Here is a 55223-nt window from a genome sequence, read left to right as displayed (position 1 = left end):
GGGCATGTAGCCGAGCGCGGAATGCGGCCGGCACGAGTTGTAATCGGCGACCCACCGGGCGGTGGCATCGCGAGCGTGGTCGAGACTGACAAACAGGGTTTCGTTGAGGAGTTCGTCGCGCATTCGGCCATTGAAAGCTTCGCAGATCCCGTTCTGCATCGGCTTTCCCGGCGCGATGAAGTGCCAGGGCACGCCGGTCTTCTGCGACCATTCGAGCATGTCGTTCGAGGTGAACTCGGTGCCGTGGTCGCTGACGATGAGCCCGGGAGGGCCGCGCCGATCTATGAGACCGGACAACTCTCGCGCCACTCTGCGCCCGCTGATGGACGTATCGACGACGGCCGCCAGACATTCCTTGGAGATTGGCCAGCGCCTCCTTGGCGCCGGCCGGGCTCTCCGGAAGCTGGGTCAGGCCGCTTTCCAGGGTCTGGCGCCGCGCCTCGGCGAAGGCCGTCTCGGCCTCGGTGATGGCCTTGCCGGCCGCGTCCCGCGCCTCGGTGGCCGTCTTGATGGCAAGAGCGGCAGCGTCGCGCGCCCGTGCCGCGGTGTCGAGGGCCGCTTGATGGATAAGCCGCATCGACGAGATGCGTTGATCATCAATTGCCGATGATGGGAACGGTCTCTGCAACGGATATGTGGATAACCTCGCCGCCGCGCTTCCGTGAGAAATCTTGGCGCATACCTCGTCACCGTCCAACAGAGGAGTAAAAAGTTATGCCCAAGACGCCCACGAAGACCGACGCCGAAATCCGCACGGCGATCCTTGCTTTCCGCGACCAGCATGGTGAGTGGCCCACTTACAACCAGGTCCGCGAGATCCTTGAGGGGCCTGCCGGCAATGATCGGCTGGCCCGCATCTCGCGGTCGGTCAAGATCGATGTTGAGCAGCGGCCGGGGACCGCAACGGCACAGGAGCTGGAGGCCGCGATCGTGGCTGGGATCCATGCCGAGCTTAATGTCACCGAAGAGCCTCTGCTTGTCCTGAAGGACATTCGCCGCAGGGTGATTGAGGCGCTCGAGACGGCAGAGCGTCAGTGCCTGGAGCGCGAGGTCGGACGGCGGCGTGTGATGCAGGACCAGTTGCGGTCCGTCGACGGTATTCTCGATAGCTTGAGAAAGGGTATCGAGGCCGGCAAGACGCGCGCGAGGGGGGCCTAGCACGTCGTTGCGCCCGGGTGCCGCATGCGCGCGGCCCGACGCCCTAGCCGAGTTCGGCGCCACCGAGCACCTCACTCCATTGCATTGTGTGGCCTCTTTGGCCCGCCCACTTCCCGCGAAATACTTTATGGAGTTCCCTCGCGCGTGCGGCCGGATCGCAAAATTAGCGAATGATCCTGCACTGGCCCATGCCATCGCTGGGCAGGTTCATCAGATTCTTTAAGGGGCTCGAAAATCTGAAGAACTCGCTGCGCGCATCTTCGTTTGGGAGTGCGGCAGCGGAGACCGCCTCGCCACGCAAAGCTCGCCTGCGAGATCATCTTTTTCCGATAATCCGATGAGCCGCGATCGGGATCTGCCGATCTGGAGCGAGGCCCCTCGGACGGGTCCGTAGTAGAGGAGTTGACGCATGGGACATCGCCGCAACCGGGAGAGCGAAACGAGGCCCCGACGCATTCACGCGACTAACGGGGAGTGGCAGTGCGTTCGCGAAAAGGCCGAGACGGCCGGGCTCTCGATCTCGGCGTATCTCGTCGACGCTGCTCTTGCGCGCTCGGAATACACTTCGCGCCGTTTCGAGGTCGATGTGATCCGTCTGTTGACTGTATCCCAGCAAGCGCTGTCGGAAATCTCGGACAGCATTGCAGGGCGCGAGGCCGCACTCGACCAGCTCCAACTTGCGGATGCCCTCGACCGGGTCGCCGCGCGGATCGAAGAAATCGCCGCGGCCGTCGCGGATGGCGGTTCCGGACGGAGTGGTGGTCGATGATCCTGACGTGGTCCAAATACCAGAGCGGACCGGCCTCTGGCGCGATCGACTATTTCTTGGCCGCGCGCGTGCGGAAACAGCTGGATGGTCGATCGGTGATCGTCGGCCGCGATCCTGCACCCGAAATTCTGTTCGGAGCGCAATCCCTCGTCGGTGCGTATATCGACGCTCTGCCGTTCCGGTCTCGATACAGGTCCTGCGTGTTGAGTTTCTCGCCTGACGAGCTCGATGTCCGGAGATTCAATGATGGGGCTTCCGCGTCACGGACCGCGGTTTCCGGTGCCCTGCGACTGCTGCTCGAGATGGCCTATGCTGGCGTGCCCCTAGCCGCCCGACCGCCGGTCCTCGCATCGACGCACACGCATCTGGGACGTCTCGAGGTCAATCTGCTCCTACCGCGTGCGGTCGGACTTCCCGGCGATCAGCTCAAAAGCATCAACCCGCATCCGCCCGGACGCGAGAGCCGGGACGACTGGGATGCCTACACCGACGTCGTAAACGCGACTTTCGGCTGGGCGGACCCGCGCTGCCCGATGCGGCGGCGACATATTACGCCACCCAGTTGGATGGCCAAAGCGGCCGCCGAGTTGATGCGGCGGGCCGAGCGTGGCGAGCAGGTCGGCGTCGATCAGAGCGATCCGCGCTACCGGGCATGGTCGCTCTGCCGCCAGGCGACCGCGGCGGGTCTCGCCGCTCGCGACGATATCGTCGCGCATGTCGGTGCGGGTCTCGGACCCTACGGCTGGGCGGTCACGAGCCAGTCGCGCGCCGACATCACGTGCGGGCCGATCGACGGGCAGGGGCCTCGAGTCACCTTCCGTGGCGCCGCGCTCGGAGACGGTGCGGAGGATGCGATTGATCCCTTCGATGCGATGTCGGCTCGGCAACTCGAGATCGCTGCCGCGCCGAAACGCCTCACGCAGGCCCTTAATCGGAGAGCCGATTTCAATCGCCGCAATTTATCGTCGCGCACTTGGCCGGATGTCATCCTGCCAGAACCTGCACAGCTACTCGACCGTCCGAGGCCGCTGATGACGTCTGGCGGCGCGCGGAGTTCTCTGCTCGGACGTCTGATTGACCGGCTCATGAGGGCCCTATCCGATCTCGTTTCGGCCCGAGCGATCGCCGCACTTGCGCCTAAAACCCTGACGGACCTCGCACTCACATTGGAGACGACCTGTGACGACCTTACCCGACGCAAATCCTGTCAACCATCGCATGGAACGCCTGATCGAACTCCTCGAGACGCTCCTCGAACGCCGAACGGACGGATCTCTGGCGGACCGCTTGGACGACATCATCGAGCAGCTCTCACGCGTCGAGCGCGCGATGACGAGCGCGTCGCGGCACATGGGAGAGGCAGCACCGAGGTTGGCAGGGGCGGTGACGCTGGACGACCTTCAGGCCATGGAGCGGCGGATGGAGGAGGCGCTCGCCCGGAAGGCCGCGATCCAGGCAGAGATGGCCGCGAAAGTCGACCACTTGATCGAAATGCTCGGCCTGCCGCCAGCTCGCGAGTCGAATGGCTCGCAGTGACGCGACAACTGGTATTGGAGGTTTTCGGTGGTTCGAGGTTCACGAGGTTCGGCGTTGATCAGGATGGGCAAGAGTGTATTCGCGTAGCCCATGACCACGAGGACATCGTCCTGTCCCTCGGGCGGGGTGAGCCTGGCCCTGAATGGTGTGAGAACGTCCGGAAACAGCTTTCCGAAGCGGCGAACGCGCGTCGAATTTGCGGCGCCGACCGCGAAGATGACAGCCACACGCCGGATTTCGATCTTTGAATCCGGCCCACGTATTTCGTCTATCTCGTAAGAAATGTGGATAATCCCTTAAGTGGGAAATTTTTGCGCGTATCTGCTTGAATGCAAGACGGCAAAATTGGTTCTCGGTCCGATCGGGAACGAAGTTCGACGCTGCAACCGCCTCAGGCGATGGCACGTGATTTTCCGGCTTGCACGTCACTCCCGGGCGACCGGGCCATCATCACCGCCCGAGAGGGTAGACGCGCCTGCGCGAACGAAGACGCCTGTTTTGACAGTATCGAGCCGCCCAAAATTCAACACTAACGATCGTGCCCGGAGCGCCCATCCGACGCCGTGCCGCACCTGCACGACCGATCGTCAGGTTGCGCGGATCGAGCGGGCTTTGACGCGTGCTGCGATGCTCGTGGAGTCCGACGATGCGTATCTCGAGATCTTCGTAAGGTTGGAGACCGAACTCGAAGCTGCGAGAGAGAAGCAGTCGGCATCGGCGCGGGCGAAGGCGATGGTCAGAGGCATTAGTCAGAATGCGATTTTCTGAAGAGCTTTCGCTTTGAATTCGAGCCCGCCGCCGTCGCCATACTTTTGCCGATGCGAGGTGTGACCCATCAAGTCGCTCCGAATGCGGTCATCGATACCGGCCCGTAGCAAACGGTCTTCGAAGCTGTGGCGTAAGGAATACATGACGTGCCTATCGCTCTCCATCAACCCATGCCCTCGAAGATATCGGTTGATTGTAGACGACAAGGTCGAATTGTCATCTCGGTAGCGCGGAAAACCCTCAGGAAAATCTCGGAGGGCCTGCAAGCTTACGCCAACCAGAGGCAGCAACCGTTTCGAGTTCTTATTCTTAATTTGCCTGTCGATACGGGGTTGGACCATCAGGTGTGGCACGTCCGCATTCAGGCGGAATTGCCCTGGAAGTGCGCAGGCGGCTTCGCTCGGCCGGTAACCGGTATTGATCATTCCCAAGAGAATGGCGCGGGCTTCCGGATCAAGCTGGGAGAGAGCCCCGTTCTTTAGAATGCGATCGCGAATCCATGCATCCGAAAACGACGGACGTTCCTCTTGTTCGGCCTCCCTGAAGGTAAGGCCACCGAGCGGAAGGACGAGGCCGAGCCGCTTCATACTATTGACCGTCTTCAGGACATCCCCGAGATGAATCAGGTCCTTGTTTGCGCTCTGGGGCTTGATCGCGTCCGCCTCAATGCGGTCCTGCAGGGCCGTCCTCATGTCCAGCATGTCATCGGCGGTGATTTCGTCGATAGGCTTGTCCCCTACGACCGTCACGAAGATCCTCACGGCTTTTTTGCGGGGGTTCGCCCAGCGGCGGATCTGATCGGCGCTCTTCCCGTATGTCTTGTCCTTGGCGAGCGACCAATAGGTCTCGAGAGCTTGCGTGACCGTCATCATGGAGTGCTTTGCCGTGCCGAGCACCGCGGCTGCCTCTACGGGATCAGGACGATGTCCCTTCGTGCCAATGGCCTCTATCCGGCTCAGAAGCGCCTCGAGGGGCAGGTCGACCACCTTGTCCATCGGCATGTAACGTAGCCCTTTCGCGGCAGCGATATCGCGCATCGCATCGACGTGACGTGAAGCCGTCGTGTCGTTTCCTGCCAGCTTGGCCTCCCACACCGCGATCTGCTCCTCCCAGACGCCCGGGGCCTTGTCGCGCGCTGCGCGCTCCGAGTCGGTATGAAGGCTGATCCAGATTTCGCCGCGTTCCTCTACGGGCGCGTAGCGTTTCGGCACGCGGCGCCGCAGATTCCACACTTTCCCGCGCTTCATGATGTTCATGATGCCTCCGTTCCTGCACGACACGTGTAGCAGTTTGTGTAGCAAAATGCAGGCATTGGAGAGCGCTCTAGCCGGTTCGGAAGAGCGTTTCGAGATTCAACTAGCTGTAATACAATAATATTTCGGGAGATAGATGCGGTGTTTATGGCGGAGAGACAGGGATTCGAACCCTGGGACCCCGTGAAGGGTCAACGGTTTTCGAGACCGCCCCGTTCGACCGCTCCGGCACCTCTCCGCGGGGGTCTGTGGAGGCGGCATGTAACGCGCGTGGCGGAGCGGTGCAACCCGGTTTTCACGGTTTTTCCACGCCGGCGTTTCAGCCCCCGCACGCGAGTTTGTCTTGAGGGTGGGGCAGGGCGGCTCTAGGTCTGTATAAAAGCCTCGAATTGGAACGAATGCCATGTTGGACCGCCTCGCGGGCGCCGTCGGCGCTGCCTTTCTCGTTGCCGTGCCGACGCACGCGTCCGCCGCGCCGGTGGACGACCTCGTGGCCGCGCTGCGCCTCGACGAGGTCGTGGGAATCATGCGCGACGAGGGGCTGGTCTACGCCGACGAGCTGGCCGTCGAAATGCTGGGCACCGAATCTTCGGAGGGCTGGCGTGACACGGTGGGGCGGATCTACGATACCGACAAGATGCAGGAGAGCGTGGTCTCCGGCATTCGCGCGGAGCTCGAGGATGACCAGGCCGAGGCGCTGGCGGACTTCTTCGAGAGCGATCTCGGCCGGCGCGTGGTCGAGCTCGAACTCGATGCCCGCGCCGCCATGGTCGACCCCGAGGTCGAGGAGGCGGCGCGGACGGTCTACCGCACCGCCCACGCCACGGAGGCAGAGCGTCTGAACGGCGTTGAGGCCTTCGTGGAGGCCAACGACCTCGTGGAGCAGAACGTGTCGGGGGCACTCAATGCGAGCCTCGCCTTCTATCGCGGCCTCAGCGACGGCGGCGCCATCGCGCTGACGGAGGAAGAGGTGCTGGCCGACGTGTGGTTGTCCGAGGAAGAGACACGCGCCGACACGGCCGAGTGGCTCTATGGCTACCTGCTGATGGCCTACGAGCCTCTCGACCCCGAGGAACTGGCCCGCTACACGGAAATGTCGGACAGCCCGGAGGGTGGCGCTCTCAATCGCGCGCTCTTTGCGGGGTTCAACACGATGTATAACGAGATCTCCTATGCCATCGGCCTCGCGGCCGCGCGACAGATGGCCGGAACCGAGCTCTGAGGCCGCCCGCGGGCTTGACAGGCGGGGGGCTTTCCGCGTAGTGCGCGCGGACTGAGTGAGCCGGGGCCTTGTGCCCCGCTTCGCATTTATAGCCAAAACGACGTCCCCGACAGGGGCGCGCTGTTCCAGGCGGACCGCATCGCGCGGTCCCCAACGCCCGGACCCGGGGGCCGACGGACGCGGTAGAGACAAGGAAGACGCACCATGTTCGCTGTGATGAAGACCGGCGGCAAGCAATACACGGTTCGCTCGGGCGATACCCTGCGGGTTGAGAAGCTCGCGGCGGATGCCGGTGAGACCGTGCAGTTCAACGAGATTCTCATGCTCGGCGGCGACGAGACCACCGTCGGCGCCCCGCTGATCGACGGCGCGGCCGTGCAGGCCGAGATCGTCGACCAGATCAAGGGTGACAAGGTCATTCACTTCGTGAAGCGCCGCCGCAAGCACAGCTCGAAGCGGACGAAGGGCCACCGCCAGCAGCTGACGCTGGTGCGCGTGACCGACATCCTGACCTCGGGCGGTGACAAGACCGGCGTGAAGGCCGCCATCGGCGCAGGCGCCGCGGGCGTTGCGGGCCTTGGCGTGTCCAAGCACACGACCAACCGTGAAGAGCAGTCCGACATGGCCGCGCGGGTGGCCGAGGACGAGGCGCAGGCCAAGACCACCGCCGCATCCGGCGTGGCCGACGGCGCTGCAGACGACCTCAAGCAGCTGTCGGGCGTTGGCCCGGCGCTCGAGAAGAAGCTGCACGAGGCCGGCATCACCACCTTCGCGCAGATCGCCGCCTGGACCGAGGACGACCTCGCTGCCCTGGACGACTCGATCAGCAATAAGGCCGAGAAAGAAGGCTGGGTCGCGCAGGCCGCGGACCTTCAGAAGTAAGAGGAGACACGACCTATGGCACACAAGAAAGCAGGCGGTTCCTCCCGCAACGGACGCGACTCCGCCGGCCGTCGACTGGGCGTCAAGCTCTACGGCGGCGAGCGCGCGATCCCCGGCAACATCATCGTCCGTCAGCGCGGCACGAAGTTCTGGCCGGGCGCCGGCGTCGGCATGGGCAAGGACCACACCATCTTCGCGACCGAAGAGGGGTCGGTGACGTTCAGCAAAGGCCTCAAGGGCCGGACGTTCATCTCCGTGCTCCCGGTGGCAGAGGCCGCCGAGTAAGCGACGCGCCGTCACGTCACATTGAGGGGATCGGCGGAACGCGCCGGTCCCCTTTTCGCGTTTGAGGGCATGGCACTGCCACGCGCCCGTCATCTTCGGCGTGTAGGCGCTGGGCCGGGGCCGGGAGGGCCCCTCGGACAGGTCAGGGAGGGCGAGGCATGAGCCTCGATCACGTCACAACGCAATCGCTCATCACCGGTACGCGGCTCGATCTGCGGACGCCGTCGGCGAGCGACGTTTCCTGGATCGAACGCTTTGCGGGCGACGCGCGCGTGGCGCGTATGACGACGACGGTGCCGCACCCGCTGCCGCCCGGCAACGCCGCGGCCTATGTCGCTGCCGCCCACGACCCCGATCGGACCGAGGAGGTCTGGGCCATCGACGCGAGCCGCTCGGGCGGCGCGCCATTGGCCGGGATCGTATCGCTGACGCAGGTGGGCCGCGGCCAGTCCGAGATCGGCTACTGGATCGCGCCGGAGGCGTGGAACACCGGCATCGCCTCCGAGGCGGTGCGGATGCTGGTCGAGGCCAACCCGCTCGGTAACTGCACGATCTTCGCGAGCGTGTTCAAGGACAACCCGGCGTCGGCTCGGGTGCTGATCCATTGCGGCTTCGAGTATATCGGCGACGCCGAGGCCGTGTCCGTCGCCCGTGATGCGGTGGTCCCGACCTGGACCTATCTCAAGCGCTACGGGTGATGGCGGGGTGCGGGCTCGTCCCGCGTGGCGCCAACCTCACCTCATCGCGCCCTTGAGGCGCGCGCCGATCCGCTCTATCGCCCCGGAAACACCCGTCACAGGACCGCCGCCATGAAGTTTCTCGACCTCGCCAAGGTCTATATCCGTTCCGGGTCAGGCGGTGCGGGCGCCGTCAGCTTCCGCCGGGAGAAGTATATCGAGTACGGCGGGCCGGACGGCGGCGACGGCGGGGCCGGTGGCTCGGTCTGGATCGAGGCCGTGGACGGTCTCAACACGCTGATCGACTTCCGGTACCAGCAGCACTTCTTCGCGCAGAACGGCCAGCACGGCATGGGCGCACAGCGCACCGGCAAGGGGGGCGAGGACATCGTGCTGCGCGTCCCCGTGGGGACCGAGGTGCTCGACGAGGACGAGGAAACGGTGATCGCCGACCTCGATACGCTCGGCCAGCGCATCTGCCTTGCCGAGGGCGGCAACGGCGGTTGGGGCAACCTGCGTTTCAAGACATCGACCAATCAGGCGCCGCGGCGGGCCAATTCCGGCCAGCCGGGCGTGGAGCGCACGATCTGGCTGCGTCTGAAACTGATCGCGGACGTGGGCCTCCTGGGCCTTCCCAACGCGGGCAAGTCGACCTTCCTTGCGGCAACCTCGAACGCCCGGCCCAAGGTCGCGGATTATCCCTTCACCACGCTGCACCCCAACCTCGGGGTCGTGGGCGTGGACGACGTGGAATTCGTGGTCGCGGACATTCCCGGCTTGATCGAGGGTGCGCACGAGGGCCGGGGCCTCGGCGATATGTTCCTCGGCCACGTCGAACGCTGCGCGGCGCTTCTGCACCTCGTCGACGGCACGTCCGGCACGCTGCTCGAGGACTGGCGAACCATCGTCAACGAGATCGAGGCCTACGGTGAGGGACTGGCCGACAAGCCCCGCGTTACCGTCCTGAACAAGATCGACGCGATGGACGACGAGGAGCGGGAGTTCCTGCGCGAGGAGCTGGAGGCGGTGGCCGGGCCGGTTCACCTGATGTCCGGCGTCTCCAAGGAAGGTCTGACCGACGTCCTGCGCGAGCTGCGTTCGCTGATCGACGAGGACCGGCTGCGCCGCAAGGCCGAGGCGAAGGCCGAGGACGACGACGCGGACGAGGACACGTCGTGGCAGCCCTGAGCGAGGCGAAGCGGCTCGTCGCCAAGATAGGATCGGCGCTGCTGGTGGACCGGTCCACCGGCGCGCTGCGCTCCGACTGGGTAGCCTCGATGGCTGCCGACGTGGCGCGGCTGCGGGCGCGGGGCACCGACGTGGTGCTGGTGTCGTCCGGCTCCATCGCGCTCGGGCGCGGGGTGCTGGGCCTGCCGGCCACGACGCTCCCGCTCGAGCAGAGCCAGGCCGCGGCCGCGGTGGGCCAGATCAGGCTGGCGCGCGCGTGGGAGGAGCATCTCGCCCCCCACGGCATCACCACGGCGCAGGTGCTCGTGACTCTCGAGGACAGTGCCGACCGGCGCCGCTACCTGAACTCGCGCGCGACGCTGCAGACGCTGCTGAGTCTCGGCGTGGTCCCCATCGTGAACGAGAACGACACCGTCGCCACCGACGAGATCCGCTACGGTGACAACGACCGGCTGGCGGCGCAGGTGGCGGTCACCGTGGGCGCCGACCAGCTGGTGCTGCTGTCGGACGTGGACGGCTTCTATTCCGCGAATCCGTATGACGACCCGACGGCGCACCGCTACGACACGATCGACGACATCACCCCCGAGATCGAGGCGATGGCCGGCGACGCGGGGTCGGGCCTGTCCAAGGGCGGGATGAAGACCAAGCTCATGGCCGCCAAGACCGCCACCGCCGCCGGCTGCGCGCTTGCCATCACCGAGGGCTCGCGCCTGAACCCGCTTTCGGCGCTGGAGAACGGCGCGCCGGCCACATGGTTCGCGCCGGTCCTCGATCCGCATCTGGCGCGCAAGCGTTGGATCTCGGCGATGAAGCCGCGCGGCACGCTGATCGTGGACGACGGCGCAGCGCAGGCGCTGGGGCAGGGAAAGTCCTTGCTGCCAGCGGGCCTCGCCCGGGTCGAGGGCGCGTTCGGACGGGGCGATCCGGTGGCGATCCGCGACACCGGCGGCCGCGCCCTGGGGCAGGGCCTTGCCCGTTACGACGCGGCCGAAGCGCGTGCGATTGCCGGGCACCGCTCGGCCGAGATCGAGACGCTGCTGGGCTATCCAGGCCGCGCGGTGCTGATCCACCGCGACGACATGGCGACCTGATCGCCGCCCCGCCTCTCGACGCACTGGCCAAGACGGCCCCCACCTCGTTAGAACCATTTCCACGGAAGCCGACCGCATCGGAGCGGTCCGCCAAGGAGCCGAGACATGAAGGACATGAGCGACATTCCCGCCCTGATGCAGGATATCGGTCGCCGCGCGAAGGCGGCCGCCGCGGAGCTGGCCTTTGCCCCGTCCGAGGTCAAGCGGCAGGCGCTGGAGGCCGCGGCCGACGCGCTCTGGCGCGATCGCGCCACGGTGATCGCGGCCAACGCCGAGGACGTGAAACTTGCCCACGAGAAGGACCTCACGCCCGCGATGATCGATCGGCTGAAGCTGGACGAGGCGCGGATCGAGGGCATCTGTGCCAGCCTCCGCGCAGTGGCCGCACAGGACGATCCCGTCGGTGCCGTCACGGCTGAGTGGGAGCAGCCGACCGGTCTGCGCATCCGCCGTGTCCGCACGCCGCTGGGCGTCGTCGGCGTGATCTACGAAAGCCGCCCCAACGTGACGGCGGATGCGGGGGCGCTCTGCCTCAAGGCCGGGAACGCGGTGATCCTACGCGGCGGCTCCGAGAGCTTCAACTCGTCGGACGCGATTCATGCCTGCCTCGTCGAGGGCCTGCGCTCCGCCGGCCTGCCCGAGGACGCGATCCAGCGCGTGCCCACCCGCGACCGTGCGGCTGTGGGCGAGATGCTGACGATGACCGACACCATCGACGTGATCGTGCCGCGCGGCGGCAAGGGGCTCGTGGGTCTCGTCCAGCGTGAGGCGCGGGTGCCGGTCTTTGCCCATCTCGAGGGCATCGTGCACGTCTATCTCGACGCGGAGGCCGACCCGGTGAAGGCGCTCGACATCGTGCTCAACGCCAAGACCCGGCGCACCGGCATCTGCGGTGCGGCCGAGTGCCTGCTGATTCACCGCGACATTCTCGACACCGTGGGGCAGGGCGTGGTGCGCGCGCTGCTTGATGCGGGGGTCGAGGTGCGGGGCGACGAGACTCTTCAGGCGATCGAGGGCGTGACGCCCGCCGGTGCCGAGGACTGGGGCCGCGAATACCTCGACATGGTGATCGCGGCGCGGGTCGTGGACGACATCGACGCGGCCATCGCGCATATCCGTACCTACGGGTCGAACCACACCGACTGCATCGTGACCGAGGACGATGCCGCCGCCGACCGGTTCTTCGAGCGGCTCGACAGCGCGATCCTGATGCGCAACGCCTCGACCCAGTTCGCCGATGGCGGCGAGTTCGGCATGGGGGCCGAGATCGGCATCGCCACGGGCAAGATGCACGCCCGCGGGCCGGTCGGGGCCGAGCAGCTGACGAGCTTCAAGTACCTCGTCGAGGGCGACGGCGCCACGCGCGCCTGATTTGTCGCGTGCCGCCTCCTGCGGGGCGCGCGTTGCCTAGAAGGTGAGGAGGAGCCGCTCCGGCCCGTCCTCCACACGCGCGGTGCGATCGGATCGGGCGACGAACGCTGCGAGAAGGCCGAACTGCACCTCGGCGGGGTGCATCTGGTCCGAGCCCGTGCCCGGCGCGGTCAGAAGCGTCCAGAGGTCCGTCTCCCGGCGCGGGGTAGCCTCGGTGTCCACCTGCCAGCCGGCGGTGTCCTCGTATGTCGCGCGGATATCGCCGCCGCGGGGCAGAACGGCCTCGACGCACAGGACCGCCAGCGCGCCGGCCTGCGCCTCGGTCCTCGGAAGTTCGTCCGGGCCGGTGCAATGCACCGACAGCCGGCCCCCGGCGAAGGCGCCATCGAAGATCGCCGCCAGGTCTGCCAATCGCATCCGTGCGGCCGGGTCGCAGGTGCCGAAGGCGAGGCGGAAGAGCTGTATGCGCGCCGCGGCGGCGCGGGCCGAGTCCTCGACCAGCGCCATTTCCTCGCTCGGGCCTGTCTCGGACATCATCGCCAAAAGCTCGAGCCCGTTCGAGATCGCGCCGATCGGGCTCACGAGATCGTGGCAGATGCGCGCCCCTATCAAATGGGCTAGATCGTCGCTAGGAAGACTCATCCGGCCCCTCCGGCCGGGGGCAGGGGGACGACCGTGGACGACATGAACGCGATGCTGGAGCCGGGCATGCTGGTCCAGCACCCTGACAAGCCCGAGTGGGGCGTGGGGCAGGTGCAGTCGAACATCGGCGGCCGCATCACGGTCAATTTCCGTGACGAGGGCAAGGTCGTCATCGACGGGTCGCGCATCGTGTTACTCCCTGTCTACGAATAGACGGTAGGCTCCCGTGGTTACGCAAGCATTAACGCCACTCCGCCGATAGGGCGGCGGACGGTGCGACGCGGTTTGCAAAGCAGGGACGGCTTTCCTAAGACGCAAGGGGCGCGCGACACTGCGCGCCGGATGACCCCGAAGGCCACGACCACCCGCCCATGACCTCGCCATCCCCGGACCTCTCCGCCCCGGACTTCACCACGCGGCTCGCACGCGATGCGGACGACCTGCGCGCGGCGCAACGCCTGCGCTACGACGTCTTCGTCGAGGAACTCAGCGGCGGCGGCGACGGGGTGGACCACGACGCCCGCCGCGAAACCGACCGCTTCGACCCGGCGGTCGATCACCTGCTGCTGATTGACCGCGCCCGGGACGACGCGGTGGTCGGGGTCTACCGGCTCATGCGCGACGACCAGGCGCGCGAGTTCGGCCAGTTCTATACCGACGACGAATACGATCTCGCGCCGCTGCGCGCGTCCGGGCGGCGGCTGCTCGAACTCGGGCGCTCATGCCTGCACGCCGACTACCGCGGCGGGGCCGGCATGATGGTGATGTGGCAGGCGCTGGCCGACTACGTGGCCGAGCACGGCATCGGCATCCTCTTCGGCGTGGCGAGCTTTCACGGCACCGATCCCGAGGCGCTGGCGCATCCGCTGTCGAACCTCCACCACCGCCATCTCGCGCCCGGGGACCTGAGGGTGCGCTCGCGCCACTACCAGCCGATGAACCTTCTGTCCGAGGCCGAGTGCGACCGCCGTCGGGCGGTGCTCGAGACGCCCGCGCTCATCAAGGCGTACCTGCGCCTCGGCGGCGTGGTGGGCGACGGCGCCTTCGTGGACCGGGCGTTCAACACCACCGACGTGTGCCTTGTCATGGACACCGAGCGGCTGAACGCGCGCAGTCGCGACATCTACGCCCGGGAGCGCCGGTGAGCACCTGGCACGGCGCGGTTCCGCCCGAGGTCGCGCCGCCGGGGGCGGCGGGCTGGATGCGGGCGGTGGCACGCGGGATCCCTATGGCGCTGGTGGTCTTCGGCGGGCTGGCGGTGCTTCTGCTGGTGCGGGGCCCCGAGCGTCTGCTCTCGGGCCACGACCGCCCGGTGACGCCATGGATCACGGTGTGTGTCTGTCGTGCCGTCCTGCGCATTCTCGGGATCCCGGTGCAGCGTCACGGCACGCCGGCGGGTGGCGGCGGCGCGACGGTGGCCAACCATGTCTCGTGGCTCGACATCTTCGTGCTGAACGCCGCGCGCCCGGTGACATTCGTGTCGAAGGCCGAGGTCGAGGGATGGCCCGGCATCGGTTGGCTCGCCCGCGCCACCGGCACGTTGTTCATCCGCCGCGACCGGCGCGAGGCACGGGCCCAGGCGGACCTTTTCGCCGATCGCCTTGCGCGGGGCGAACGGCTTCTGGTGTTTCCCGAGGGCACCTCGACCGACGGGCAGCGGGTGCTGCCGTTCAAGCCGACGCTGTTCCAGGCGTTCTTCGACGACCGGCTCCGGCACGCGGCCTCGGTCCAGCCGGTGAGCCTGCGCTACGAGGCTCCGAAAGGCGCGCCTGCGGCGTTCTACGGCTGGTGGGGCGACATGGACTTCGGTCCGAGCCTGCTGCGCGCGCTGGCGGCGCGGCGGCAGGGGCGAGTGTCGGTGGTCTATCACCCGGCCGTGCCGGTGGACGCGCACCCCAACCGAAAGTCACTCGCGCACGCGCTGGAGACCAAGGTGCGCGAGGGCTACGCGGAGGCGATCTGACCGGGTCCCGGTCTCGTCGGGAGGCCGTGCGGTTTCATGCGTTCCGCGGACAGGATCGAACGGGTCGCCTTTGCCGCCGCGCGGACGGCATCCCGCGTTGTCGTATATCGAGCGCTTCGCGATGCGCGGTGCAGTCGGAGCCGGATCGCGCCGCCGGGGTCGGACCCGCGCCTCAGCGCATGGCGTCGCGCAGGGTCGAGAGGACAAGCACCGGGTCGGGCTGTGACCAGATCTCCTCGCCCACGGCGAAGAAGTCGGTCAGGGGCGCCAAGGCTCGGACGCGCTCTTCGGTCAGGCCGCCCTCGGCCACCACGGGCAACTCGATCATCTGCGACCACCACGCGAACACCTCGTCGTCGGCAACGCTGCCGTCGCCCAGCGTGCCCGCGGTGACGGGCCCGAAGCTCACGTAGTCCGCGCCGGCCTCGCCCGCGTTCATGCCGTCGTGGCGCGAGCCGCCACAGAAGGCACCGACGATGGCGTCCGCGCCCAGCGTCTTGCGGGCCGAGCGGACCGAGCGCGCGCCGTCGGTCAGATGCACCCCGTCGAGGCCAAGCCGTTCGGCCAGCACCACGTGCGTGTCGATGACGAAGGCCACGTCGCGGGCGTGCGCCACTTCGCGCAGGGCATCGGCGGCGCGCATGATGGTATCCTCGTCGCGCGTGGCGAGCGCGAGGCGCAGGCAGGCGGCCTCGTGTGCGTCGAGCACGCGGCCCAGCAGGTCGGGGAAACTGCCAAGATCGAGGCTCGGCGGGGTGACGAGGTAGAGTTGCGGCTCTTCTTGGTCGGCCATCGGTCCCTCCTGCGGATCGTCGCGGCGCTATAGCGGCTCGGGCGGCGGATGGAAAGCGCCCGCGCGACGCGGGCGCGGCCGGCAGGTCAGCCATCGAGCGCGCGGCGAAGCGAGTCCTCGATCTGTCCGCCGCACCAGGCGTCGCCGTAGTGGTCCCGGGTGCGCTGCCAGAGATCGCGTTGTTCGGGGCGTGCGCCGATCCGATCGACAAGGCCGGCGATTCCGGGCGCGTGCGCGTCGAGCATCCGGCGCAGGGGCGGCAACTGCGTCGTCATCGTGCCCCAGAGGGTGTAGGCCGTGAGGTCGGCAAGGCCGGGCTGCTCGGTCCCTAGCATGTGGCCGCCGTCGGCCGTCAGGCCGTGCGCCCGTCCGAGCGCCTCGAAGATTTCCATCCAGCGGCCGAGGCGGGGCCGATACTCGTCCCAGTCGTCGGGCGTCCACATCTGCGCGCCGTTGTAACGCGTCATCTCGTAGAGCACGTCATTGGCGTCGGCGATCACCTTGTGGGTCAGCGCGCGTTTGGCGGGGTCGCCGGGGATCAGGCCGTGCTTGTCCCCGAGCCACGCCAGGATCGCCTGCGTCTGCGCCAGCGACAGCTTGGCAGAGTGGTCGGTCAGCACCGGCGGGCCCATGTGCGGCACGAGCTGTGCCACGGGTTCGGCGGTGCGTAGGTCGGAGACTTCGCCGATCCCGGCCTCGCTCCAGTCGGCGCCGACATGCGCGAGCACCGTGCGCACGAACTGTCCCCGGAAGGGGAGCGGCCAGTAGTAGAGGGTGTAGTCGGTCATCACGCAGGGGCCTTTCGAAGTGTCGTCTTCCGGACCGACGATGCAGCCGCTTGTTTTGTTCCCGTCGTCCCGCTCCGCCCGGGCTTGCAGCCGGCCCCGGCCCGCGCGTATGCGGACGCGAAGGCATGACAGGAGACGGACATGAGCGACGGGCCGACGCAACCCGACATCGTGCTGGTGCGCCCCCAGATGGGCGAGAACATCGGCGCGGCGGCGCGGGCGATGTGGAACTTCGGCCTCGACGGGATGCGGCTGGTGGCCCCGCGCGACGGCTGGCCCAATCCCTCCGCCCGCGCGATGGCCAGCGGCGCCGGTCGGGTGCTGGATCATGCGGTCGTCTCGGAGACCACCGCCGAGGCGATCGCGCCCGCGACATATGTTCTTGCCACCACCGCCCGGCCGCGCGGTCTGACGACGCCGGTTCTCAGCCCCGAAAGGGCGATGCAGGAGGCTTACACCCGGATCTCGCGCGGCGAGCGGGTGGCGGTCCTCTTCGGCCCCGAGCGCGCAGGGCTCGAGAACGACGATATCGCGCGGGCCAACGCGGTCGTGTCGGTGCCGGTGAACCCCGATTACGCGTCGCTCAACCTCGCGCAGTGCGTGCTGCTCATGTCCTACGAGTGGCGGCGCGCCTCCGCCTCGGTGGAGGCCGAAACCGTGGAGATGGCCGGCACGGTCTGGGCCAATCAGGACGAGGTCGAGGCCTTGGCCGCGCATTACGAGGAGCGGCTCGAGAGCGCGGGCTTCTTCTTCCCCGAGGACAAGGCCCCCAGCATGAAGCGCAACCTGCGTAATCTCTGGAGCCGGATGCCCCTGACGCGGGCCGACGCGCAGACGTTGCACGGGGTCCTGCGTCAAATGGTGCGGTGGGCAGACCGGGGTCGCTGACTTGAAGGCCGGTGCGCCCGGGCCTAGTGTCCGCGCGCCAGCGAAGGAGCGACAGATGGCCCAGAAGCGCAAGCTGTTCGAAGAGGTCGGCACCGACGAGGCGCCGCGCGCCACCGCCCCCAAGGGGGGGATGATCGACGCAAAGCGGCGCGGGGCCCGCGGCGCGGTGCGCTGGTGGCTGATGGTGCTCTTCGCGCTGGTCATGGTGATGATCGCGGTCGGCGGCCTCACGCGGCTGACCGACAGCGGCCTGTCGATCACCGAATGGCAGCCGGTCACGGGCGCCTTGCCGCCCATGAGCCAGGAGGCCTGGCAGGCCGAGTTCGAGAAGTACCAGCAGATCCCCGAATACCGGCTGGTGAACCCCGACATGACGCTGGCGGAGTTCGAGTTCATCTACTGGTGGGAATGGGGGCACCGTCAGCTCGGCCGCGTGATCGGCCTTGTCTGGGCGCTGGGTTTCGTGGGCTTCGCCGTCACCCGCAACATCCCGCCGGGCTGGACCGGGCGGCTGCTGCTTCTGGGCGCTCTCGGTGGCGCGCAGGGCGCGATCGGATGGTGGATGGTGTCTTCGGGCCTCTCGGGCGAGCGGATCGACGTGGCGAGTTACCGGCTGGCCACCCATCTGGGCCTCGCCTTCGTGATCCTCGGCCTGATCGCGTGGTATGTTTTCCGTCTTGGCCGAGAGAGCCGCGAGTTGATGCAGGCGCGCCGCGCCCGAGAGGGCAAGCTCTTCTCGATGAGCACGGGGCTTCTGCACTTCGCCTTTCTGCAGATCCTGCTGGGCGCGCTGGTCGCGGGGATCGATGCGGGCCGCAACTATACCGATTGGCCGCTCATGGCCGGCGGGCTGGTCCCGCCGACCCCGTTCGAGATCGAGCCCGTGTGGCGCAATTTCTTCGAGAACGCGGGACTCGTGCAGTTCATGCACCGGGTCGCGGGCTACCTGCTGTTCGTCTTCGGCATCGTGGTCTGGGCGCGCTCGCGCAAGTCGCCCAACGGCGACACGCGGTTCCGCTTCAACGCGGTCCTGGCGATGCTGGTGCTGCAGATGGTGCTGGGCATCGTCACCGTACTCTACGGCGCGCCGTGGCAGATCGCCATCGTCCACCAGGTCGGCGCGGTCGCCCTTTGGGTGCTGATCCTGCGCGCGCGCTTCGGGGCGCAATATCCGAAATTCCAGTCCGTCCGGGGGTGATCCGATGCAGAGCGCTTACGAGCAGATGATGGAGCACGTGCGCGAGACCGGCGCGCTCGGCCACGTGGCGCAGCGGCTCGGCTGGGACCAGGAAACGGTCATGCCGCGCGGCTCTGCATCCCAGCGGGGCGACGAGATGGCGGCGATGGAGACGGTCCTGCACGCCCGCCGCGGCGACGCCCGGCTGGGCGAGTGGCTGTCCGAGGCCGAGGCCGATGCTGCCGTTCAGGCGGACCCGGTTGCCCGTGCGAACCTGCGACACATCCGACGCGACTTCGACCGTGCAAACAAGGTGCCGCAGCGTCTTGCCGCCGAGATCGCCCGCGTCACCAGCGTCAGCCAGGGCGTCTGGGCCGAGGCGCGAGCGAAGGACGACGTCGCCGCCTTCGCGCCAACGCTCAAGGAGGTGCTGGCCCTCAAGCGCGAGGAGGGCGCCGCGCTGGCGGATGGCGGCGACGTCTATGACGCGCTCTTGCAAGACTACGAGCCGGGTGCGACGGCGGAGCAGCTCACGCAGATGTTCAGCGCCCTGCGCCCGCGCCTAAAAGCGCTGATCGACGCCGTGCGCGGGGCCGAGGCGCCGCCAAAGGTCAGCGGCACCTTCGACGAGGGCGCGCAGATGCGACTGGCGCGACACGTCGCGAAGACCTTCGGCTACGACATGAGCCGCGGTCGCGTCGACAAGGCCGTGCACCCGTTCTCGAGCGGCTCGGGCAACGACGTGCGGATCACCACGCGCACCGCGGCGGACGATCCGTTCAATTGCCTCTACTCGACCATCCACGAGGTCGGCCACGCCTCCTACGAGCAGGCGATCTCGCAGGATTACCTGTTCACGCCACTGGGGCAGGGCGTCTCCATGGGCGTCCATGAAAGCCAGAGCCGCATCTACGAGAACCAGATCGGACGCAGCCGCGCGATGACGGGATGGCTCTTCGGCCAGATGCGCGAGGCGTTTGGCGAGTTCGGCATCGACGACGCCGAGACCTTCTACCGGACAGTGAACCGGGTCCATGACGGCTACATCCGCACCGAGGCGGACGAGCTGCAATACAACCTCCACGTCCTTCTGCGCTACGACCTGGAACGCGCGCTGATCGAGCGCGAGCTTGAGGTCGATACGCTGGAAGAGGCGTGGAATGCCCGGTTCGAGGCGGATTTCGGCTTTGCCGTGGACCGTCCGTCGAACGGAGTGTTGCAGGACGTGCACTGGTCGGTGGGGCTCTTCGGCTACTTCCCGACATACAGCCTCGGCAACGTCTACGCGGGCTGCCTGCACGAGGCGCTGCGCCGCGATGTGCCGGACCTCGATGCCCGGTTGGCCGTGGGCGAGGTCGCGGCGGCCACCGACTGGCTGCGCGACAACCTTCAGCGCCACGGCGGTCTGCGTCCCCCGCGCGAGACCATCATGCACGCCACCGGGACCGAGCCGGACGAGGGCCCATTGATGCGCTACCTCGAAACCAAGTTCAGCGATCTCTACGGATTGTCAATCTGATCGCGCGCGCCACAGTTTTGAAACTGTGGCGCGGCGGCCACGCCCAAGCGAAACCATGCGCAGCCGGAGCCGATTCCGGCGGGTTTAACGAATTGTCAGGATTCTTCCGAAGCGACCAAAAAAAAACGCGGCCCGAAGGCCGCGTAGTCTACGGTGTGCCCGTTTGTGACGCGGGAGGGACGCGTCAGATCACGTTGCTCCATCCGGCGCGGACCATGCTGAAGCGTCCGCCGCCGAAGAGGATGGAGGGAAGGGCGATCGCGCCGACCAGCGCGAGTTCCGCCAGGATGGTTGCGTCGACCGCGCCGAAACCGGGAAGCATGGTGATGTGCCCGACATACAGCGCGGTTCCGAGGGTCGCGACAACGCGTGTCCGGATGCCGAAGACCAGCCAGATCGCGACCACCGTCATTAGTCCGGACAGCGCCGCGGCGCCGAGCGTCAGGCGCGGACCGGTCAAAGTGTAGCCGGGATCGAACAGCGAGGTGGACGAGAGAGTTTCGGTGACCGCGTAGAACAGCGCGGTAGCCAGCAAAAGGCGGGATACGACCAAAAGAACCGAAAGGGGGGACATCTAAGTGTGCTTCTCTGCTCGAAAACTTCTGTTGCAAGCAGTAGGCACAACCCACAGGGGACAAGCAAGCACGCGTCTGTCAAAGCCGCTTTTGCAAAAAATTGCCTGCCCCCGATCCGATCCTTGACGAATCAGGTGTTCAACCGTTGGCGGTTGCTCGAGTCCCTGCCTGCGCGACATCCTCGAAGCAGAGCGTGACCCACTCGACTACCGCCCGCATGGCCGGATCGCTCCGACGGGTCTCGTGGAACATGAGCCAGAAGTCCGAGTAATGCGGCGGCGCCGAGGGGCAGACCGGCACGAGGTCCGGGTCCTGCGCGGCGAGGATGTCGGGCAGGGGGCCGGGCATGTGGGTGGCCTGCATCAGTGCAAACAGCGCAAGGAAGCTGTCCACGCGGACGCGCGGCGGGCAGCCGAACCGCTCGGTGCCCAGAAGCATCGTGGGATACCCGTCGTGGTTCTCGCCAAGGCCCGCCCACTCGGTGCCGATGGTCGTGTTGCGGTGCCGGTACAGGCGGAAGGACAGGCTGCCCGCCTTGCGCGTCACGATCCGGCCGCTGTCGGGCTGGCCCAGCATGATGACGATGTCGTTCTCGCCGAGCCCCTCGCGAAAGATGCGATCATGGAAGCTCAGCGCGATGCCGGACAGCATGTCGGCGCGGTTGTGCAGGCCCGGGAACAGCACCTGAGAGGTGACGATCGGGATCGAGCCCATGTTGATCTTCACGGTTTCATGGGCGTTGCGCTGGCTCTGGGCATTCAGCACCGACTGCAATTCGCCCTCGAAGGACTCGCTGACGTCGATCAGGCGCTTCACCGCGTCAGACGGGCGCCAGCCCTCGGAGGTCTTCACGAAGGCCGGAGTGCCGAGTTGTTCGGACAGCCTTTCGATCCGCCGCGACACGGTCGCGGTGTTCGTCCCCAGCAGCTTTGCCGCCGAGGTCATCGTTCCGGTCTTCGAGAGCGCGACCAGAAAACGCAGATCATCCCAATTGTCCATGCCACCTGGCCATCCTGGAAGTGAGCGGGGAAACACGAGAACACGAGCACTAAGGGAACCGGCGGGGCGGTGTACCGATTGTGTCGGTGCACTCTCCCCGCCGTTCCAAACTACATCAACTGCGCAACGGCGCAATTGCATTTATCCAATGCAATAACTCAGGAGTCTCCGGAAGGTTCCGTCGCGTCGTCCGCGCCACCTTCTGCCTCGATCTCTGCTTCGGGCTGTTCCGCGATCCATGCCACGCTGACCACCGTCTCACCGGCGCCAGTGTTGAAGATTCGCACCCCCCCCGCAGTGCGCGAACGGAAGCTGATGCCCTCGATCGGCACCCGGATCGACTGCCCCCGCGAGGTTGCGAGCATGATCTGGTCGTCGGTCTCGACCGGGAAGGACGCCACCAGCGGGCCGCCCCGCATGGCCTTGTCCATCGCGGTCACGCCCTGGCCGCCACGGCCGCGCACCGGGTAATCGTGGCTCGACGACAGCTTGCCCGAGCCCTGCGCTGTCACGGTCAGGATCAGGTTCTCGGCCGCAGACATCTCCGCATAGCGTTCCTGCGTGATCAGGCCGGGGGCCGCGTCGTCGTCGTCCGTCTCGGTGTCCTCGTCCGCAAGCCCGGCCACGGCGCGGCGCATCTTGAGATAGGCCGCGCGTTCTTCCGGCGTCGCCTCGAAGTGGCGGATGATCGACATCGAGACCACGCGGTCGTTGCCCGACAGGCGAACGCCGCGCACGCCGGTGGACTTGCGGCCCTTGAACACCCGCACGTCGGTGGTGGGGAAGCGGATCGCGCGGCCGCCCTCGGTCACCAACATGACGTCGTCATCCTCGGACGCGATACGCGCGTTCACGAGGCTGGTGCCCTCGGCGAGCTCCATCGCGATCTTGCCGTTCCGCTTCACGTTGGTGAAATCCGACAGCGCGTTGCGCCGCACATCGCCCGCCGAGGTGGCGAAGACGATCTGCAGGTCGTCCCAGTCCGCCTCGTCGCGATCCACGGGCATGATCGCCGCGATCGAGACGCCCGTGGGGATCGGCAGGATGTTGACGATGGCCTTGCCCTTGGACGTGCGGCCGCCCGCGGGCAGGCGCCAGGTCTTGAGCTTGTAGGCCATCCCGTCCGTGGTGAAGAACAGGAGCTGCGTGTGCGTGTTCGCCACGAACAACGTCGTCACCGCGTCGTCGTCCTTGAGCCCGCCGCCCGAAACGCCCTTGCCGCCGCGGCGCTGGCTGCGGAAGTCCGACAGCGGCGTGCGCTTGATGTAGCCGGACTGGGTGACGGTCACGACCATGTCTTCGCGCTCGATCAGGTCCTCGTCGTCCATGTCGCCGGCCCAGTCGGCGATCTCGGTCCGGCGGGGAACGGCGAACAGCTCGCGCACCTCTTTCAGTTCGTCCGAGATGATCGACATGATCCGCTCACGCGAGCCGAGGATCTCGAGGTAGTCCTTGATCTTGCCGGCCAGCTCCTCGAGCTCGTCGGTGACCTCCTGCACGCCGAGTTGCGTCAGGCGCTGGAGGCGCAGCTCGAGAATGGCGCGGGCTTGTGCCTCGGACAGGTTGTAGGTCCCGTCGTCGTTCATGGTGTGCGTCGGGTCGTCGATCAGCCGGATGTAGGGCGCGATCTCCTCGGCGGGCCAGCGGCGTGTCATCAGTGCCTCGCGCGCCTCGCCGGCGTCTCGGCTGGCCCGGATGGTGGCCACGACCTCGTCCACGTTCGACACCGCGACCGCCAGGCCGCACAGGATGTGGCTGCGCTCGCGCGCCTTCCGCAGCAGGTAGGCGGTACGCCGGGCGACCACGTCCTCGCGGAAGTCGATGAACGATGTCAGGAACTTGCGCAAAGTCAGCTGTTCGGGCTTGCCGCCGTTGAGTGCCAGCATGTTGCAGCCGAAGGACGTCTGCATTGGCGTGAAGCGGTACAGCTGGTTCAGCACCACGTCCGGGGTCGCGTCTCGCTTGAGCTCGACCACCACGCGGACGCCGGAGCGGTCGCTCTCGTCCTGGACGTGGGCGATGCCCTCAATCTTCTTGTCGCGCGCGGCCTCGGCGATCTTCTCGATCATCGCGGCCTTGTTCACTTGGTAGGGGATCTCGTCGATGACGACGGCGTAACGGTCCTTGCGCAGCTCCTCGATCCGCGTCTTGGCACGGATGATGACGCTGCCGCGGCCTTCGAGATAGGCCTTCCGCGCGCCTGAGCGGCCGAGGATAAGGCCGCCTGTGGGGAAGTCCGGGGCCGGGATGTAGTCGATCAGCTGCTCCGACGACAGGTCGGGCTCGTCGATCAGGGCAAGCGTCGCGTCGATCACTTCGCCGAGGTTGTGCGGCGGGATGTTGGTGGCCATGCCCACGGCGATGCCGCCTGCGCCGTTGACCAGCATGTTCGGGAAGCGCGCAGGCAGGACCGTCGGTTCGCGGTCCTTGCCGTCGTAGTTGTCCTGGAAATCGACGGTGTCCTTGTCGATGTCCGCCAGCATGTAAGCCGCCGGCTTGTCCATGCGGACCTCGGTGTAACGCATGGCGGCGGGGTTGTCCCCGTCCATGGAGCCGAAGTTGCCCTGACCGTCCAGAAGCGGCAGCGACATCGAGAAGTCCTGCGCCATCCGCACAAGCGCGTCGTAGATCGCGCTGTCGCCGTGGGGGTGGTACTTACCCATTACGTCGCCCACGGGGCGCGCGGACTTGCGGTAGGACTTGTCGTGCGTGTTTCCGGTCTCGTGCATCGCGTAGAGGATGCGGCGGTGCACCGGTTTGAGGCCGTCGCGCAGGTCGGGAATCGCCCGGCTCACGATCACGCTCATCGCGTAATCGAGATAGGACGATTTCATCTCGTCGAGGATCGAAACCGTGGGGCCGCCCGGCAGAGGACGCTCGGGGCCGCCGTTTTCTTCATCGAACTCAGGGGGTTCGGGCGTATCGCTCACGTTTTTTGTCCGCCTGTGCCTGTGCTATATCTTGTTGTCAGGTTTATAGCAGAGCGCGGATATGGGGTGCAATGGCGCCCGGCCACTGCTTTTGGCAGCCACCTGGTCAGGTGGCTAACACACTGTTTTCGTTGAAAAGTAACTCGGCCTTGTCATGCTGGTCGGACGAACAAGAAAATCAGCGAGAGGTATGACCCATGCAGATGTCCGAGACCGAGATGATGCTGCGCGGATACGGGCTGACCACGGCCGAGATATTCTACCGGATGCCCGATTACCAGAACGTCCTGAACACCTTCGTCTGGCAGGACTACGAGGTCGCCCCGGACCACGAGAAGCTCTTCGGCTTCATAGAGTTCTGGCAGACCGAGATCGAGGGGCCGTTGCACTCGGTGCGCTTCACCCACCGCAAGATGCTGTCCTCGGGCGAATGGCGCAGCGTGGTGGGCGAGATGTCCTACCACTAGGGCCCGCACACACGCCGGCGCGTGCGGTTCAGCCGCGCGCACCCAATCCCAGCTGCATCAGCGTCCGCCGCACCGGCGGCAGATCATAGAGCGCCGACAGCCCCACCGCGCGCAAGTCCTGCACCAGCGGCGACCCGGACTGGCTGATCCGGTTCAGGAGCCCCACGCCGCCCACGCGCACCCGGATGTCCGCGCTCCGCTTGCGCGCGTAGGCGTCCAGCATGGCCCGCCCCCCGAGCGCGTCGCGATGGGTCTCCGCCAGGTCCAGCAGAGTATCGAGGTCGCGCAGGCTCATGTTGAGGCCCTGCGCGCCGATAGGCGGCATGACATGTGCGGCCTCGGCCACCAACGCCAGCCGCTCGGCGGTCAGCGCCGTCGCCTCCTGGGCCACGATGGGCCAGATCGAGCGGTTCGACGCCAGTGTCAGCGGCCCGAACAGGCCGCAGGACCGTGCGGTCATCGCCGCCTCGAAATCCCCGGTGTCGAGTGCCATCAGCCGTTCGGCCTCGGGGCCGTCCTCCATCCAGACGATCGCGGAAGACGGGCGGCCCTCGTAGTCGGGCAGCGGCACCAGCGTGAACGGCCCTCCCGAGCGATGGATCTCGGTCGAGACGTTCTGGTGCGGCTCGGGATGGGTGACGGCGAAGGCCAGCGCCTTCTGGCCGAAGCGCGTCGTCCGAACGCCGATGCCCGCCGCCCGTCGCATGGGCGAGTTGCGCCCGTCCGCAGCGATCACGAGAGCCACCTCGGGGCGGCTGCCGTCCGACAGCGTGACCCGCGCAGCGCTGGTGCGCGACAGAAGGCCGGTGGTCGCGGTGCCCGGGCGGAAATCGACACCGTCGATCTCGTCCAGCGCGGCGCTCAGTTCGCGCCGCAGCAGCCAGTTCGGCAGGTTCCACCCGAACGGCTTCTCGGAGATGTCCGCGGCGTCGAAGCTCTTGCTCGCGCGGACGCCCGGCTCGTCGCCGCCCCCCGCATCGACCACACGCATGGTCTGGAGCGGCGTGGCGTGGGGGGCGAACCTGTCCCAGAGGCCCGCGCGGTCGAGAAAGGCCCGGGCGGGCTGCAGGAACGCGGTCGAGCGCAGGTCGGCGCCGGCCGCGTCGCGTTCGGTGACCGGCGGGGCGGGATCGACGCAGAGCACGGAAAAGCCGGCACGCCCAAAGGCCGCCGCGGCGGTCAGCCCGGCGATGCCGCCGCCCGAGATCAGGATGTCATGGTCCATGTCGGCCCCCTCAGACGACGCGGGCGAGGAAGCCCGCAAGGTCGTCGGTGTGGTGGTGGATGTGCGGCGCGGGCTCGGGCGCGGGGGCCACGAGCACCGTGGCGAGCCCCATCTCGTGCGGGACCGAGAGGTTGCGCGGATCGTCTTCGAACATCGCGGCGCGCGCCGGATCCAGGCCGTCGGCCGAGAACACGGTCTCGAACGCCGCGCGGTCGGGCTTGGGGCGATAGTTCGCCTCGGCCACGCCGTAGACCGCGTCGAACAGCCCGTCTAGGCCGCGCGCGGAGATCACTTGCCGGGCATAGGGCGCCGTGCCGTTGGTGTAGACGATGCGCCGGCCCGGCAGCGCGGCGATGCGCTCGGCCAGGCCCGCATCCGGTGTGAGCACGTCGAATGAGATGTCATGGACCTCTTCGAGAAACGGCTCGGGTTCGACCCCGTGCACCGCCATGAGCCCGGCCAGCGTCGTGCCGTGCGCGGACCAGTATTCCCGCCGGAGCCGGTCCGCCTCGGCTACCGGCACGCCCAGTTCGCGGGTCATGAAGGTCCGCATCCGCACCTCGATCTGGTCGAAAAGACGGACCTCGGGCGGGTAAAGCGTGTTGTCGAGATCGAAGACCCACGTCCGCACATGTGCGAACTCGCGGGCGACGGAAGGAGCGGTTTCGGAGACGGCCTGCATGGACTAGGGCTTAGGTCGCGGTCGGGTCCTTGCCAAGGGCTCGTCGCTTGATCGTGTGCGATGGCCGTGTCTATCGTCTGCGGACCTTGAGGGAGACGCTGCATGAATACCGGTCGGGCCGGCCAGAAGGACGCCTATTCGCTTATCCTCGACGCGATCGACACCGGGACCTATCGCCCCGGCGACCGGCTGGTGGAAAGCGACCTGGCCGAACGCTTCGGGGTCAGCCGGACGCCGATCCGCGAGGCCCTTCAACGGCTCGAGACGCAGTCGCTGCTGACCCGCGACGGTCGCTCGCTGATCGTGGCGTCGCTCGACCACAACCAGTTGGCAGAGCTCTACGCGGTGCGCACCGAGCTCGAGGGGCTGGCGGCGCGGCTGGCCGCGCGGCACGCCACCGCCGAGGAAATCCTCGTGCTGGCCGAGATGGTGCAGACCGACCGTGGCCTGCTGCACGACCCCAAGGCGCTGGCGCGGGCGAACCGGCGGTTCCACCAGCAGATCCACCTCGCCTCGCACAACAGGTTTCTGGTGCAGCAGCTCGACCTCGTGCACCGTTCGATGGCGCTGATGGCGACTACCTCGCTTGCTGCCGAGGGGCGCGGCGCGGTGGCCCTGCAGGAGCATGACCGCATCGTCGACGCGATCCGCAAGCGCGACGAGGACGGCGCGAGCCGGGCTTTGCGCGACCACATCTCGGTGGCCTTCGTCACGCGGCTCAAGCTCGACAGCCAGGCGCGCGACGTCTGAGCCGTAGCGTTTAGACGGACTTCTGATCGGCTAGCGCGTGGTCCGGGGCGGAGCGGCCGTGCGCGGTCTTGTCCCAGAAGAACGGTTTCCGGATCGCCTCCCACAGGGCCTTGTAGCCGGCGACTGCGATCAGCGGCATGTAGGCGGCCAGCGTCGGGACCCATGGGCCGAGCCCGCGGTGCGGCGTGCGCGCCAGCGCCGCGAAGGCGACCCCGAGCGTGACCGCCTCCGAAGCGAGGAACACGGCCACCAGCGCCGCGAAGCCTGCCGGAGGCAGCGCCGCGGCCACAGGGTGGTCGATCCCGATGAGAACGATCCAGAAGCTCCACATCAGGGGGGCGAGCAATGCCTGCAGAATTGTGCCGAGGAACAGAACCTGCATGCCTGCGGTCTTCCATCCGCCCATGTCGCGCAGCAGGCGGCCCGGTCGGCGCGAATGCGCGGCCCACGTCATCATGTATCCCTTGAGCCACCGCGAGCGTTGCCGCACCCACGGCCACAGCCGGCAGTTCGCCTCTTCCAGCGTGAAGGTGGGCACGAGCGCGGTGCGGTAGCCGTGCCGCGCGAGGCGCATCCCGAGGTCCGCGTCCTCGGTGACGTTGTGCGCGTCCCAGCCGCCCACCGCTTCCAGCGCGGCGCGGCGGAAGTAGATGGTCGTGCCGCCGAGCGGGATCGCGAAACCCAGCCGGGCGAGGCCGGGCAGGATCATTCGGAACCACGCCGCGTATTCCAGCGTGAACATCCGCGACAGCCAGTTGGCCTGCGGATTGTAGAAATCGAGAATACCCTGCAAGCAGGCCACCTCGGAGGGTTCGACGGCAAAGCGCGCGGCCACCCTGTCGATCTGGTCGGCGGCCGGCGCGTCCTCCGCGTCGAGTATGCCGACGATCTCGCCACGGGCGAAGGGCAGGGCGTAGTTCAGCGCGCGCGGCTTCGTGGTGACGCCGCCGGGCGGCACCTCGATCACCCGTGCCCAGGCGGGCAGGTCGGCGCGGGCCAGCGCTCGGCGCGTGTCCTCGTCCCCGGCTTCGAGAACCAGCACCACGTCGAGCGCTGCCTTCGGCCAGCTGAGCCGTTCGAGCCTGCGCACCAGGGTGCCGGCGATCTCGGCCTCGCGGAAGAGCGGCACCAGCAGAGAGACCACGGGCGTGGTCGGGCGCTGCGCCGGCAGAGGCGCGGGCAGCTCGGCTCGAGGCGCGGCCACTGCGGCGGCGAGTTTCAGAAGCTGGCCCGCGACTATCGCCGCGAGCGCGAGTCCGAAGGCCCCGGCGAAGAACATCGTCGGCGCCAGGGCGAGCGCGGCAACGCAGGCGAGCGCCGCGCCACCCGCCGCGATCCGGCGTCCGGGCGTGGACAGGTTAAGGTCGCGGCAGCTCTCGTCCGCGGGCAGGTTGCTTTCGGCTGCGCGCGCGAAGCGGCGCCCGTGGCGGGCGGCCAGCTCGGCCTCGATGTCGCGCTCCGACGCCAGCGCCGGCATGATCTGCGGCCACGCCTGGGCCAGCAGGGGGCGGACGGCTTCCACGTCCTCGGGGCGGGCGCCAGCAACGACCAGCGTCTCGCCCACGACCATCCACGGAAGGACGCGCATGGCGAGGCATGTCTCGGGCGGGATCAACCCGGCCAGGGACGGGCACGGGGGCGTCGTGTCGCGGTCCAGCACCGGCAGGCCGTGGTGGCGTCCGCGGGCGCGCAGGCAGGCATCGGGCGTGGCAAGGCCGTGTGCCTGAAGCACCCGGTCGATGGGCGCGCCGGTCGCCTCGGCCTCTCCAAGCGCATCGAGCAGCCGATCCGGTGCCACTGCCCCACCATCCAGCAGCAGCCCGCCGAGGGGGCGGCCGCGATCCTGCGCCTGGGGCAGGGCGGCGATCCGTGCGAGGAGGGCTGAACTGGGCATGGCGCACGCGGCTGGGACAGGGGATGCCCCTTGATGCCGCGCGCGAGGTTAATTGCGCGTTAACGGTATATCTTACGCGGCCCCGTCCCTGGCGGGACCTTCGCCAGCGCTCAGCCGCGGTCCATCGACGCGGCGAACCGTTCGAACAGGTAGAAGCTGTCCTGCGGGCCGGGGCTGGCCTCGGGGTGGTGCTGCACCGAGAAGACCGGCTTGTCGGCCATCCGCAGCCCGCAGTTCGAACCGTCGAACAGCGACACGTGGGTCTCGAGAACGCCGGTCGGCAACGACTGGCTGTCGACAGCGAAGCCGTGATTCATCGAGGTGATCTCGACCTTGCCGGTCTCGATCTCCTTGACCGGGTGGTTCGCGCCGTGATGGCCGTGGTTCATCTTTTGCGTCTTGCCGCCGAGCGCCAGCGCCAGCATCTGGTGGCCCAGGCAAATGCCGAACATCGGCACGTCACGCTCGAGCACGCCACGGATCATCGGCACGGCATACTCGCCCGTCGCCGCCGGATCGCCGGGCCCGTTGGACAGGAACACGCCGTCGGGGTTCTGGGCGAGTACGTCCTCGGCGGTGGCGCTGGCGGGAAGGACAGTGACCTCGCACCCGGCGCTGGCGAGACAGCGCAGGATGTTGCGCTTGGCGCCGTAATCGATGGCCACCACGCGGTGCCGCGCCTCGGTCTGGCGCAGGTAGCCTTCGGGCCACGCCCACCGCATCTCGTCCCAGCGGTAGGACTGCGCGCAGGTGACGCCCTTGGCCAGATCGCGGCCGGTGAGCCCTTCGAACCCGCGGGCCTTGGCGACAAGCGCCTCGATGTCGAAGTTGCCCTCGGGGTCGTGGGCCAGCGCCACGTGCGGCGCGCCCTGCTGCCGGATCGCCCGGGTCAAACGCCGGGTGTCGACGCCGCCAACGGCGATGCGGCCGCGCCGGGCCAGCCAGTCCGACAGGGTGCCGGCGGCGCGCCAGTTCGACGGGTCGGTGGGCATCCACTTGACGACCATGCCCTCTGCGACCGGGTCCTGTGTCTCGTCATCCTCGGGGTTGATGCCGACATTGCCCACGTGCGGGAAGGTGAAGGTCACGATCTGCCCCGCGTAGGAGGGATCCGTCATGATCTCCTGGTAGCCGGTCATCGCGGTGTTGAAGCACAGCTCCGCCACCGTGTCGCCGGTGGCGCCGAAGCCCATACCGTAGAACACCGTCCCGTCGGCGAGCGCGAGACAGGCGGTCGGGCGGCGGGAAGACGTCTGGGACATGGTCGGACCTCGGATCGGATGCGGGTGGCGCGGTCGGGCGCGGCGCGAAAGGCCGCCTCGGCCGTCAAATCGCGCCATACGTAAGGAGTTGTTCCAGCGTGGTCAAGCAAGGTCGGAACGTGGTCGTTCCAATGTTTTCAATGACTTGGCGCCGAGGGCGGTCGGTTGCCTCGGGCGGGTGCGCGCGCTAGGGTCACAGACTGCGAACCAGCCCGGGAATGGGGACGTCGATGGACCTTCGAACGAAGATCGCTCAGGCGACGAAACAGGCGATGAAGGAGAAGGACGCGACGCGTCTGTCGACCCTTCGCCTCATCAACGCGGCGATCAAGGATCGCGACATCGCCACCCGGGGCGAGGGCGCCGAGACTGGCGTCGGCGACGCCGAAGTGCTGGCCATCCTCGAAAAGATGGTCAAGCAACGCCGGGAGAGCGCCAAGACCTACGAGGAAGGCGGGCGCCTCGACCTCGCCGAACAGGAGGAAGCCGAGATCGGCGTGATCGAGGAGTTCCTGCCCCGCCGCCTCAGCGAAACCGAGATAGATGCCGCCGTCGATGCCGCCATCGCCGAGACCGGCGCCAATTCGATCCGCGACATGGGCCGGGTGATGGGCACGCTGAAGTCGAAATATGCCGGCCAGATGGATTTCGGCGCCGCCGGTCCCAAGGTGAAGGCGCGGCTGGCGGGCTGAGCGCCCGCAGTCGAGCTCCCTCGGCACATCACGGAAAGTCGCGGATCACCCCGCGCAGTGTCTCGCGGTCGGTCACCCGGAACCGCGCCACGAAGCGCGTCTTGAACGACACCCGCCCGCGCCGCGCGCCGAAATTCTCGCCGTGGTTCAGCTCGTACAGGACAGAGGGCCGGGAGAGCGGTTGAAGCGGTTGCCCGGCAAGGTCGGCGAGGTAGGGGAACATCCGGTGCTCGTGTTGCGTCATCGCGCGCAGGAAGGCCGCGCTTTGCTGCAGGCCGGGGTCGTGATGCAGGGCGGCGCAGGAGCCGCAGAGCTTCCAGAACGGCTTGCGCAGCGGCGTGCGGAGGCTTCGAGGCCCGGCAAGCGCGACGTGCCCCGTGGCGACGTCACGTACAAAGCCCGTCTCGGCAAGAAAGCCCGGTCCTTGCCGCGACAGCATTTCGGCGACCGTACCCTGTCGCAGCAGGTCGTCGGCGTCGAAGCTCATGGCATAGGCGGGTGCCGTCGCCGTCTCTCCAAGGTGATCGCAGAGCGCGGCAAGCTTGCGCCACTTGTCGTTGCCGGGCGTCGGATCGTCGAAGGGCAAGTGGGTGATGCGGGAATCGTCAGGCAGGTCCGGGCGTTGCTGGCAGCAGATCACGGCGCGCCAGCGCGGATCGTCCTGGTCCAGAAAGCTCCGCAGCGTGGTGGTCAGCCGGCGGCAGACCGCGCCCCAGTCGCCCACCGCCTCGGGGCCGACGAGGGGCAGGAGGAAAACGACCTCTTCCGCGGCGGGCAGGGCCCGTTCGGCGCGGGCGGTGCGGAGCGCCAGCGCGGCCTCTTCCGAGGGCGCGAGCCCGGCCATGGCGGCAGCGCGATCCGGGGCCACCCGGGCCATGGTCAGCAGCGCGGCGCGACGGCTTTTCGGCGTGGCGGGGGCCTGTGCCATCAGGGCTGTGCCAACTTGGCGACGCGGTCCGACAACTCTCCGTAGAGCGCCTTGCGCTCGTCCTCGGACAGGAAGGCTCCGATCTCGACCTCGCGGCCGGCGCCCGAGAGGGTGACGTAGTTGGGCACGGGGCCCCCTTTCTGGTGCAGCGCCACGCGGGTCCAGTAGGGATTGCAGGACCAGCGCCGCTCTTGCCCCCTGGGATCGTGACGCACGAGTTCGACCGCCTCGCGGCTGACCGTGAGCACCTCGAGGATGCGGCGGTCCGACTCGTTCCGGCGCAGGGCGTAGTACATCCCGGCAAGCGCGATCAGCAGGAACGGCAGCAGTCCCCACAGCAGCTTGGTCCCCAGCAGCCCGTAGAGCGGGAGCGTCGCCATGCCGAATGTCCCGAGAATGAACGCGGCGAAGCCTGCCGGCGGCAGCGAGTTGTGCGGCCAGAGCCGCAGCTCGGCCGGCATGTCGGGGCGATCGTCTGTCCAGCGGTAGGGCATGTCGGAAAGCGTTCTAGCACGGGTCCGGGCGGTGTCGACGCCCTCGGGGCAGCGCGGACCCGCCGGCGGGGCGATGGAAACGAAAAGGCCCCGCACGTGCGGGGCCTTTCCTGATTTTGGAGGTGTGTGCCTCAGTGGGCCGGGGACTTGTCCCAGTCCTCGCGCTTCGGCAGCTGCTCGAAGGTGTGCTCCGGCGGCGGCGAGGGCAGGGTCCACTCGAGCGTGTCGGCGTATTCATTCCACGGGTTGGCCGCGGTCTGCTTCTCGCCCTTCAGCAGCGAGTAGGCGATGACGCCGAAGAAGAACACGAAGGACGCGAAGGACAGGAAGGCGCCCCAGCTCGACACGTGGTTCCAGAGCGCGAAGGCGTCCGGGTAGTCGATGTAGCGCCGCGGCATGCCCTGACGGCCCAGGAAGTGCTGCGGGAAGAACGTCAGGTTGGCCCCGATGAACATCGCCCAGAAGTGCAGCTTGCCGGCCCATTCCGGGTACATCTTGCCGGTCATCTTTGGGAAGTAGAAGTAGATCCCCGCGAAGATGGCGAAGACGGCGCCCAGCGACATCACGTAGTGGAAGTGCGCCACGACGTAGTAGGTGTCGTGGTAGGCGCGGTCGATGCCGGCCTGCGACAGGACGATGCCGGTGACGCCGCCCACGGTGAACAGGAACAGGAAGCCGAACGCCCAGAGCATCGGCGTCTTGAACTCGATCGAGCCGCCCCACATCGTCGCGATCCAGCTGAACACCTTCACGCCCGTCGGTACCGCGATGACCATCGTGGCCAGCATGAAGTAGGACTGCTGGGTCAGCGACATGCCGACGGTGTACATGTGGTGCGCCCACACGACGAAGCCGAGCGCACCGATCGCGATGATCGCCCAGACCATCGGCAGGTAGCCGAAGATCGGCTTGCGCGAGAATGTCGCGATGACGTGGCTGATGATGCCGAAGCCGGGCAGGATGATGATGTAGACCTCGGGGTGCCCGAAGAACCACAGGATGTGCTGGTAAAGCACCGGGTCGCCGCCGCCCGACGGGTCGAAGAAGGTCGTCCCGAAGTTGCGGTCCGTCAGCAGCATGGTGATCGCGCCCGCGAGAACCGGCAGCGACAGCAGGATCAGCCACGCGGTCACGAAGATCGACCAGGCGAAGAGCGGCACCTTGAAGAGGCTCATGCCCGGCGCGCGCATGTTCAGGAACGTCGTGATGACGTTGATCGCGCCGAGGATCGACGAGGCGCCCGAGACGTGCACGGCGAAGATCGCGAGGTCGGTCGAGATGCCACCTTCACGTACCGAAAGCGGCGGATACAGCACCCAGCCGATGCCCGAGCCGAGCTGGCCGTTGCCGCCCGGCGACAGCACCGAGCACACCGCGAGGGTGGAGCCCGCGACGTACAGCCAGAAGGACAGGTTGTTGAGACGCGGGAACGCCATGTCCGGCGCGCCGATCTGCAGCGGCATGAAGTAGTTGCCGAAACCGCCGAACAGCGCCGGAATCACCACGAAGAACATCATGAGGATGCCGTGGCCGGTGATCAGCACGTTCCACAGGTGGCCGTTCGGAGTGCATTCGCCGGCGGCGGCCGGGAACAGGCGTGCGCCTTCCATGCACATGAACTGCACGCCGGGGCTCATCAGCTCCATGCGCATGTAGACCGTGAACGCGACGGACACGAAGCCCATCAGCGCCGCGACGATCAGGTAGAGGATCCCGATGTCCTTGTGGTTTGTGGACATGAACCACCGGGTGAAGAACCCCCGGTTGTCTTCGTGCTCATGTCCATGGATGGCGGCGTCTGCCATGAATGCCTCCTGGAATGGTGTTCTCGAGGGCGGCGGGCACACTCCGCCCGCACCCCGGCCTGCGCCGGTTTTAGGAAAGCCGGGCGCGCGCGGCAATGACAGGTTTCGTCGCAGGGATCGGAAAATTGTCGCAGGCGGGCGGTTCGGACGGGTGCGAATCGTGCCCTTTTGATCGCAGTCGGGGTAGTCAAGAAGTCAATCCGCCGTGAGCACGGAAATCCTTACTGGGCAGAATCTCGCCGACGGCCTACATTGAGGTCAGTCGCTTCGGGGGAGGCGACGCTGCTTTCATCGGGGTCCGAACCATGGCCTTCTTCGACACGACCGGTCGCGATGCGACCCTCTTCCAGCCGATCGCCGCCCTGCGCGGGCTGCTCGACACGCCCTTCGACACGCGGGCCCGGGCGATCCGGGCGCGCACCGCGGAACTGCGAAGCATGAGCGACGAGGAACTCGCGCGGCTTGGCATCGCGCGCCGCGACATCCTGCGCCACGCCCTGCTGACCGCCGGACGGTAGGCGCCGCGTGCGAGGTCAGTCGCCGGCGGGCGCGGGCGCGTCGGCGAAGACGTCGGCAAAGCTGCGCCGAAGCGCCACATCCACGTCATCCATGGTCACGGGCAGGCCGAGGTCCACGAGGCTCGTCACGCCATAATCGGTGATCCCGCAGGGTACGATCCCGTCGAAATGCGACAGCTCCGGCTCCACGTTGATCGAGATGCCGTGAAAACTGACCCAGCGACGCAGGCGGATGCCGATGGCGGCGATCTTGTCCTCGGCCATCGCGCCAGAGGGCAGGGGCGGCCGGTCGGGTCGCTCGATCCAGACGCCGACGCGGCCTTCGCGCACATGCCCGGTCAGCCCGAACTCGGCCAGCGCCGCGATCACCCATGCCTCGAGATCCTGCACGAAGCGGCGCACGTCCCGGCCGCGCCGACCGACGTCGAGCATGACGTAGGCCACGCGCTGGCCCGGCCCGTGATAGGTGTATTGTCCGCCGCGCTTGGTCGGATGCACCGGAAAGCGGTCGGGGTCCCGGAGGTCCTCGGCGCGCGCGCTTGTTCCGGCCGTGTAGAGCGGTGGATGTTCGACCAGCCAGATCAACTCGTCCGCACGGCCGTCCGCGATGGCAGCGGCGCGCGCCTCCATCTCCGCGACCGAGTGGTCGTAGTCCGTAAGTCCCGGAGTGATCGCCCATTCCACCATGTCCGACCGCTTAGTCCCGGGCCGACGCGCGGTCAATCGGCGCCTCCTTCGCGCAGGCCGGAACCGCCTTCGTCGGGCGACGTTCGGCCTCTGAACCCCTGAACCGCGACGGTCCCCGAAATGAGCCTCCTCACCGACCCGAGCCACGACCCGTCCGGACTCGTTCTGTCGCAGGACACCCGGATTTGCGTGCTGATGAACTCGGGCTCGGGAAGCGGCGATGCCGAGGACCGGGCCGAAACCATGCGCGCGGCGTTCGACCGGCACCCCAATCGCTTCGAGCTGCGCCTTGTCGATCCCGGCGACGGCATCGCGGATGCCTGCCAGCGGGCCATGAAGGATGGCTTCGGCACGATCGTGGCCGCGGGCGGCGACGGCACCATCGCGGGTGTCGCGGGGCAGGTTGCGGGAACCGGCCGCCGGCTGGGGATCGTGCCGCTCGGCACCTTCAACTACGTGGCGCGCGGCCTGAAGATCCCCGAGGACATCGACGCGGCCATCGACCTGCTGGCCGAGGGCGAGACCCGCGCCGTGCCGGTGGGTGAAGTCAACGGCACGGTCTTTCTCAACAATGCGAGCCTCGGCATCTACCCGCAGGTCCTGAAAGAGCGTGAGGGCACCTACGCGCGCTGGGGCCGGTCGCGCATCGCGGCGCACTGGTCGGTCCTGATGACGTTCCTGACCTTCCGCAGGCCCATGAGGATGTCCGTGAATGTCGGCGGCACCGTTCAGCGCCGCCGCACGCCGTTGGCCTTCATCGGCCGCAGTGCGTTCCAGCTCGAGTATTTCGGGCTCGAGGGATCTGACGCGGTCGAGCGTGGAGAATTCGCGCTTTACGTCGCTCCCGATTCGACCCGATGGGAGCTTCTGCTTCGCGCGCTCCGGCTCGCCTCGAAGGGCATGGTGTTGAACCGCGACTTCGAGCTGTTCACCGGGCGAGACATCGTCATCGAGACCTCGCGCCGCACGCAGACCGTCGCGATGGATGGCGAGCGGTTCAAGCTGACCTCGCCGTTCCGCTTCCGGATGCACGACAACGCGCTGCACGTGGTGCTGCCGCCCGAGCGCAAGACGCCGCTCGAGAGCGGCGGCCCGTCCGAGGATGCCGGTCACGGGGATGCATGACCGGCCGTATCGCACATCTCTCCGACCTGCACTTCGGCCGCGACCGCCCGGAGCTGGTGGCGCCGCTGATCGACGTCCTGAACGGCGCCGACCTTGATCTGGTCGTCGTCTCCGGAGACCTGACGCAGCGCGCGAGGCGGGCGCAGTTCCGCTCGGCCCGTGCCTTCCTCGATCAGCTCGAACCGCCGGTGCTGGCGGTGCCGGGAAACCACGACACTCCACTCGACAACCTCGCGGTCCGGCTCCTGAAACCGTGGAGCCGCTTCCGCAGGTACGTCTCGCGCGATCTCGAGCCGGTGCACCATGGCGAGGGCTACGTCGTCGCCGGCATGAACACCGCCGATCCCCATGCCTGGCAGCGCGGACGGATTCGCGAGGCGTCGCTGCTGAAGGCGGGACGTCGGCTGGACGATGCGCGCAAGGCAGGGGACTTTGGCGTCATCGCCATGCACCATCCGCCCGAGCACGGCCCCGACGTCGAGAAGCGTCCCATGCGCGGCGCCGAGACCGGGCTGCGTACGCTGGCCGACCGGGGTGCGGACATCGTGCTCTGCGGGCACCTCCACACCTGGCGGGCCGCCCCGCTGGCGGCATCGGCGGGCCTTCTTCTGGTGCAGGCGGGAACGGGCTTGTCGACCCGCATCCGGGGCGAGCCCAACGACTTCAACGTCCTGACCCTCGGGCCGCCGCGCGCGGTCATCGAACGCTACGGCGCGCGGGCCGAGGACGACCGTTATTCTGTCTTGTCACGCACCATCTTCGAGAAGCGCGAGGGCCGCTGGTCGACCTGCCGGTAGGGCCGGCAAGGGGATCGGCGGCTGACCCCGCGTCGCCCGTGAAAATTTCCCGCAAGGGGGCCTTGGCATCCCCGAACGCCTCGTCTATACGCCCGCTACCCAATGCCAAGGACAGTGCGGTCGTGGCGGAATTGGTAGACGCGCAGCGTTGAGGTCGCTGTGGGGTAACTCCCGTGGAAGTTCGAGTCTTCTCGACCGCACCATTTTCTCTCAAGAGATTTTGAGCCCGTACGGCCGCCCAGAGCGGTCCGGTCGCGTTTGGGCCCTCCGTCTCCAGAACGCGGTGCGTGAGACACGGGTCGGCTGATTTACACTAACGATCTCCGCACGTTGTGACGGCCGCGTTGGCCTATGCACGGCTCCGAACGCTCCCTCTTCTCCGACTGACACGATCGCCTAGGTAATTTCACCTAATGCGTGTTAACTATACATTTCGTGACCCGGTGTTGCGCGAATTGAGTCTTGAGATGTATCCGGGATCCAGCTATTTGAGTGCATATGGGCAGCGGCCAGATTTCATCGCGATTTCCCTGCCTTCGAGGGCAGCCGAAGGACTCCCACCCCCTTTGGCTGCCCGCTCCCCTAGTGCGATGAGAAGCTGCGACTGAGGGTCGATGGAACGCGCAGAACGCATCAACCTGACGGACGTCCCGGCCCGCGAAGCGCGCAGCTATCCGCGCGCCGCCTGGCTTGTTCCGGCTGCGCTGCTGTCGGTCGCGGCCTGGGTCGCGATCATCGCCGCCGTCGTGCGCACGCTCGCCTGAGCCATTCCGATCCGCCGGGGTCCATCCCTCGACATTGAGCTGGCCCGGCATCACGCCGTGCATGTTCCATCCGCGGTGCGCTGCCTCGTCCCGGTTCATACCTGAGACATGAGTGTGTTCGTCGTATCGACAGTGAACATGCCCATGACCCGAGCCATGACCGGCACGGCTGTATTCAGGTCTTCGTCCGCCTCCTCTCCAGAGCTTCGCTTCGTCCTCCCATCCGGGCGATGCGCGGTCCCCGCGCAAGCTGACCTCCTGAACCTATAATCTCGGAAAATAAGATTCATTCCGCCCGCGTCTTCATTTCGGGCGTCTCTGGCGGTCATTTCAGGCGGGGCGGGAAATGACGCGAAATTCGCCATTTGCGCACACAACCGGATGTGCCAAGGTGACGTGAAAGCGTGTCACCCGTCGCGCCACGGTCCGGAGGTCTGGCTTGGACGACTCCCTCATTCGGTTTTTCAGCGTCGCCCCCGACCTCCTCAAGCCGATGGCCGGAGACAAGGGTGGGCTGGGTCATATTCCGCTCGGCGCGTTTCAGTATTGCGAGGCCATGCGCACCGCCTGTGCCTACGGGTGGTACGTGTTTCCGCTGATGGACGTCCACGTGATGTTCGACGGATATACGGCACAGGTCGCCGACGAAGGACGGTGGAGGCAATTGCAGAGCGAACCCCTGCCGCCTGAAATCGCCGAGCGCTGGAATTCCATCTGTCCCCCGGAATTTCGCGACCGTGCGCCCTCGGCGCTGACATCTCTCTTCGAGCCGTCGGTGATCCAGGTCTGGAGCGGGCTTTTCGTGCAGACCGCGCCGGGCTGGGCGCTCAACATCCGGCCGCTGCCGAACATCCACGCCTCGGCCGCGTGGTTCGCCTACGAGGCCATCGTCGAGACGGACACGTTCGCGCCCATGCCGCTCTTCGTGAACCTGCGGCTGGTCAAGACGGACACCGAGATCCTGATCCCGCGCGACGTGCCGCTGTTCCAGGTCCAGCCGATCCCGCGCGAGGCCTATGCCGGGCCGGCGGCGCAAAGGCTGGACCTCCGCGATCTCGAGGCGGAGGATTTCGACTGGCAAGCCCTGCGCGGCACGACGCGGATGCCGGGCCTGTCGGAGCCTCGAACCGGCCCCGGCACCTACGGAGCGCAGGTGCGTCGTGCGCGGAAGGCGCGGGCGCCGGGCAGGGAAGATGTCGCGAGTTGAGGTCCTCTCGCGTCCGGTCTTCGGGGCGTGTCTGCTCAGCGCGGCGGGCTCCCTGATCCCCCAAAGCCTGCCGCTCTATCTCACCATCGCTTACGGGCAGGGCGGCGCGTCGCTTCTGGGCGCGGGCTGGCTGGCGGGGATGCTGTTCCTCGGACAGGTGATCGCGTCCTTCGGCGCGCCGGTGCTGCGGCCGGGCGGCCTGCGCCTGCGCGAGATTCTTGCCGTGGCCCTGCTCGCGCAGGTGCTGCTGCTGGTGTCTGCCGGACCTGTCACGGGCCTGCGGCTGGCCGTTTGGCTCGGCCTCGGGGCCGCCAGCGGCGCGTTGCAGTACATGGGAATGCTGGTCGCTGCACGGGGGCCCAACCCTGTGGCGGCGTTCTCGGTGCGACTTTCGCTGTCGATGGCGCTTTCGGCTCTCGTGCTGATGACGACGCTGGCCCGACCCGGGATCTCGTTGCCCTCTGCCATGCTGTTCACTCAGGTCCTGCAAGGCGGCGTGGTCCTCGTGGCGGTCGGATTGATGCTGAGCGGCCCGGCCGTCGTGAGGCCAATCCGCGTGGCGACGGCACGTCCCCGCCTGCGCGAACTCTGGCGCGACGCGGCAGGCGTGGGACGGCTCGCGCTGTGGATCGTGCCGTTCTTCGGCGGCGTCATCGCCTTCCTGAACTACCTGCCGGTGCTGGCCGAGGATGCTTTCCCGGCCATGTCGATTGTCGCGATCCTCGGCGCCGCGCGGTTGGCAGCGGCGGTGACCATCTTCGGCTTGCATCGGATTCCGGCACAGGTGCCGCGGCGTGCCTTCTTCGTGGCGGCGCCGCTTCTGGCCTGTGCCACAGTGGAGCTGTTCCAGGTGGGTACGCTCGCGGTCGCGGTGGTGGCCCTGTGCCTGTTCGAGATCGCGGTGAACATGACCTGTGCGCGCTTTCTCGGAGAGGTCTCGCTGTCGGCGCGCCACGTCTCGCAATGGCTGACCGCGCTGGTGCAGATGGGGGTCGCCCTGTCGCAGGTCGTCACGGCCTACATGGTCGGCACGCGGGGAGAGGAGTTCTTTGCCCTCGCGCTGCTCGCGACGTTCTTCCTGCCCGCGATCTGGAGCATATACGCGGCCCGGGGCCTCCCCGAGCCGCGCAGGCGGTGATCAGCGCAGCTTGGGCGCGATCTGCCCGCCGCCTATATCGGTGGTCGATCGGGACTGGAGCTTCGGGGCGATCTGCCCCCAACCGGTCTGGGTGGTGGAGCGGGACTGGAGCTTTGGCGCGATCTGGCCGCCTCCGGTCTGGGTCGTGGAGCGGGATTGGAGCTTCGGCGAGAGCTGACCGCCGCCGGTCTGGGTGGCGGAGCGGGACTGAAGCTTGGGCGCGTTCTGCCCGCCGCCGGTTTGGGTGCTGGAACGTGCGTGGAGCTTGGGCGCGATCTGCCCCCCCACCGGTCTGGGTGGTGGAGCCCTCCGAAGTGCGGAGGGTCGGAGTGAATTGATTCACGGAAGGCAGGTTTTGGAATTGAATGGTCATCACGATTTTCCTCAATAGGGTTGCGTGAGGAAATGGTTCGAATGCCTTTCTTAAAAGTCAACATTAACAAATGCTTATAAGGAAATGTGAACAAATGCGATTTGAAATATTTTATTTTGAATATGATATATTGGGCGATAATTGATGGAAGAATCGGTTCGTATTGCCCGAGGCGTCATACTTGTTTGTGAATCCGTTGACCTGGTAATTCACGAAGGAATAACGAAATGCGATTCTGAAATAACGATTTAATAACGAAACTGGCGCGCCGAAGTTCGCCCTCAAGTTTACCGGAAGGGGGTGGGCGTAATTGTCCTGGCGCCACCCCCGAATTCGCCGCAATCACGCCGCTGAAGGGTTAGGGGCCGGGAATTGCGACGTCACAAAGGGGGAGGGCGCCGCTGCTCACCTCCCAAGCGGGCGCCTGCGGTGCACGAGACGGCGCCGGCACGTTCCCGTCGCGCCGGAAAGAGAGGCGCGGCGTCGAGCGGCGGAGAAGCGCGCCCTAGGTCCACTTCACACCACGGCAGAGACCATCGCGTGCTGCGAGCCGGCTGGAAGGGGAACGCGCACGACCGCAGGGGCGCGGACTGGGCCGTGCTGGACGAGGCGGCAGGCGAGCGCCCGCCGCAGGTCACTCGGCGCGCAGGCGGGTGACGCCCACGGCCGCGGCGCGGGCCAGTTCGGGGTCGAGCGACATCGGGATGTATTCGCCCCGCCGCCACAGCTGTCCCAGGTCGTCATAGTGTCGGGACAGAAGGTGCCCGGACTGGCCCGTCGCGATGATGAAGACCGACGAATCCGGGTCCGCGAAATCGTAGACGCCACGATAGCCCGCCGCGTGGACGTTGCGGAACGGGTGTTCGGGTGCGCCCGAGGTGCGCCCGCGCTGGAGGGTGAAGTCGCCCCCCGACGTCGACTGCCGGATGTTCACGAATGTCTTGAGGATCGGCACCTCGCCAAGGACCTGGTGTTCGTGCACCGCCTCGTGGGCGTCGCCCCAGCGCAGCGACTCCAGCGCCGTGCCGTAGGTCTCGTCGATCCAGACGAGTGCGTCGTCGAGCGCGAGGCGCGCGATGTCCGTGCAGGTCTCCTCCGCGGCGGACCGGACCACGTCGCACCACGCGGCCGCGCCGTCGATGTCGCGGAAGACCCGCTCGATGAAGAGCGGCTCCACGTGGTCGTAGGCGTCGGCCACGGGCCCGAGGTCGTCGCGGATCAGCCGCTCCTGCAAGGCGCGCAGCCACGCGGCATAGATCAGCGGTTCGGGTAGATGCTCGTTCATCTCCCCGTTCCACTCGGCCAGAAGGTCGAGCGCCTGGCGTCGGCGGCGTTCGGGCGTGCCCTCGGGCGCGGCTTCCCCGGTATACCACAGGTCGCTGCCGATCAGCGGCAGGAGCGTCCGGGCCGCCGGCGATACGGTGTCGAGCTGTGCCTCGATGAAGCTGTCGCGGGTATGGACCTCGCGGCCCTGCATCATCGCGCGCCAGCGCATCACCCGTTGGCTGTCGCCCCATTCGAAGCTCATGTGACGGGGGAAGTCGCGGTCGATGATCTTGTTGTTGGTGTTGCCGACGATGCCTCCCTCGGGTGCCACGAATTCGGGGTTCTGGTCGTAGGGCAGGCGGCCCTGCCACCGGTTGGTGTTGATCCAGCCGGGGCTCGGGAGCCGCCCGCGGCTCTGGTGGTTGGCGGCGCGTCGCGGGAAGGTGCCGATGGTCTTCATCGCCACGGTCTCGTCGTCGATCAGGGTCAGGTTCTGCGACGGCGCGACGTAGAGCTCCGAGACGTCGATGGCCTCGCGCACGTCGCCGGCCTTCATCAGGCCCACCGCGGCGCTCATCGAGGTGTCCGAGCCCGACAGCGCGGTCCACGACAGCGACATGACGTGGCCCTGCGGCGTGATGCTTCCGAGATCGTAGACCGAGCCGGGCAGGACGGGACCGTTTTCGGTCCAGCGCTGGGTGATGGTGAGCGGCGCCGCGTCCTTGATCTCGATGATCGAGCGGCGGGTGCGGAACTCGGCCCAACCGTCCGGGGTGCGGTACTCGTTATTGTTGTCGGGGTTCAGCTCCTCGAGGTGGAGGTCCTGATCATCGAGATAGCTCGACGTGATCGCCCATCCGAGCTGTTGCGAGCGGCCGACCATGACGGCGGGAATGCCGGGGATCGTGCCGCCGATGACGCCGCCCGAGGACAGCTGAAGCCGCGCGAGATACCAGATCGAGGGGGCCGTCAGCCCGAGGTGCGGATCGCCCGCCAGCAGCGTGCCGCCCGAGGCCGAGCGGTCGGGGGCCGCGGCCCACGCGTTCGAGGCGCCAGCCAGCCCGCGCTCGGGCAGGGGCATCAGGAAATCTTCGCCGGAGGCGGGCGCCAGCGCCGCATGACGCCGCGCGCCCGGTGCCAGTTCGGCATATTCGGGCAGGGCCGCGACCCCGTCGCCGGGAATGTCGGGCAGGACGTCCGCCAGGCGGTCGGCGTCGTCGAGCGCAAGAGACGTCCGGGCGCGCAGGACCTCCTCGGACAGGTGGCCCGAGAGCTGCAGCGCCATGACCTTGATGACGGCGATGGAGTCCGCCGGCTGCCACGGCGGCATCCGTGCGTCGAACAGGAAGAACTCGGGCGCGCCACGGCCGAGAGAGCTGTTGTTGATCTCTTCGATACGCGCGTTGACCCCGGCGGCGTAGGCCTCGAGCGCGTCCAGCGTCTCTGGCGTCTGCGCCTCGACCGAGCTGCGGGCGAGGTTGTAAAGGTCGAGGCGGCGGATCAGGCTGTCGGTTTCGAGCGTGCGGCGGCCGAAAAGCTCGGACAGACGGCCCTGCGCGGTGCGGCGCAGCAGCATCATCTGCCACAGCCGGTCCTGCGCGTGGGCGTAACCCAGCCCGAAATAGGCGTCTCGGTCCGAACGGGCGAAGATGTGCGGCACGTTGGAATTGTCCCGCACGATCTCGACGTCGGCGGTCAGGCCGGCGACCGACAGCTCCTTCGAGTAGTCGGGCAGGGAGCGCGAGGCGAGGTAGTAGACCAGCGCCACCGCCACCACGGCCAACACGATGGCGAGGGAGGCAAGCCGCAGGAGCCAGCGAAAGAGAAAGCGCATCCGGGGGATCCTTCAGGTCGTCCGCGCCGCCGCGCGCGGGTGATCCGGGACTACCGCGGATGCCCGCCCTTGCCAAGTCCGCCGCCCGCTTGTCACAACGTGGGCGAACCGGATTGGCAAAGGATGGCGACGATGGCGAAGGTAGCGTTTCTGGGACTGGGGGTCATGGGCTACCCGATGGCGGGCCACCTTGCGAAGGCGGGCCACGAGGTGACGGTCTACAACCGGACCCCCGCGAAGGCCGAGGCTTGGGCCAAGGAATACGGGGGCGCGCACGCCGCGACGCCGCGCGAGGCGGCGCAGGGTCAGGACTTCGTGATGGCCTGCGTCGGCAACGACGACGACCTGCGGAGCGTCTGCCTCGGCGAGGACGGCGCGCTTGCCGGGATGGAGAGCGGCGCGATCTTCGTGGATCACACCACCGTGTCCGCCGAGGTCACGCAGGAGCTGCACGCGGCCTTTGCAGAAAAGGGGGCGGGCTTCGTGGACGCGCCGATCTCGGGCGGGCAGGCCGGCGCCGAGAACGGCCAGCTGTCGATCATGTGCGGCGGTGACATGGCGCATTACGACGCCGCCGAGCCGGTGATGACCGTCTACGCCAAGCTCTGCCGCCGCATCGGTGAAAGCGGCGCGGGGCAGACCACCAAGATGTGCAACCAGATCGCCATCGCTGGACTGGTGCAGGGCCTGTCCGAGGCGCTGCACATGGCCGAGAAGTCCGGCCTGGACGGCCGTGCGGTGGTCGAGGTCATCAGCCAGGGCGCGGCGGGCTCGTGGCAGATGCAGAACCGCTACGAGACCATGCTCGACGATCACTGGGACCACGGCTTCGCCGTCGACTGGATGCGCAAGGACCTCGGGATCTGCCTGTCGGCGGCCGACCGGGTGGGGGCGTCGCTTCCCGTGACGGCGCTCGTGGACCAGTTCTACAAGGACGTGCAGAAGATGGGCGGGGGCCGTTGGGACACCTCGTCGCTGTTCAAGCGCCTGCGCAACGCCGGCTGAGGCCGGTCCCGCGCTGCGGCGGCGTGTCAAGGCCGCGGCGCAAGCCATTGCGTCGAAAGATCTTCTCCGGATGCGCGCAGTCGCACGATACAACTCGTGCGCGAACGATTTTGCATTGTCTTTGGCGCACGGACCGAATTAGAATACCTGTCAGGCTCCGCCATCCCCCGGGAATGGCGACGATTTGCTCACCAGTTTCGCTGTACGCTGGGGCGCGGCTTCGACCGAACCGCCTCATTGGACAGACCGATCCGGCCCTACGGGGTCAGGGAAACCGCCCGGACCGCGCTCAACGCGGCGGGTATCAAACGGGCGCAGGGGCGTCGTTCGCATAAACGGACAGACCCTCGGCGTCGGAGAAGAACCGCGATGACGCGCGCGACGACAGACAGGCAGAGGAAGGCGGACACGGCTCCGCAACCCGCCGCGTCGCCGCGCATCGCCCTGACAAGACATTCCGACCGCGTCTCCCGTCCGCCTGGGCAGGGCGGCGCCGTCGTGTGCAAACGGACAATATGGCTAAGAAGATGCTCATCGACGCCACCCACGCGGAAGAGACCCGCGTCGTGGTGGTGGACGGCAACAAGGTCGAGGAATTCGACTTCGAATCCGAGAACAAGCGGCAGCTCGCGGGGAACATCTACCTCGCCAAGGTGACGCGGGTCGAACCGTCGCTCCAGGCGGCGTTCGTCGATTACGGCGGGAACCGGCACGGCTTCCTCGCCTTCTCGGAAATCCACCCCGATTACTACCAGATCCCCGTTGCCGACCGGCAGGCGCTGATGGAGGAAGAGGAACGGCAGGCCCGCGCCGAGGACGAGGACGAGAAGCCCAAGTCCTCCCGCTCGCGCGGTGGGCGTCGCCGGTCTTCCTCGCGCGCCGAGTCGTCGAACTCCGATGATGCGGTCGCACAAAAGGATCCGGATTCCATCAAGGGCATGGAGACCATCGACCTCGACGGCGAGAACGAGGTCGAGGGCGATCCGCAGTCGAACGACGCCGGTGACACGGGCGAGGGCCTCTCCCCGATGGAGACCGTGGCCGAGACACCTGTCGAGGAGCCGTCGACCGACGGCTCCGAGGGCGACGCCGAAGAGGCCAGCGACGACGAGGCCCAGGACGGCGTCCGCCGCGCGGCCCGCGCCCCCGAGGACGACAACATCGAGTCGGTCGCCGATGACGACACCGCCGACGACATCCGCCCGCCGCGCAAACCGCGGCCGCGGAAGTACAAGATCCAGGAAGTCATCAAGGTCCGCCAGATCCTGCTGGTGCAGGTCGTCAAGGAAGAGCGCGGCAACAAGGGCGCGGCGCTGACCACCTACCTGTCGCTCGCGGGCCGCTACTGCGTCCTGATGCCCAACACCGCGCGTGGTGGCGGGATCAGCCGCAAGATCACCAATGCGGCCGACCGCTCCAAGCTCAAGGAGATCGCGCAGCAGATCGACGTGCCGCGGGGTGCCGGCCTCATCATCCGCACCGCCGGGGCCAAGCGCACCAAGACGGAGATCAAGCGCGACTACGAGTATCTTCAGCGCCTGTGGGAGCAGATCCGCGAGCTGACGCTCAAGTCGATCGCTCCGGCCAAGATCTACGAGGAAGGCGACCTCATCAAGCGGTCGATCCGAGACCTCTACAATCGTGACATCGACGAGGTCTTCGTGGAGGGCGAGCGCGGCTACCGCATCGCCAAGGACTTCATGAAGATGATCATGCCGTCCCACGCCAAGAACGTGAAGCACTACGCCGACCCGATGCCGCTTTTCGCGCGCTACCAGGTCGAGAGCTACCTGTCGTCGATGTTCAACCCGACGGTGCAGCTCAAGTCGGGCGGCTACATCGTGATCGGCGTGACCGAGGCGCTGGTGGCGATCGACGTGAACTCCGGCCGGGCCACCAAGGAAGGCTCGATCGAGGAGACCGCGCTCAAGACCAACCTCGAGGCTGCCGAGGAGGTGGCGCGCCAGCTGCGCCTGCGCGACCTTGCGGGCCTGATCGTCATCGACTTCATCGACATGGACGAGCGCAAGAACAACGCCGCCGTCGAGAAGAAGATCAAGGAAAAGCTCAAGACCGACCGCGCGCGCATCCAGGTCGGCCGCATCTCCGGCTTCGGCCTGATGGAGATGAGCCGCCAGCGCCTGCGCCCCGGCATGATCGAGGCCACGACCCAGCCGTGCCCCTCCTGCCATGGCACAGGCCTGATCCGCTCGGACGACAACATGGCACTGCAGGTCCTGCGCCAGATCGAGGAAGAGGGCGTGCGCAACCGCTCGCGCGAGGTGCTGGTGAAGTGCCCCGTGGGTATCTCGAACTTCCTCATCAACCAGAAGCGCGAGCATATCGCGGCGATCGAGCTGCGCTACGGCATGGCCGTGCGGATCGAGGGCGACCCGTCGCTGGTCAGCCCGGACTTCAACATGGAGAAGTTCAAGACCGCGACCCGCTCGGTGCCCGAGGCCACGGCCCCGGTCGTGTCGGGCAACGCCGCGCTGATGGACGAGATCGACGCTGACGTGGATGTCGAGGACGAGGACGACGAGGTCCCGGCCGACGCTTCCGACAACCTTCCGGGCGCAGAGGCGCCGAATGAGGTGAAAGACGAGGCTGCCGCGTCTTCCGACGACGACGGCGAAGGCAAGCCGAAGAAGCGTCGCCGCCGTCGCCGCCGTGGCAAAGGCAAGTCGAACGGTGACGGCCAGAACGCCGAAGGCCAGTCCTCGGACAATGGCGCGACGGCTGACGCCGGTGAGAAGGACGGCGCTGACGCAGCGACGGACAATACCGGAAAGACCGAGGCCGAGGGCGACGCCGCGGAGGCCGGGACCGAAAGCGCATCTCCCGAGAGCGAAGAGGCCGCGGGCGAAGGCAAGCCGAAGAAGCGCAGCCGCTCGCGCAGCCGCAGCCGCAAGAAGTCGGCGCCCGAGGAGACGACCGCCACGTCCGAAGCCGAGGCGCCTGCGCCTGCCGCCGAGGATACGCCGGCCGAGCCGGGCGCGGCAGAACCGGTGAGCGCCGCCGCGGCCACGCCCGAGGCCGACACGGCCGAGAGCGCGCCGGCAGACGCTCCCGCCGAGCCTGTGAGCGAAGCGGAGACTCCGGAGACGGCCGTCGAGGCCGCACCGGAAACCAAGGCGGCCGAACCCGACGCGGAGCCCGTGTCCGAGGTCGAGACGCCCGAGGCCGCGGCCCCGGAGCAGACCGAGGAGACACCAAAGGCCGCCTCCAACGGTCACGACGCCCAGCCCGAGCCCGCCACGGCGGACGCCGAGCCGGAGCGCGACGAAAAGCCGAAGCCGAAGAAGCGCGGCTGGTGGTCGCTGGGTCTCTGAACCGCGCCACCCGCGAAGGCTGACACGAGAAACCGCCCGGAGCCGAGCTTCGGGCGGTTTTCCTTTGGCGTCTGCCTGCCGGGAAAAGACGGCGACGGCGCCGACGGTTCAAAGAGCGTCGAGGATCACCTTCCACGAGCGGCACGGTCCGAGGTAAGGTCGGCACGTGTGGTCGGGTTGCGGAAGAGAGTGGCTAGCCCCGGGCTAGACCCGCAGGCCATCGGCTCTTGGGATGGCTTGTCACGCGATACGCGCCCGGCGGCTTCCGGCCCACGTCAGAGTGACGCGCGGCCCGGTGTCACCGCTTGCGGATGTGCCAGATCATGCGCGGTCCGTCCTCGGCGCTGTCTTCCAGGGCATGGCCGGCCTCGGTGCAGAAATGCGGGACATCGACAACCGCGGCGGGGTCGTCGGTCACCACACGCAGCACGTCGCCCGACGCAAGCGCCGAGAGCCGCTTGCGCGCCTTCAGCACGGGCAAGGGACAGAGAAGGCCGGTGGCGTCGAGGTCGTGGGTCTGGGTCATACCGCTGGAGTTAGCCACGATGTGACAGCGTGTCCACGCCCTCGTGACCCGGGGGGCCGTGACCTTGCGCGCGCGATCGCCTACAGCAGAGGCATGTTCGGAATCGAGATCCTCGACGCGGGACTGCTGCCCGCAATGTTCGTCGCCCTGTTCGCGGGGGTGATCTCGTTCCTCAGCCCCTGCGTGTTGCCGATCGTCCCGCCCTATCTGGCCTTCATGTCGGGCGTTTCCGTGAACGAGATGCAGGCCGGCGGCTCGGCGCGGGCCAAGGCCGGCGTTGCGGCGCTTTTCTTCGTGCTGGGCCTGTCGACGGTCTTCGTGCTGCTGGGCTTCACCGCTTCGGCCTTCGGGGCGTTCTTCCTGCAGAACCAGCTGCTTCTGGCGCGCGCTGCGGGTGTCGTCGTGATCGTGTTCGGCCTGCACTTCCTCGGCGTTTTCCGCATTCCGTTCCTCGACCAGGAGGCACGGCTTGATGCCGGTGACCGGGGCGGCTCGGCGTTCGGGGCCTACGTCCTCGGGCTCGCCTTCGCCTTCGGCTGGACCCCGTGCATCGGTCCGCAACTGGGCGCGATCCTGTCGCTCGCGGCGTCCGAGGCCAATGTGGGCAAGGGCACCGTCCTGCTGGCGATCTACGCGGGCGGCCTCGGCATCCCGTTCCTGCTGGCGGCGCTTTTCCTCAGCCGTGCGATGACGCTGATGAACCGGATCAAGCGCCACATGCGCACGATCGAACGTGTGATGGGCGTGCTTCTGGTGGCCGTGGGCCTCGCTCTTCTCACCGGTGCCTTCTCGGCTCTGTCGTTCTGGCTGCTCGAGACCTTCCCGGCGCTCGCGGCCCTGGGCTGAGGTCGCAAGGGCGGACGCCTTTCGCCTTAAACCCGCCGGAAAACGCGTCTAGGCTTCACAATCGGGGGCCGAGCGGGGACGACGCGACACCATGACCGACAGCGCCAGCGACATCGCGCAGGACGTGCGCCGCCGCCGGGTGTTCTACATTCCCGGCTATGATCCGATCCATCCCCGCCGCTACCGCGAGCTTTACCGCAAGGAGGGCGCGGCACAGGCCAAGGTGTCGGACTACGAGATCGCGCTCAGACCCAAGACCACCACGGGACCCTACGGCTGGCGCGTCGCGGCGCGCATGGACGGCACCGACAGCGCGGCGGACATCGACGTGCTCGTCTGGTCCGACATCGTGCGCGACAGCATGTCGAACTCGATTCCGGCGACCTATGCCCAGCTGGTGCGAACCGCATGGACCTACATCGCCAGCGGTGCGCTGCGTCGGCTGATGCGCCTGCGCAAGGGGCCGGTGATCGCCGCGCTCTATCCGATCGGGATGCTTCTGCTGCAACTGGTCGTGGCCGGCGGGCTCGGCTGGGCGGTGGGCGCAATGCTGTCCGCATTGCTGTCGCCGTTGATCGGCGCGGTGGCGCTCGGCCCGGCGCTCATCGCCGGGGTGGGTGTCGCGGTCGCGATCCTGCGCTGGTGCAAGAAGAAGGACGGCAAGATCTTTGCCTACTACCTGATGCACGATTACGCCTACTCGGCCCGGTGGAACGGGGCCAACCCGGCCCCGCTCGAGGCCCGGATGTCGGAGTTCGCCGAGGCGATCGGCGCGGCGCTCACTTCGGACGTGGACGAGGTGCTTGTCGTCGGCCACTCCTCGGGCGCGCATCTCGGCGTGTCGATCCTCGCCGACCTGATCCGCGCGGGTCGGGTGCCGGCGAACGGGCCGAAGCTCGGCTTCCTGTCGCTGGGACAGGTGGTGCCGATGGTGTCGTTCCTGCCGGGCGCGCACCGGCTGCGGGCGGACCTGCACTTTCTCGCCGCCCGCGACGAGCTGACATGGATCGACGTGACCGCGCCGGGCGACGGCTGCGCCTTCGCGCTCTGCGATCCGGTGGCGGTGTCCGGCGTGGCGCCGGAGGGCAAGCGCTGGCCGCTGGTGTTCTCGGCTCAGTTCACCCGCTCGCTCAGCCCCGAGCGGTGGGCGGAGCTTCGCTGGCGCTTTTTCCGGCTGCACTTCCAGTATCTCTGCGCCTTCGACCGGCCGCTCGACTACGACTACTTTCGCATCACCGCCGGCCCCCTGAGCCTTGCCGCGCGCTACGCGGGACGTCCGCCTTCGGCCAGCCGGATCGACGTGGCCGTGTCCAAGTTCACCTCGATGGCGGCGTGATGCCTGACGGCACGCGCCAACCGCCCCCGAAGCCGCCCGCCCGGGCCGACCGCGTGTCGCTCTGGCGGTATGCGCGGCTCTTCCGGGCGGACATCCTGTCGGCCCAGCCGGCACGGCTTTACCGCGCGTGGATGGCCGAGTTTCGCACGCCGTTCTTCCGCTCTTTCCTGGTGAACCAGCCCGACCTCGTGGCGACGGTGCTGAAGGCGCGGCCACGCGACTTCCCGAAGTCCGACCGGATCGGGGAAGGGCTGCGCCCGCTCCTGGGCAACAGCGTTTTCCTGACGAATGGCGCAACGTGGGAACGCCAGCGCCGCATCATCGACCCGGCGTTCGAGGGCGGGCGCCTGCGCGATACCTGGCCCGCCATGTGGGCCGCCGCCGAGGCGGCGCGCACCCGTCTGCCGGAGGGCACGGTCGAGATCGAGGAGCAGGCCAGCCACGCCGCCGCCGACGTGATCTTCCGCACCCTCTTTTCGATCCCGATCGAGGACGAGATAGCGCAGGCGGTGTTCCACGAGTTCCGTGCCTACCAGCGCAGCCAGCCGATCCTGAACCTCGCGGCCTTCGTGCCTCTGCCGCGCGGGTTGCCGCGGTTCTTCAGGCGCGACACGCGGCGCGCGGCCCGGCGCATCCGCGCGCTCATCACCGAGCTTGTGGACCGGCGCATGGCCCGGATCGAGGCCGGCGACGCCCCAGATGACCTCGCTACCAAGATCATGACCACGCGCGACCCCGAAACGGGCGAGACGTTCTCGACCGCCGAGACGGTCGACCAGGTGGCGATCTTCTTCCTCGCGGGCCATGAGACGTCCGCGTCGGCGCTCGGCTGGGCGCTCTACCTGATGGCGACGCATCCCGAGTGGCAGGAGAAGGTTGCCGAGGAGGGCAGGGCGCTCAACGGCGACTTCGCCGAACTGGGCCGCGCGCGCGTGGCCCGCGACGTGTTCCGCGAAGCGCTGCGACTCTATCCCCCGGTGCCGATGATGGTGCGGCAGGCGCGCTGCCCGGAGCGGTTCCGCGACCGCGCAGTGCCGAAGGGCGCGCAGATCGTCCTCAGCCCGTGGCACCTGCACCGGCACGAGCGGCTGTGGCACGATCCCGACGGCTTCGTTCCCGCGCGCTGGCAGAGCGAGGCCGGCCGCGCCTCGGCGCGCGACGCCTACATCCCGTTCTCGGCCGGGGCGCGGGTGTGTCCCGGGGCGGGCTTCGCGATGGTCGAGGGGCCCCTCCTGCTTGCGCGTCTGCTGGCGGACCACCGTGTCGCGGCGCTGCCCGACCGGGTGCCCGAGCCCGTCGCGCACCTTACCGTCCGGGCGCGCGCCGGCATTCATCTGCGCATCGAGCGGCGATGAGATTTCGTTAGCGTTAAACCATTGCCGGCGCTCTATCCTCGCGCGGGGGCATCGCGTAGACCCTTTCCCGACACATCCAATTTCCAGGAAAGAGACAGGGATCATGGCCAAGGACGCTGCGCATTTTACCGAGATGGCCCGCCGGATGGAAACCGGGCAGGGCTTCATCGCCGCGCTCGACCAGTCGGGCGGCTCGACCCCCAAGGCACTGCGCCTCTACGGCGTGGAGGAAAGCGACTATGACGGCGAAGAGGACATGTTCGCCCGGATCCACGAAATGCGCTCGCGGATCATCACCGCGCCCGACTTCACCTCCGAGAAGGTTCTGGGCGCGATCCTGTTCGAGCGCACCATGCGCGGCGAGATCGAGGGCAAGCCGACCGCGGATCTGCTGTGGAACGACCGCGGCATCGTGCCCTTCCTCAAGATCGACAAGGGCCTGGCCGACAAGGCGGACGGCGTGCAGCTGATGAAGCCGATGCCGGGCCTCGAGGAACTTCTGCAGGAGGCCGTGGGCTTCGGCATCTTCGGCACCAAGGAGCGCTCGGTCGTCCACGAGGCGAACGAGGCCGGCATCCAGGCCATCGTCGATCAGCAGTTCGAGGTCGGACGCACCGTGATGGGCGCGGGCCTCGTGCCGATCCTCGAGCCCGAGGTCGACATCCATTCCGAGACCAAGGCCGAGGCCGAGGTCATGCTGCGCGACGCGATCAAGAAGCATCTCGATGCAATGCCCGAGGGAGAGACCGTCATGCTCAAGCTGACGATTCCGACCGAGCCGGGCCTTTACGACGTGCTGTCCGATCATCCGCGCGTGTTGCGCGTGGTGGCGCTGTCAGGTGGCTACTCGACCGATGACGCCTGCGAGCGGCTCTCGAAGAACTCCAAGATGATCGCGAGCTTCAGCCGCGCCCTGACCGAGGGGCTGTCGAAGCAGCAGTCGGACGACGAGTTCAACGCCGCCCTCGGCCAGAACATCGACAAGATCTACCGCGCCTCGATCTGATACGCGCGGAACGTCGCGACATGAAAAAAGGGCCGGCGCGTGGCGCCGGCCCTTTCCATTTGCTGCACGCGAGGATCAATCCTCGTAGCGCTCCATGTTCTCGAGATCGTCGCGCGTCATGTTGGTGTAGACGCGGACCTCGTCACCGTCTTCGGCCTGCATGACCGACAGCTCGTCCATCGACAGCGCCACCTGGCGCTCGCCGAGGCCGAGGAAGCCGCCGACACCCACGACGATGCGCTCGACGCCCGAACCGTCACCGGACACCACTTCCTCGATATCGCCGATGCGCTCGTTCGAGGAGTTGTAGAGTGCTTTCGACGTCAGCGCGTCGTTCTGCACGTCTGCTGCCGCGACCGGCTGGAAGCCGTCCACCTGGATGTCGCTGCTTGCGCCCGACGCATCGGCCGACTGGGTCGCCTCCGTGTCGCCCGACGCAGCATCGTCACCCGATGCCATGTCGGTCTCGGAGTCCGTTGCCTCCGCCGTCGCGGCCTCTGCGGCCTGCTCGGTTTCCTCGGCAGCGTTTTCGGTCGCCTGGGCGGTGTCTTCGGCCGCGTTCTCGGTCGCCTGAGCCGCGTCCTCGGCCGCGTTCTCGGTGGCTTGGGCGGTATCTTCCGCGGCGTTCTCCATGGAGTCGCCGGCCGCTTCCGCGGTCTGCTCGGCGTCGTTCTCCATCTCTTCGCCCGACTGCGCGGTGTCCTGCTCGCCGTTCTGCGCCTGCTCTTCGGACTGCGCGTTCTGCTGCGCATCGTCCTGCATCTGCGCTTCGTCGGAGCCGGCGGTCTGCACGGTCACCTGCGGCTCGCCCGCCTGGGTGAACTCGATCTGCGGTTCGCCGGCCATCGAGAACTCGACGTTCGGCTCCGAGCTTTCGTAGTTCACGGTCGGCTGGCCGGCGCGCGACACGGTCACGTTGCCCGACTGGCCTTCGGACCCCTCGGCGTCGTCACCCGAACCCGACGAGGCTTGCTCGTAGGTGATCTGCGGCTCGGCCTGGGTCATCGAGACCTCGGCATTGTCGAGCGGCTGAAGCTCCTGCTCCTCGCCCTGCGCGTAGGAAGTGCCCGACTGGCTGTCCTCGACCTGCACGCCGTCGCCCGACGCTTCCGAGCTCTCGACTACCTGGAGGTCGAGGTTCACCGTCGGCGGCGCCTGCTGGACTGACACCGTCGGCTCGCCCTGTTGGACGTCGACCTGCGGCTCGGCATCGGCGACGTTCACGTTCGGATCCGGCATCGTGATGATGATCTCGGGCGCGGGCTGTTCGATGCGAACGGTCGGCTGCGCCATCTCCATCGTCACCGTCGCCTGCGGCTGGCGCACGGTGATTTCCGGCTGCCGCTGCTCGACGGTCACGTCGGGCTGGCTGTTCTGCACGGTGACGTTGGTCTCGCCCTGCTCCACGTCGACCTGGGGCGCATTGCGGTCG

General features: G+C 67.6%; 51 protein-coding genes, 2 tRNA genes and 1 pseudogene (2 of these 54 cut by a window edge). 33 read left to right on the top strand and 21 right to left on the bottom strand.

The window, feature by feature from the left end; genetic code table 11:
- A pseudogene (locus BMX29_RS14190) lies at positions 1-363 on the bottom strand (integrase core domain-containing protein) (its annotated part extends 135 nt beyond the left edge of the window); the annotation flags it as partial.
- Between the two features lie 351 nt (positions 364-714).
- Between BMX29_RS14190 and BMX29_RS14185 the strand changes: the two are divergent.
- The gene (locus tag BMX29_RS14185; protein WP_092813939.1) at positions 715-1158 is read left to right on the top strand and encodes a hypothetical protein; all 444 of its coding nucleotides are present in this window, start codon (positions 715-717) and stop codon (positions 1156-1158) included.
- Between the two features lie 409 nt (positions 1159-1567).
- Positions 1568-1927: a plasmid mobilization protein gene (locus BMX29_RS14180; protein ID WP_092813936.1), complete on the top strand. Its 360-nt coding sequence runs from the start codon at positions 1568-1570 to the stop codon at positions 1925-1927.
- 392 nt (positions 1928-2319) lie between these two features.
- Here BMX29_RS14180 and BMX29_RS18860 read toward each other — a convergent pair whose 3' ends face one another.
- Positions 2320-2643, bottom strand: a complete 324-nt coding sequence (locus tag BMX29_RS18860; protein WP_139197014.1) for a hypothetical protein — start codon at positions 2641-2643, stop codon at positions 2320-2322.
- 502 nt (positions 2644-3145) lie between these two features.
- Here BMX29_RS18860 and BMX29_RS14175 point away from each other — a divergent pair.
- Positions 3146-3463, top strand: a complete 318-nt coding sequence (locus BMX29_RS14175; RefSeq protein ID WP_092813933.1) for a hypothetical protein — start codon at positions 3146-3148, stop codon at positions 3461-3463.
- Between the two features lie 749 nt (positions 3464-4212).
- On the opposite strand, the gene BMX29_RS14170 is transcribed toward BMX29_RS14175, so the two are convergent.
- Both BMX29_RS14170 and BMX29_RS14165 read right to left on the bottom strand, forming a co-directional pair.
- Positions 4213-5487: a DUF6538 domain-containing protein gene (locus BMX29_RS14170; RefSeq protein ID WP_092813930.1), complete on the bottom strand. Its 1275-nt coding sequence runs from the start codon at positions 5485-5487 to the stop codon at positions 4213-4215.
- Between the two features lie 145 nt (positions 5488-5632).
- Positions 5633-5722 (bottom strand) — tRNA-Ser (locus BMX29_RS14165).
- 165 nt (positions 5723-5887) lie between these two features.
- On the opposite strand from BMX29_RS14165, the gene BMX29_RS14160 reads away from it, so the two are divergent.
- From BMX29_RS14160 to BMX29_RS14130, 7 genes are all read left to right on the top strand, one after another.
- Positions 5888-6706: a DUF2059 domain-containing protein gene (locus tag BMX29_RS14160; RefSeq protein WP_092813927.1), complete on the top strand. Its 819-nt coding sequence runs from the start codon at positions 5888-5890 to the stop codon at positions 6704-6706.
- 204 nt (positions 6707-6910) lie between these two features.
- Positions 6911-7588: a 50S ribosomal protein L21 gene (locus tag BMX29_RS14155; protein ID WP_043843482.1), complete on the top strand. Its 678-nt coding sequence runs from the start codon at positions 6911-6913 to the stop codon at positions 7586-7588.
- 15 nt (positions 7589-7603) lie between these two features.
- The gene (rpmA, locus tag BMX29_RS14150) at positions 7604-7873 is read left to right on the top strand and encodes a 50S ribosomal protein L27 (RefSeq protein WP_043843483.1); all 270 of its coding nucleotides are present in this window, start codon (positions 7604-7606) and stop codon (positions 7871-7873) included.
- Positions 7874-8031: 158 nt separating this feature from the next.
- Positions 8032-8571 carry a GNAT family N-acetyltransferase gene (locus tag BMX29_RS14145; protein WP_092813924.1) on the top strand — a complete coding sequence of 180 codons (540 nt, stop codon included), beginning with the start codon at positions 8032-8034 and terminating at the stop codon, positions 8569-8571.
- Positions 8572-8682: 111 nt separating this feature from the next.
- Positions 8683-9738 (top strand): GTPase ObgE, encoded by a 1056-nt coding sequence (gene obgE / locus BMX29_RS14140; RefSeq protein ID WP_043843485.1) that lies wholly within the window; start codon positions 8683-8685, stop codon positions 9736-9738.
- Complete coding sequence (proB, locus tag BMX29_RS14135) at positions 9726-10832, top strand: glutamate 5-kinase (protein ID WP_092813921.1); 1107 nt, start codon at positions 9726-9728, stop codon at positions 10830-10832. The genes obgE and proB overlap by 13 nt, the downstream gene beginning before the upstream one ends.
- Before the next feature lie 105 nt (positions 10833-10937).
- Positions 10938-12203 carry a glutamate-5-semialdehyde dehydrogenase gene (locus tag BMX29_RS14130; protein WP_092813919.1) on the top strand — a complete coding sequence of 422 codons (1266 nt, stop codon included), beginning with the start codon at positions 10938-10940 and terminating at the stop codon, positions 12201-12203.
- 36 nt (positions 12204-12239) lie between these two features.
- Here BMX29_RS14130 and BMX29_RS14125 read toward each other — a convergent pair whose 3' ends face one another.
- A complete protein-coding gene (locus BMX29_RS14125) occupies positions 12240-12845 on the bottom strand; it encodes a histidine phosphotransferase family protein (protein ID WP_092813916.1) in 606 nt (201 codons plus the stop codon).
- A 33-nt stretch (positions 12846-12878) separates the two neighbouring features.
- Between BMX29_RS14125 and BMX29_RS14120 the strand changes: the two genes are divergently transcribed.
- From BMX29_RS14120 to olsA, 3 genes are all read left to right on the top strand, one after another.
- Positions 12879-13058, top strand: a complete 180-nt coding sequence (locus BMX29_RS14120) for a DUF3553 domain-containing protein (protein ID WP_043843491.1) — start codon at positions 12879-12881, stop codon at positions 13056-13058.
- A 158-nt stretch (positions 13059-13216) separates the two neighbouring features.
- Positions 13217-13990, top strand: a complete 774-nt coding sequence (olsB, locus tag BMX29_RS14115; RefSeq protein WP_092813913.1) for an L-ornithine N(alpha)-acyltransferase — start codon at positions 13217-13219, stop codon at positions 13988-13990.
- On the top strand, positions 13987-14808 hold the full coding sequence (olsA, locus tag BMX29_RS14110) for a lyso-ornithine lipid O-acyltransferase (RefSeq protein ID WP_425314279.1): 822 nt from the start codon (positions 13987-13989) through the stop codon (positions 14806-14808). The genes olsB and olsA overlap by 4 nt, the downstream gene beginning before the upstream one ends.
- Before the next feature lie 172 nt (positions 14809-14980).
- On the opposite strand, the gene BMX29_RS14105 is transcribed toward olsA, so the two are convergent.
- Together BMX29_RS14105 and BMX29_RS14100 are read right to left on the bottom strand one after the other, a co-directional pair.
- On the bottom strand, positions 14981-15601 hold the full coding sequence (locus BMX29_RS14105; RefSeq protein WP_092813910.1) for a thiamine phosphate synthase: 621 nt from the start codon (positions 15599-15601) through the stop codon (positions 14981-14983).
- An 86-nt stretch (positions 15602-15687) separates the two neighbouring features.
- Positions 15688-16389, bottom strand: coding sequence for a glutathione S-transferase (locus BMX29_RS14100; protein WP_092813907.1), 702 nt, complete (start codon positions 16387-16389; stop codon positions 15688-15690).
- A gap of 141 nt (positions 16390-16530) precedes the next feature.
- Between BMX29_RS14100 and BMX29_RS14095 the strand changes: the two genes are divergently transcribed.
- The 3 genes from BMX29_RS14095 to BMX29_RS14085 are packed head-to-tail and all read left to right on the top strand — an operon-like array spanning position 16531 to position 19973.
- The gene (locus tag BMX29_RS14095; protein WP_092813904.1) at positions 16531-17277 is read left to right on the top strand and encodes an RNA methyltransferase; all 747 of its coding nucleotides are present in this window, start codon (positions 16531-16533) and stop codon (positions 17275-17277) included.
- Between the two features lie 55 nt (positions 17278-17332).
- A complete protein-coding gene (gene ctaA / locus BMX29_RS14090) occupies positions 17333-18475 on the top strand; it encodes a heme A synthase (protein ID WP_092813901.1) in 1143 nt (380 codons plus the stop codon).
- A 4-nt stretch (positions 18476-18479) separates the two neighbouring features.
- On the top strand, positions 18480-19973 hold the full coding sequence (locus tag BMX29_RS14085) for a carboxypeptidase M32 (RefSeq protein ID WP_092813898.1): 1494 nt from the start codon (positions 18480-18482) through the stop codon (positions 19971-19973).
- A 184-nt stretch (positions 19974-20157) separates the two neighbouring features.
- On the opposite strand, the gene BMX29_RS14080 is transcribed toward BMX29_RS14085, so the two are convergent.
- The 3 genes from BMX29_RS14080 to gyrA form a co-directional block, all read right to left on the bottom strand.
- Entirely contained in the window at positions 20158-20547 is a 390-nt protein-coding gene (locus tag BMX29_RS14080; RefSeq protein ID WP_092813895.1) for a hypothetical protein, read from the bottom strand.
- A 139-nt stretch (positions 20548-20686) separates the two neighbouring features.
- Positions 20687-21547 (bottom strand): LysR family transcriptional regulator, encoded by an 861-nt coding sequence (locus BMX29_RS14075; protein ID WP_092813892.1) that lies wholly within the window; start codon positions 21545-21547, stop codon positions 20687-20689.
- Positions 21548-21705: 158 nt separating this feature from the next.
- The gene (gene gyrA / locus BMX29_RS14070; RefSeq protein WP_092813889.1) at positions 21706-24477 is read right to left on the bottom strand and encodes a DNA gyrase subunit A; all 2772 of its coding nucleotides are present in this window, start codon (positions 24475-24477) and stop codon (positions 21706-21708) included.
- A gap of 197 nt (positions 24478-24674) precedes the next feature.
- On the opposite strand from gyrA, the gene BMX29_RS14065 reads away from it, so the two are divergent.
- The gene (locus BMX29_RS14065) at positions 24675-24944 is read left to right on the top strand and encodes an usg protein (protein ID WP_043843512.1); all 270 of its coding nucleotides are present in this window, start codon (positions 24675-24677) and stop codon (positions 24942-24944) included.
- 28 nt (positions 24945-24972) lie between these two features.
- Here the strand turns inward: BMX29_RS14065 and BMX29_RS14060 are convergent, their stop codons facing one another.
- Together BMX29_RS14060 and BMX29_RS14055 are read right to left on the bottom strand one after the other, a co-directional pair.
- Complete coding sequence (locus BMX29_RS14060; protein ID WP_092813886.1) at positions 24973-26169, bottom strand: UbiH/UbiF family hydroxylase; 1197 nt, start codon at positions 26167-26169, stop codon at positions 24973-24975.
- A 10-nt stretch (positions 26170-26179) separates the two neighbouring features.
- Entirely contained in the window at positions 26180-26851 is a 672-nt protein-coding gene (locus BMX29_RS14055) for a pyrimidine 5'-nucleotidase (RefSeq protein ID WP_092813883.1), read from the bottom strand.
- 102 nt (positions 26852-26953) lie between these two features.
- Between BMX29_RS14055 and BMX29_RS14050 the strand changes: the two genes are divergently transcribed.
- Complete coding sequence (locus tag BMX29_RS14050) at positions 26954-27601, top strand: GntR family transcriptional regulator (RefSeq protein ID WP_092813880.1); 648 nt, start codon at positions 26954-26956, stop codon at positions 27599-27601.
- A 10-nt stretch (positions 27602-27611) separates the two neighbouring features.
- Here BMX29_RS14050 and BMX29_RS14045 read toward each other — a convergent pair whose 3' ends face one another.
- Positions 27612-29495 carry a glycosyltransferase gene (locus BMX29_RS14045; RefSeq protein ID WP_092813878.1) on the bottom strand — a complete coding sequence of 628 codons (1884 nt, stop codon included), beginning with the start codon at positions 29493-29495 and terminating at the stop codon, positions 27612-27614.
- Between the two features lie 110 nt (positions 29496-29605).
- On the bottom strand, positions 29606-30757 hold the full coding sequence (carA, locus tag BMX29_RS14040; protein WP_043843519.1) for a glutamine-hydrolyzing carbamoyl-phosphate synthase small subunit: 1152 nt from the start codon (positions 30755-30757) through the stop codon (positions 29606-29608).
- Between the two features lie 230 nt (positions 30758-30987).
- Here carA and BMX29_RS14035 point away from each other — a divergent pair, with 230 nt between their 5' ends.
- Positions 30988-31449, top strand: a complete 462-nt coding sequence (locus BMX29_RS14035) for a GatB/YqeY domain-containing protein (protein ID WP_092814001.1) — start codon at positions 30988-30990, stop codon at positions 31447-31449.
- 28 nt (positions 31450-31477) lie between these two features.
- On the opposite strand, the gene BMX29_RS14030 is transcribed toward BMX29_RS14035, so the two are convergent.
- From BMX29_RS14030 to ctaD, 3 genes are all read right to left on the bottom strand, one after another.
- Positions 31478-32377, bottom strand: a complete 900-nt coding sequence (locus tag BMX29_RS14030; protein ID WP_092813875.1) for a hypothetical protein — start codon at positions 32375-32377, stop codon at positions 31478-31480.
- Positions 32377-32871 (bottom strand): DUF2244 domain-containing protein, encoded by a 495-nt coding sequence (locus BMX29_RS14025; RefSeq protein ID WP_043843523.1) that lies wholly within the window; start codon positions 32869-32871, stop codon positions 32377-32379. The genes BMX29_RS14030 and BMX29_RS14025 overlap by 1 nt, the downstream gene beginning before the upstream one ends.
- 131 nt (positions 32872-33002) lie before the next feature.
- Positions 33003-34676 carry a cytochrome c oxidase subunit I gene (ctaD, locus tag BMX29_RS14020; protein ID WP_043843525.1) on the bottom strand — a complete coding sequence of 558 codons (1674 nt, stop codon included), beginning with the start codon at positions 34674-34676 and terminating at the stop codon, positions 33003-33005.
- 305 nt (positions 34677-34981) lie between these two features.
- Between ctaD and BMX29_RS14015 the strand changes: the two genes are divergently transcribed.
- On the top strand, positions 34982-35194 hold the full coding sequence (locus BMX29_RS14015; RefSeq protein ID WP_043843527.1) for a hypothetical protein: 213 nt from the start codon (positions 34982-34984) through the stop codon (positions 35192-35194).
- A 15-nt stretch (positions 35195-35209) separates the two neighbouring features.
- Here BMX29_RS14015 and lipB read toward each other — a convergent pair whose 3' ends face one another.
- Positions 35210-35917, bottom strand: a complete 708-nt coding sequence (gene lipB / locus BMX29_RS14010) for a lipoyl(octanoyl) transferase LipB (RefSeq protein WP_280513627.1) — start codon at positions 35915-35917, stop codon at positions 35210-35212.
- 84 nt (positions 35918-36001) lie between these two features.
- On the opposite strand from lipB, the gene BMX29_RS14005 reads away from it, so the two are divergent.
- From BMX29_RS14005 to BMX29_RS19270, 7 genes are all read left to right on the top strand, one after another.
- On the top strand, positions 36002-37006 hold the full coding sequence (locus BMX29_RS14005) for a diacylglycerol/lipid kinase family protein (RefSeq protein ID WP_092813869.1): 1005 nt from the start codon (positions 36002-36004) through the stop codon (positions 37004-37006).
- A complete protein-coding gene (locus BMX29_RS14000; RefSeq protein ID WP_092813866.1) occupies positions 37003-37803 on the top strand; it encodes a metallophosphoesterase family protein in 801 nt (266 codons plus the stop codon). The genes BMX29_RS14005 and BMX29_RS14000 overlap by 4 nt, the downstream gene beginning before the upstream one ends.
- Positions 37804-37919: 116 nt before the next feature.
- Positions 37920-38006: transfer RNA gene (locus BMX29_RS13995), tRNA-Leu, on the top strand.
- Positions 38007-38417: 411 nt separating this feature from the next.
- A complete protein-coding gene (locus BMX29_RS19275; RefSeq protein WP_157835873.1) occupies positions 38418-38567 on the top strand; it encodes a hypothetical protein in 150 nt (49 codons plus the stop codon).
- 439 nt (positions 38568-39006) lie between these two features.
- Positions 39007-39774: a DUF6065 family protein gene (locus tag BMX29_RS13990; RefSeq protein WP_092813864.1), complete on the top strand. Its 768-nt coding sequence runs from the start codon at positions 39007-39009 to the stop codon at positions 39772-39774.
- A complete protein-coding gene (locus tag BMX29_RS13985; RefSeq protein WP_092813861.1) occupies positions 39761-40912 on the top strand; it encodes a hypothetical protein in 1152 nt (383 codons plus the stop codon). Before BMX29_RS13990 ends, BMX29_RS13985 begins: the two co-directional genes overlap by 14 nt.
- Positions 40913-40922: 10 nt before the next feature.
- Positions 40923-41090 (top strand): hypothetical protein, encoded by a 168-nt coding sequence (locus BMX29_RS19270; protein WP_175471195.1) that lies wholly within the window; start codon positions 40923-40925, stop codon positions 41088-41090.
- Between the two features lie 829 nt (positions 41091-41919).
- Here BMX29_RS19270 and BMX29_RS13975 read toward each other — a convergent pair.
- Complete coding sequence (locus BMX29_RS13975; protein ID WP_092813855.1) at positions 41920-44385, bottom strand: penicillin acylase family protein; 2466 nt, start codon at positions 44383-44385, stop codon at positions 41920-41922.
- Between the two features lie 132 nt (positions 44386-44517).
- Here BMX29_RS13975 and BMX29_RS13970 point away from each other — a divergent pair, with 132 nt between their 5' ends.
- Together BMX29_RS13970 and BMX29_RS13965 are read left to right on the top strand one after the other, a co-directional pair.
- Positions 44518-45390 (top strand): NAD(P)-dependent oxidoreductase, encoded by an 873-nt coding sequence (locus tag BMX29_RS13970; RefSeq protein WP_092813852.1) that lies wholly within the window; start codon positions 44518-44520, stop codon positions 45388-45390.
- A 515-nt stretch (positions 45391-45905) separates the two neighbouring features.
- On the top strand, positions 45906-48722 hold the full coding sequence (locus BMX29_RS13965; protein WP_092813849.1) for a ribonuclease E/G: 2817 nt from the start codon (positions 45906-45908) through the stop codon (positions 48720-48722).
- A 298-nt stretch (positions 48723-49020) separates the two neighbouring features.
- Here the strand turns inward: BMX29_RS13965 and BMX29_RS13960 are convergent, their stop codons facing one another.
- On the bottom strand, positions 49021-49248 hold the full coding sequence (locus BMX29_RS13960; protein ID WP_092813846.1) for a sulfurtransferase TusA family protein: 228 nt from the start codon (positions 49246-49248) through the stop codon (positions 49021-49023).
- 93 nt (positions 49249-49341) lie between these two features.
- Between BMX29_RS13960 and BMX29_RS13955 the strand changes: the two genes are divergently transcribed.
- The 4 genes from BMX29_RS13955 (at position 49342) to BMX29_RS13940 (ending at position 53791) form a co-directional block, all read left to right on the top strand.
- Positions 49342-50094: a cytochrome c biogenesis CcdA family protein gene (locus BMX29_RS13955; protein WP_043843543.1), complete on the top strand. Its 753-nt coding sequence runs from the start codon at positions 49342-49344 to the stop codon at positions 50092-50094.
- A 91-nt stretch (positions 50095-50185) separates the two neighbouring features.
- Complete coding sequence (locus BMX29_RS13950; RefSeq protein WP_092813843.1) at positions 50186-51430, top strand: hypothetical protein; 1245 nt, start codon at positions 50186-50188, stop codon at positions 51428-51430.
- On the top strand, positions 51430-52785 hold the full coding sequence (locus BMX29_RS13945; protein WP_092813841.1) for a cytochrome P450: 1356 nt from the start codon (positions 51430-51432) through the stop codon (positions 52783-52785). The genes BMX29_RS13950 and BMX29_RS13945 overlap by 1 nt, the downstream gene beginning before the upstream one ends.
- Before the next feature lie 103 nt (positions 52786-52888).
- Positions 52889-53791, top strand: coding sequence for a fructose bisphosphate aldolase (locus BMX29_RS13940; protein ID WP_043843549.1), 903 nt, complete (start codon positions 52889-52891; stop codon positions 53789-53791).
- A 75-nt stretch (positions 53792-53866) separates the two neighbouring features.
- Here the strand turns inward: BMX29_RS13940 and BMX29_RS13935 are convergent, their stop codons facing one another.
- A protein-coding gene (locus BMX29_RS13935) for a PRC-barrel domain-containing protein (protein ID WP_175471194.1) crosses the window boundary here: on the bottom strand, positions 53867-55223 show its 3' portion. Its footprint extends 344 nt past the window's final position; the window shows 1357 of its 1701 coding nt (coding positions 345-1701); its start codon lies beyond the right edge, outside the window — the gene reads right to left on this strand; its stop codon occupies positions 53867-53869.

The sequence above is a fragment of the Roseivivax marinus genome, from assembly GCF_900109705.1.
In the GTDB taxonomy this organism is placed as follows: Bacteria; Pseudomonadota; Alphaproteobacteria; order Rhodobacterales; family Rhodobacteraceae; genus Roseivivax; species Roseivivax marinus.
This window is presented reverse-complemented; position numbering and strand designations above follow the sequence as displayed.

What these genes read in the sequence shown, in the direction of transcription:
- BMX29_RS13985 (WP_092813861.1), top strand. Translation starts at nt 39,761, where the DNA reads ATGTCGCGAGTTGAGGTCCTCTCGCGTCCGGTCTTCGGGGCGTGTCTG.
- BMX29_RS14060 (WP_092813886.1), bottom strand. Translation starts at nt 26,169, where the DNA reads ATGGACCATGACATCCTGATCTCGGGCGGCGGCATCGCCGGGCTGACC.
- BMX29_RS14160 (WP_092813927.1), top strand. Translation starts at nt 5,888, where the DNA reads ATGTTGGACCGCCTCGCGGGCGCCGTCGGCGCTGCCTTTCTCGTTGCC.
- obgE (WP_043843485.1), top strand. Translation starts at nt 8,683, where the DNA reads ATGAAGTTTCTCGACCTCGCCAAGGTCTATATCCGTTCCGGGTCAGGC.
- BMX29_RS14000 (WP_092813866.1), top strand. Translation starts at nt 37,003, where the DNA reads ATGACCGGCCGTATCGCACATCTCTCCGACCTGCACTTCGGCCGCGAC.
- BMX29_RS14155 (WP_043843482.1), top strand. Translation starts at nt 6,911, where the DNA reads ATGTTCGCTGTGATGAAGACCGGCGGCAAGCAATACACGGTTCGCTCG.
- BMX29_RS14170 (WP_092813930.1), bottom strand. Translation starts at nt 5,487, where the DNA reads ATGAACATCATGAAGCGCGGGAAAGTGTGGAATCTGCGGCGCCGCGTG.
- BMX29_RS14030 (WP_092813875.1), bottom strand. Translation starts at nt 32,377, where the DNA reads ATGGCACAGGCCCCCGCCACGCCGAAAAGCCGTCGCGCCGCGCTGCTG.
- BMX29_RS13940 (WP_043843549.1), top strand. Translation starts at nt 52,889, where the DNA reads ATGGCCAAGGACGCTGCGCATTTTACCGAGATGGCCCGCCGGATGGAA.
- BMX29_RS14185 (WP_092813939.1), top strand. Translation starts at nt 715, where the DNA reads ATGCCCAAGACGCCCACGAAGACCGACGCCGAAATCCGCACGGCGATC.
- ctaA (WP_092813901.1), top strand. Translation starts at nt 17,333, where the DNA reads ATGGCCCAGAAGCGCAAGCTGTTCGAAGAGGTCGGCACCGACGAGGCG.
- BMX29_RS13970 (WP_092813852.1), top strand. Translation starts at nt 44,518, where the DNA reads ATGGCGAAGGTAGCGTTTCTGGGACTGGGGGTCATGGGCTACCCGATG.
- BMX29_RS14130 (WP_092813919.1), top strand. Translation starts at nt 10,938, where the DNA reads ATGAAGGACATGAGCGACATTCCCGCCCTGATGCAGGATATCGGTCGC.
- BMX29_RS13950 (WP_092813843.1), top strand. Translation starts at nt 50,186, where the DNA reads ATGACCGACAGCGCCAGCGACATCGCGCAGGACGTGCGCCGCCGCCGG.
- BMX29_RS14085 (WP_092813898.1), top strand. Translation starts at nt 18,480, where the DNA reads ATGCAGAGCGCTTACGAGCAGATGATGGAGCACGTGCGCGAGACCGGC.
- BMX29_RS14095 (WP_092813904.1), top strand. Translation starts at nt 16,531, where the DNA reads ATGAGCGACGGGCCGACGCAACCCGACATCGTGCTGGTGCGCCCCCAG.
- BMX29_RS14075 (WP_092813892.1), bottom strand. Translation starts at nt 21,547, where the DNA reads ATGGACAATTGGGATGATCTGCGTTTTCTGGTCGCGCTCTCGAAGACC.
- BMX29_RS14100 (WP_092813907.1), bottom strand. Translation starts at nt 16,389, where the DNA reads ATGACCGACTACACCCTCTACTACTGGCCGCTCCCCTTCCGGGGACAG.
- BMX29_RS14080 (WP_092813895.1), bottom strand. Translation starts at nt 20,547, where the DNA reads ATGTCCCCCCTTTCGGTTCTTTTGGTCGTATCCCGCCTTTTGCTGGCT.
- BMX29_RS14025 (WP_043843523.1), bottom strand. Translation starts at nt 32,871, where the DNA reads ATGCCCTACCGCTGGACAGACGATCGCCCCGACATGCCGGCCGAGCTG.
- BMX29_RS13975 (WP_092813855.1), bottom strand. Translation starts at nt 44,385, where the DNA reads ATGCGCTTTCTCTTTCGCTGGCTCCTGCGGCTTGCCTCCCTCGCCATC.
- BMX29_RS14050 (WP_092813880.1), top strand. Translation starts at nt 26,954, where the DNA reads ATGAATACCGGTCGGGCCGGCCAGAAGGACGCCTATTCGCTTATCCTC.
- BMX29_RS18860 (WP_139197014.1), bottom strand. Translation starts at nt 2,643, where the DNA reads ATGCGCGACGATATCGTCGCGAGCGGCGAGACCCGCCGCGGTCGCCTG.
- BMX29_RS14125 (WP_092813916.1), bottom strand. Translation starts at nt 12,845, where the DNA reads ATGAGTCTTCCTAGCGACGATCTAGCCCATTTGATAGGGGCGCGCATC.
- carA (WP_043843519.1), bottom strand. Translation starts at nt 30,757, where the DNA reads ATGTCCCAGACGTCTTCCCGCCGCCCGACCGCCTGTCTCGCGCTCGCC.
- BMX29_RS14145 (WP_092813924.1), top strand. Translation starts at nt 8,032, where the DNA reads ATGAGCCTCGATCACGTCACAACGCAATCGCTCATCACCGGTACGCGG.
- BMX29_RS14175 (WP_092813933.1), top strand. Translation starts at nt 3,146, where the DNA reads ATGGAACGCCTGATCGAACTCCTCGAGACGCTCCTCGAACGCCGAACG.
- BMX29_RS14035 (WP_092814001.1), top strand. Translation starts at nt 30,988, where the DNA reads ATGGACCTTCGAACGAAGATCGCTCAGGCGACGAAACAGGCGATGAAG.
- rpmA (WP_043843483.1), top strand. Translation starts at nt 7,604, where the DNA reads ATGGCACACAAGAAAGCAGGCGGTTCCTCCCGCAACGGACGCGACTCC.
- BMX29_RS13960 (WP_092813846.1), bottom strand. Translation starts at nt 49,248, where the DNA reads ATGACCCAGACCCACGACCTCGACGCCACCGGCCTTCTCTGTCCCTTG.
- BMX29_RS14045 (WP_092813878.1), bottom strand. Translation starts at nt 29,495, where the DNA reads ATGCCCAGTTCAGCCCTCCTCGCACGGATCGCCGCCCTGCCCCAGGCG.
- olsB (WP_092813913.1), top strand. Translation starts at nt 13,217, where the DNA reads ATGACCTCGCCATCCCCGGACCTCTCCGCCCCGGACTTCACCACGCGG.
- BMX29_RS14065 (WP_043843512.1), top strand. Translation starts at nt 24,675, where the DNA reads ATGCAGATGTCCGAGACCGAGATGATGCTGCGCGGATACGGGCTGACC.
- BMX29_RS14180 (WP_092813936.1), top strand. Translation starts at nt 1,568, where the DNA reads ATGGGACATCGCCGCAACCGGGAGAGCGAAACGAGGCCCCGACGCATT.
- BMX29_RS14055 (WP_092813883.1), bottom strand. Translation starts at nt 26,851, where the DNA reads ATGCAGGCCGTCTCCGAAACCGCTCCTTCCGTCGCCCGCGAGTTCGCA.
- BMX29_RS14005 (WP_092813869.1), top strand. Translation starts at nt 36,002, where the DNA reads ATGAGCCTCCTCACCGACCCGAGCCACGACCCGTCCGGACTCGTTCTG.
- BMX29_RS13965 (WP_092813849.1), top strand. Translation starts at nt 45,906, where the DNA reads ATGGCTAAGAAGATGCTCATCGACGCCACCCACGCGGAAGAGACCCGC.
- BMX29_RS13945 (WP_092813841.1), top strand. Translation starts at nt 51,430, where the DNA reads ATGCCTGACGGCACGCGCCAACCGCCCCCGAAGCCGCCCGCCCGGGCC.
- BMX29_RS14105 (WP_092813910.1), bottom strand. Translation starts at nt 15,601, where the DNA reads ATGGCCGACCAAGAAGAGCCGCAACTCTACCTCGTCACCCCGCCGAGC.
- ctaD (WP_043843525.1), bottom strand. Translation starts at nt 34,676, where the DNA reads ATGGCAGACGCCGCCATCCATGGACATGAGCACGAAGACAACCGGGGG.
- BMX29_RS19275 (WP_157835873.1), top strand. Translation starts at nt 38,418, where the DNA reads ATGGAACGCGCAGAACGCATCAACCTGACGGACGTCCCGGCCCGCGAA.
- BMX29_RS13955 (WP_043843543.1), top strand. Translation starts at nt 49,342, where the DNA reads ATGTTCGGAATCGAGATCCTCGACGCGGGACTGCTGCCCGCAATGTTC.
- BMX29_RS14015 (WP_043843527.1), top strand. Translation starts at nt 34,982, where the DNA reads ATGGCCTTCTTCGACACGACCGGTCGCGATGCGACCCTCTTCCAGCCG.